This is a genomic window from Ruegeria sp. YTSA168, assembly GCF_059610045.1.
The window spans coordinates 1-56,149 of the sequence record NZ_JBXWMW010000011.1; the positions used below are offsets into that span (position 1 = coordinate 1).

At 57.2% G+C, this 56,149-nt stretch carries 56 protein-coding genes and 1 riboswitch (1 of these 57 cut by a window edge); of the genes, 25 read left to right on the top strand and 31 right to left on the bottom strand.

Annotation, left to right across the window (positions count from 1 at the left end; genetic code table 11):
- Positions 1-32 precede the first annotated feature (32 nt).
- Positions 33-389: a hypothetical protein gene (locus tag AC2FFE_RS16440; RefSeq protein WP_496847139.1), complete on the bottom strand. Its 357-nt coding sequence runs from the start codon at positions 387-389 to the stop codon at positions 33-35.
- Positions 353-655 (bottom strand): hypothetical protein, encoded by a 303-nt coding sequence (locus tag AC2FFE_RS16445; protein WP_496847140.1) that lies wholly within the window; start codon positions 653-655, stop codon positions 353-355. Before AC2FFE_RS16445 ends, AC2FFE_RS16440 begins: the two co-directional genes overlap by 37 nt.
- 255 nt (positions 656-910) lie before the next feature.
- On the opposite strand from AC2FFE_RS16445, the gene AC2FFE_RS16450 reads away from it, so the two are divergent.
- Entirely contained in the window at positions 911-1,534 is a 624-nt protein-coding gene (locus AC2FFE_RS16450; protein ID WP_496847141.1) for a hypothetical protein, read from the top strand.
- 136 nt (positions 1,535-1,670) lie between these two features.
- Here the strand turns inward: AC2FFE_RS16450 and AC2FFE_RS16455 are convergent, their stop codons facing one another.
- The 3 genes from AC2FFE_RS16455 to AC2FFE_RS16465 all read right to left on the bottom strand — a co-directional run bounded on the left by AC2FFE_RS16455 (position 1,671) and on the right by AC2FFE_RS16465 (position 4,386).
- Complete coding sequence (locus tag AC2FFE_RS16455; RefSeq protein ID WP_496847142.1) at positions 1,671-2,594, bottom strand: relaxase/mobilization nuclease domain-containing protein; 924 nt, start codon at positions 2,592-2,594, stop codon at positions 1,671-1,673.
- The gene (locus tag AC2FFE_RS16460; protein WP_496847143.1) at positions 2,591-3,001 is read right to left on the bottom strand and encodes a hypothetical protein; all 411 of its coding nucleotides are present in this window, start codon (positions 2,999-3,001) and stop codon (positions 2,591-2,593) included. Before AC2FFE_RS16460 ends, AC2FFE_RS16455 begins: the two co-directional genes overlap by 4 nt.
- 566 nt (positions 3,002-3,567) lie before the next feature.
- Entirely contained in the window at positions 3,568-4,386 is an 819-nt protein-coding gene (locus tag AC2FFE_RS16465) for a sulfotransferase family protein (protein WP_496820208.1), read from the bottom strand.
- A 141-nt stretch (positions 4,387-4,527) separates the two neighbouring features.
- On the opposite strand from AC2FFE_RS16465, the gene AC2FFE_RS16470 reads away from it, so the two are divergent.
- A complete protein-coding gene (locus tag AC2FFE_RS16470; RefSeq protein WP_480828151.1) occupies positions 4,528-6,105 on the top strand; it encodes a DUF5928 domain-containing protein in 1,578 nt (525 codons plus the stop codon).
- 36 nt (positions 6,106-6,141) lie between these two features.
- Here AC2FFE_RS16470 and amaB read toward each other — a convergent pair whose 3' ends face one another.
- From amaB to ilvD, 3 genes are all read right to left on the bottom strand, one after another.
- On the bottom strand, positions 6,142-7,638 hold the full coding sequence (gene amaB, locus AC2FFE_RS16475) for an L-piperidine-6-carboxylate dehydrogenase (RefSeq protein ID WP_496847194.1): 1,497 nt from the start codon (positions 7,636-7,638) through the stop codon (positions 6,142-6,144).
- A gap of 18 nt (positions 7,639-7,656) precedes the next feature.
- Positions 7,657-8,763, bottom strand: a complete 1,107-nt coding sequence (locus tag AC2FFE_RS16480) for a saccharopine dehydrogenase family protein (protein ID WP_496847144.1) — start codon at positions 8,761-8,763, stop codon at positions 7,657-7,659.
- A 586-nt stretch (positions 8,764-9,349) separates the two neighbouring features.
- A complete protein-coding gene (gene ilvD / locus AC2FFE_RS16485) occupies positions 9,350-11,182 on the bottom strand; it encodes a dihydroxy-acid dehydratase (RefSeq protein WP_496847145.1) in 1,833 nt (610 codons plus the stop codon).
- A 106-nt stretch (positions 11,183-11,288) separates the two neighbouring features.
- On the opposite strand from ilvD, the gene AC2FFE_RS16490 reads away from it, so the two are divergent.
- Positions 11,289-11,849 carry a helix-turn-helix domain-containing protein gene (locus AC2FFE_RS16490; RefSeq protein ID WP_496820203.1) on the top strand — a complete coding sequence of 187 codons (561 nt, stop codon included), beginning with the start codon at positions 11,289-11,291 and terminating at the stop codon, positions 11,847-11,849.
- Positions 11,849-12,118 carry a CBU_0592 family membrane protein gene (locus AC2FFE_RS16495; protein ID WP_496820202.1) on the top strand — a complete coding sequence of 90 codons (270 nt, stop codon included), beginning with the start codon at positions 11,849-11,851 and terminating at the stop codon, positions 12,116-12,118. Before AC2FFE_RS16490 ends, AC2FFE_RS16495 begins: the two co-directional genes overlap by 1 nt.
- 15 nt (positions 12,119-12,133) lie before the next feature.
- On the opposite strand, the gene AC2FFE_RS16500 is transcribed toward AC2FFE_RS16495, so the two are convergent.
- Positions 12,134-12,811 (bottom strand): energy-coupling factor ABC transporter permease, encoded by a 678-nt coding sequence (locus tag AC2FFE_RS16500; protein WP_496820201.1) that lies wholly within the window; start codon positions 12,809-12,811, stop codon positions 12,134-12,136.
- Positions 12,812-12,866: 55 nt separating this feature from the next.
- Positions 12,867-13,080: riboswitch (cobalamin riboswitch) on the bottom strand.
- 141 nt (positions 13,081-13,221) lie between these two features.
- On the opposite strand from AC2FFE_RS16500, the gene sseA reads away from it, so the two are divergent.
- Positions 13,222-14,076 carry a 3-mercaptopyruvate sulfurtransferase gene (sseA, locus tag AC2FFE_RS16505; RefSeq protein ID WP_496847146.1) on the top strand — a complete coding sequence of 285 codons (855 nt, stop codon included), beginning with the start codon at positions 13,222-13,224 and terminating at the stop codon, positions 14,074-14,076.
- Positions 14,076-15,260 carry an amino acid aminotransferase gene (locus AC2FFE_RS16510; RefSeq protein ID WP_496820199.1) on the top strand — a complete coding sequence of 395 codons (1,185 nt, stop codon included), beginning with the start codon at positions 14,076-14,078 and terminating at the stop codon, positions 15,258-15,260. The genes sseA and AC2FFE_RS16510 overlap by 1 nt, the downstream gene beginning before the upstream one ends.
- Before the next feature lie 118 nt (positions 15,261-15,378).
- On the opposite strand, the gene AC2FFE_RS16515 is transcribed toward AC2FFE_RS16510, so the two are convergent.
- Positions 15,379-16,689, bottom strand: a complete 1,311-nt coding sequence (locus AC2FFE_RS16515) for an ammonium transporter (RefSeq protein ID WP_496820197.1) — start codon at positions 16,687-16,689, stop codon at positions 15,379-15,381.
- Positions 16,690-16,722: 33 nt separating this feature from the next.
- Positions 16,723-17,061 carry a P-II family nitrogen regulator gene (locus tag AC2FFE_RS16520; RefSeq protein ID WP_480500528.1) on the bottom strand — a complete coding sequence of 113 codons (339 nt, stop codon included), beginning with the start codon at positions 17,059-17,061 and terminating at the stop codon, positions 16,723-16,725.
- A gap of 259 nt (positions 17,062-17,320) precedes the next feature.
- On the opposite strand from AC2FFE_RS16520, the gene AC2FFE_RS16525 reads away from it, so the two are divergent.
- Positions 17,321-19,504, top strand: a complete 2,184-nt coding sequence (locus AC2FFE_RS16525) for a transglycosylase domain-containing protein (RefSeq protein WP_496847147.1) — start codon at positions 17,321-17,323, stop codon at positions 19,502-19,504.
- A gap of 51 nt (positions 19,505-19,555) precedes the next feature.
- Here the strand turns inward: AC2FFE_RS16525 and leuB are convergent, their stop codons facing one another.
- Both leuB and AC2FFE_RS16535 read right to left on the bottom strand, forming a co-directional pair.
- A complete protein-coding gene (gene leuB, locus AC2FFE_RS16530; protein WP_496847148.1) occupies positions 19,556-20,659 on the bottom strand; it encodes a 3-isopropylmalate dehydrogenase in 1,104 nt (367 codons plus the stop codon).
- Between the two features lie 130 nt (positions 20,660-20,789).
- Entirely contained in the window at positions 20,790-21,683 is an 894-nt protein-coding gene (locus AC2FFE_RS16535; RefSeq protein ID WP_496820194.1) for a LysR family transcriptional regulator, read from the bottom strand.
- Between the two features lie 83 nt (positions 21,684-21,766).
- On the opposite strand from AC2FFE_RS16535, the gene AC2FFE_RS16540 reads away from it, so the two are divergent.
- Positions 21,767-22,693, top strand: a complete 927-nt coding sequence (locus tag AC2FFE_RS16540) for a Rossmann-fold NAD(P)-binding domain-containing protein (protein WP_496820192.1) — start codon at positions 21,767-21,769, stop codon at positions 22,691-22,693.
- Here the strand turns inward: AC2FFE_RS16540 and AC2FFE_RS16545 are convergent.
- The 7 genes from AC2FFE_RS16545 to AC2FFE_RS16575 all read right to left on the bottom strand — a co-directional run bounded on the left by AC2FFE_RS16545 (position 22,657) and on the right by AC2FFE_RS16575 (position 28,388).
- Positions 22,657-23,685, bottom strand: a complete 1,029-nt coding sequence (locus tag AC2FFE_RS16545) for an endonuclease/exonuclease/phosphatase family protein (protein WP_496847149.1) — start codon at positions 23,683-23,685, stop codon at positions 22,657-22,659. The two genes, AC2FFE_RS16540 and AC2FFE_RS16545, sit on opposite strands and share 37 nt — an antisense overlap.
- Positions 23,682-24,512 (bottom strand): hypothetical protein, encoded by an 831-nt coding sequence (locus AC2FFE_RS16550; protein ID WP_496820189.1) that lies wholly within the window; start codon positions 24,510-24,512, stop codon positions 23,682-23,684. The genes AC2FFE_RS16545 and AC2FFE_RS16550 overlap by 4 nt, the downstream gene beginning before the upstream one ends.
- Positions 24,513-24,843: 331 nt before the next feature.
- Complete coding sequence (gene leuD / locus AC2FFE_RS16555) at positions 24,844-25,449, bottom strand: 3-isopropylmalate dehydratase small subunit (protein ID WP_496820187.1); 606 nt, start codon at positions 25,447-25,449, stop codon at positions 24,844-24,846.
- 42 nt (positions 25,450-25,491) lie between these two features.
- Positions 25,492-26,034: an HdeD family acid-resistance protein gene (locus AC2FFE_RS16560; protein ID WP_496820186.1), complete on the bottom strand. Its 543-nt coding sequence runs from the start codon at positions 26,032-26,034 to the stop codon at positions 25,492-25,494.
- A 37-nt stretch (positions 26,035-26,071) separates the two neighbouring features.
- Positions 26,072-27,475 (bottom strand): 3-isopropylmalate dehydratase large subunit, encoded by a 1,404-nt coding sequence (gene leuC / locus AC2FFE_RS16565; RefSeq protein ID WP_496847150.1) that lies wholly within the window; start codon positions 27,473-27,475, stop codon positions 26,072-26,074.
- 164 nt (positions 27,476-27,639) lie between these two features.
- Entirely contained in the window at positions 27,640-27,882 is a 243-nt protein-coding gene (locus AC2FFE_RS16570) for a helix-turn-helix domain-containing protein (RefSeq protein ID WP_496820183.1), read from the bottom strand.
- Positions 27,882-28,388: a hypothetical protein gene (locus tag AC2FFE_RS16575; RefSeq protein WP_496820182.1), complete on the bottom strand. Its 507-nt coding sequence runs from the start codon at positions 28,386-28,388 to the stop codon at positions 27,882-27,884. Before AC2FFE_RS16575 ends, AC2FFE_RS16570 begins: the two co-directional genes overlap by 1 nt.
- A gap of 194 nt (positions 28,389-28,582) precedes the next feature.
- On the opposite strand from AC2FFE_RS16575, the gene rsfS reads away from it, so the two are divergent.
- Genes rsfS through AC2FFE_RS16590 form a run of 3 tightly spaced genes read left to right on the top strand, consistent with a single transcriptional unit; the run spans position 28,583 to position 30,049 of the window.
- On the top strand, positions 28,583-29,047 hold the full coding sequence (rsfS, locus tag AC2FFE_RS16580) for a ribosome silencing factor (protein ID WP_496820181.1): 465 nt from the start codon (positions 28,583-28,585) through the stop codon (positions 29,045-29,047).
- A gap of 44 nt (positions 29,048-29,091) precedes the next feature.
- Entirely contained in the window at positions 29,092-29,562 is a 471-nt protein-coding gene (gene rlmH / locus AC2FFE_RS16585) for a 23S rRNA (pseudouridine(1915)-N(3))-methyltransferase RlmH (protein ID WP_496820180.1), read from the top strand.
- Position 29,563: 1 nt separating this feature from the next.
- A complete protein-coding gene (locus AC2FFE_RS16590) occupies positions 29,564-30,049 on the top strand; it encodes a flavodoxin family protein (protein ID WP_496847151.1) in 486 nt (161 codons plus the stop codon).
- Positions 30,050-30,052: 3 nt separating this feature from the next.
- On the opposite strand, the gene AC2FFE_RS16595 is transcribed toward AC2FFE_RS16590, so the two are convergent.
- Complete coding sequence (locus AC2FFE_RS16595) at positions 30,053-30,400, bottom strand: hypothetical protein (protein WP_496820178.1); 348 nt, start codon at positions 30,398-30,400, stop codon at positions 30,053-30,055.
- A 35-nt stretch (positions 30,401-30,435) separates the two neighbouring features.
- Positions 30,436-31,134, bottom strand: coding sequence for a DUF599 domain-containing protein (locus AC2FFE_RS16600; RefSeq protein WP_496820177.1), 699 nt, complete (start codon positions 31,132-31,134; stop codon positions 30,436-30,438).
- Positions 31,135-31,216: 82 nt separating this feature from the next.
- Here AC2FFE_RS16600 and AC2FFE_RS16605 point away from each other — a divergent pair, with 82 nt between their 5' ends.
- From AC2FFE_RS16605 to AC2FFE_RS16630, 6 genes are all read left to right on the top strand, one after another.
- A complete protein-coding gene (locus AC2FFE_RS16605) occupies positions 31,217-32,665 on the top strand; it encodes an FAD-linked oxidase C-terminal domain-containing protein (RefSeq protein WP_496847152.1) in 1,449 nt (482 codons plus the stop codon).
- Positions 32,666-32,729: 64 nt separating this feature from the next.
- Positions 32,730-33,830 (top strand): glycolate oxidase subunit GlcE, encoded by a 1,101-nt coding sequence (glcE, locus tag AC2FFE_RS16610; protein ID WP_496847153.1) that lies wholly within the window; start codon positions 32,730-32,732, stop codon positions 33,828-33,830.
- 4 nt (positions 33,831-33,834) lie between these two features.
- Complete coding sequence (glcF, locus tag AC2FFE_RS16615; RefSeq protein WP_496820173.1) at positions 33,835-35,154, top strand: glycolate oxidase subunit GlcF; 1,320 nt, start codon at positions 33,835-33,837, stop codon at positions 35,152-35,154.
- A 109-nt stretch (positions 35,155-35,263) separates the two neighbouring features.
- Positions 35,264-36,055: a trypsin-like serine peptidase gene (locus AC2FFE_RS16620; protein ID WP_496847154.1), complete on the top strand. Its 792-nt coding sequence runs from the start codon at positions 35,264-35,266 to the stop codon at positions 36,053-36,055.
- Positions 36,052-36,867 carry a trypsin-like serine peptidase gene (locus tag AC2FFE_RS16625; protein WP_496847155.1) on the top strand — a complete coding sequence of 272 codons (816 nt, stop codon included), beginning with the start codon at positions 36,052-36,054 and terminating at the stop codon, positions 36,865-36,867. The genes AC2FFE_RS16620 and AC2FFE_RS16625 overlap by 4 nt, the downstream gene beginning before the upstream one ends.
- 124 nt (positions 36,868-36,991) lie before the next feature.
- Positions 36,992-37,459: an Hsp20 family protein gene (locus AC2FFE_RS16630; RefSeq protein ID WP_496820170.1), complete on the top strand. Its 468-nt coding sequence runs from the start codon at positions 36,992-36,994 to the stop codon at positions 37,457-37,459.
- A gap of 162 nt (positions 37,460-37,621) precedes the next feature.
- On the opposite strand, the gene AC2FFE_RS16635 is transcribed toward AC2FFE_RS16630, so the two are convergent.
- The 3 genes from AC2FFE_RS16635 to AC2FFE_RS16645 form a co-directional block, all read right to left on the bottom strand.
- Positions 37,622-38,176, bottom strand: a complete 555-nt coding sequence (locus AC2FFE_RS16635; RefSeq protein WP_496847156.1) for a tetratricopeptide repeat protein — start codon at positions 38,174-38,176, stop codon at positions 37,622-37,624.
- Positions 38,177-38,391: 215 nt separating this feature from the next.
- Complete coding sequence (locus AC2FFE_RS16640; protein ID WP_496847157.1) at positions 38,392-40,575, bottom strand: esterase-like activity of phytase family protein; 2,184 nt, start codon at positions 40,573-40,575, stop codon at positions 38,392-38,394.
- A gap of 133 nt (positions 40,576-40,708) precedes the next feature.
- Positions 40,709-42,184 carry an NAD-dependent succinate-semialdehyde dehydrogenase gene (locus tag AC2FFE_RS16645; protein ID WP_496847158.1) on the bottom strand — a complete coding sequence of 492 codons (1,476 nt, stop codon included), beginning with the start codon at positions 42,182-42,184 and terminating at the stop codon, positions 40,709-40,711.
- A 247-nt stretch (positions 42,185-42,431) separates the two neighbouring features.
- On the opposite strand from AC2FFE_RS16645, the gene AC2FFE_RS16650 reads away from it, so the two are divergent.
- From AC2FFE_RS16650 to AC2FFE_RS16685, 8 genes are read left to right on the top strand one after another with little or no spacing between them, the layout of a single operon-like run.
- Positions 42,432-43,514, top strand: a complete 1,083-nt coding sequence (locus AC2FFE_RS16650; protein ID WP_496847159.1) for a hypothetical protein — start codon at positions 42,432-42,434, stop codon at positions 43,512-43,514.
- 14 nt (positions 43,515-43,528) lie between these two features.
- Positions 43,529-43,831 (top strand): hypothetical protein, encoded by a 303-nt coding sequence (locus AC2FFE_RS16655; RefSeq protein WP_496847160.1) that lies wholly within the window; start codon positions 43,529-43,531, stop codon positions 43,829-43,831.
- The gene (locus AC2FFE_RS16660; protein ID WP_496847161.1) at positions 43,831-44,952 is read left to right on the top strand and encodes a hypothetical protein; all 1,122 of its coding nucleotides are present in this window, start codon (positions 43,831-43,833) and stop codon (positions 44,950-44,952) included. The genes AC2FFE_RS16655 and AC2FFE_RS16660 overlap by 1 nt, the downstream gene beginning before the upstream one ends.
- Before the next feature lie 57 nt (positions 44,953-45,009).
- On the top strand, positions 45,010-46,944 hold the full coding sequence (locus tag AC2FFE_RS16665; RefSeq protein ID WP_496847162.1) for an AAA family ATPase: 1,935 nt from the start codon (positions 45,010-45,012) through the stop codon (positions 46,942-46,944).
- Positions 46,941-47,567, top strand: a complete 627-nt coding sequence (locus tag AC2FFE_RS16670; protein ID WP_496847163.1) for a hypothetical protein — start codon at positions 46,941-46,943, stop codon at positions 47,565-47,567. The genes AC2FFE_RS16665 and AC2FFE_RS16670 overlap by 4 nt, the downstream gene beginning before the upstream one ends.
- Positions 47,564-48,901 (top strand): DUF6638 family protein, encoded by a 1,338-nt coding sequence (locus AC2FFE_RS16675; protein ID WP_496820161.1) that lies wholly within the window; start codon positions 47,564-47,566, stop codon positions 48,899-48,901. Before AC2FFE_RS16670 ends, AC2FFE_RS16675 begins: the two co-directional genes overlap by 4 nt.
- Before the next feature lies 1 nt (position 48,902).
- Positions 48,903-49,169: a hypothetical protein gene (locus AC2FFE_RS16680; RefSeq protein ID WP_496820160.1), complete on the top strand. Its 267-nt coding sequence runs from the start codon at positions 48,903-48,905 to the stop codon at positions 49,167-49,169.
- Positions 49,170-49,179: 10 nt separating this feature from the next.
- Entirely contained in the window at positions 49,180-49,824 is a 645-nt protein-coding gene (locus tag AC2FFE_RS16685) for a DUF1523 family protein (protein ID WP_496847164.1), read from the top strand.
- Between the two features lie 14 nt (positions 49,825-49,838).
- Here AC2FFE_RS16685 and AC2FFE_RS16690 read toward each other — a convergent pair whose 3' ends face one another.
- From AC2FFE_RS16690 to AC2FFE_RS16715, 6 genes are all read right to left on the bottom strand, one after another.
- The gene (locus AC2FFE_RS16690) at positions 49,839-50,936 is read right to left on the bottom strand and encodes a flagellar basal body P-ring protein FlgI (protein WP_496847165.1); all 1,098 of its coding nucleotides are present in this window, start codon (positions 50,934-50,936) and stop codon (positions 49,839-49,841) included.
- On the bottom strand, positions 50,933-51,940 hold the full coding sequence (locus tag AC2FFE_RS16695) for a flagellin (protein WP_496847166.1): 1,008 nt from the start codon (positions 51,938-51,940) through the stop codon (positions 50,933-50,935). The genes AC2FFE_RS16690 and AC2FFE_RS16695 overlap by 4 nt, the downstream gene beginning before the upstream one ends.
- 2 nt (positions 51,941-51,942) lie before the next feature.
- Positions 51,943-53,394 (bottom strand): flagellar hook-associated protein FlgK, encoded by a 1,452-nt coding sequence (gene flgK, locus AC2FFE_RS16700; RefSeq protein WP_496847167.1) that lies wholly within the window; start codon positions 53,392-53,394, stop codon positions 51,943-51,945.
- Positions 53,395-53,428: 34 nt separating this feature from the next.
- Positions 53,429-54,724 (bottom strand): flagellar hook protein FlgE, encoded by a 1,296-nt coding sequence (locus AC2FFE_RS16705; RefSeq protein WP_496820154.1) that lies wholly within the window; start codon positions 54,722-54,724, stop codon positions 53,429-53,431.
- Between the two features lie 91 nt (positions 54,725-54,815).
- Complete coding sequence (locus AC2FFE_RS16710; protein ID WP_496820153.1) at positions 54,816-55,649, bottom strand: flagellar motor protein MotB; 834 nt, start codon at positions 55,647-55,649, stop codon at positions 54,816-54,818.
- Positions 55,650-55,737: 88 nt separating this feature from the next.
- Positions 55,738-56,149 carry the 3' end of a FliI/YscN family ATPase gene (locus AC2FFE_RS16715; protein ID WP_496820152.1) on the bottom strand. 926 nt of this gene lie beyond the right edge of the window, so the window shows 412 of its 1,338 coding nt (coding positions 927-1,338); its start codon lies off the right edge, out of view; the stop codon is at positions 55,738-55,740.

Genomic DNA, 56,149 nt, shown 5'->3' on the forward strand with positions numbered 1-56,149 from the left:
GCGGGGTGGAGCAGTCCGGTAGCTCGTCAGGCTCATAACCTGAAGGTCAGAGGTTCAAATCCTCTCCCCGCAACCAACGCTTCGCATTGATCACCAGAACACGGTGAGAGGCGTTTAGTTCCCCCTCCCGCAACCAACGCCTCGCACTCATCTGGGAGGAAGTCAGACAACTCCTCTACAATAGAAGAACTGTCTCGCTCAGCGGCGAACGACAGTATCCCTGCCAGATCGCCAACAAGATCGATAACCGGGCCATCCCGATCTTTCGCAGGTGTCAGCACAATGGAGTCGATCATCGACCGGATCAGCTCCGATGCCTCGCTGCGGTGGCTTTCATTGTTTAGTAGGTCGATCAGACGAGCCACCTCCTGACGGTAGCGATTAGCCATGCCCGGCTCAAACAGTGCAGGCCGTTCGGTGATGCGCGAACAAGTGTCTTGCTCAGGAAAAACCGAGAAATCAAAAAAGTCGTCAGAATGATGGTCAAAATGTCGAACAACGCGTTGGCCGGGTACACAAACGCCTTGTCGAGATGCAACCAGTACATTTCCGTGTAGCCGGGCAGATGGTCGAAAAACGATCCAAATTCTGGATCTGCGGACTGCAAGATCGAATTTCGAATGACCTTGCCTACGGAGAAGAGAGCTGTCGTCATAGCAAGGCTGATCGCAACTGATGTATCCCCAGCGCACATGGACCGCCTGTCGCAGCATCCAAGCGAAGCGGAGCTGGAGAAGGTGTTTCAGAAGGCTGGACGGAACTGTGTGGAAACCGCCCGACGGATGAAGATGGACCGTGGAGCCTGCTCCAAGAGGTATCACGAGGTGCGTTTTCTACAACAAGATCCTCGTGTGCCCCCTGCGTTGCAAAAGTTAATGCTGTAGACTCTTGATATTGCGCGCGAAATGTGATGCGTACTAATTTCGTGATTACTAGCCGATCATTCATTTGTGCGGTCGGAGCTAGATTTTCTGAAGCACAGGAACTTGGAGTTTTGAGCGTGCGTGCAATTTTCATATTATTAGCTGCGCTTCTTATGGCGTTTTCCTCTGCCCAAGAGAGCCGGGCAAAAGATCAATTAAGTGTTAGTACTTTCGCGGCGCCTAAGAACTTCACTCCATATCTTTTTTTGCACGACGGAGATGCCGCAAAATTTGATCGAAGCTTAACCTGGGTGAATCCCGATGGCGCGGATGTTTTGGTTATATTTATAGAAGAGCCGAGCGATGTTAGATTTGTTCCGGAAATTCTACATGACCCTCTTATGAAGGTTTTATTGGTCGTAAACACACATCTTTACAGATTGTCAGAAAAAAATTTTGGCGGCGTCATTAAGTCTGATGTATTTTTATTCTCGATAAAGTTACTGAATCTCAAAATGGAAGAAAATGGCACTCCAATTGAACTCCTAGATAACTCCGAGTATCTTTCATGCTTTTCAGCTGGATTGGTGAATTCATTTTATCAATATGAGCATCTGGGCGCCGATTACTTTAAAATTGGCGAGACTTGCGAGGAGGCGATTTCCGGCTAAGGTCTCTAAATTTTATAATCGTAAAAAATATTTTCATTAAACATAGCGAGAAAGTTGTAAACATGGGATTATTTGGGCGTGAAGAAGATCGTTTTGAACATGAGTACGTTTATGATAGTACGTTTATGATCACGGTTCAGGTGCATTTAGAGCAAGATTTTCGATAGAAGCGGCAGGATTTTATTCTGGGGGAAGCCTCGGGTACAACCCAACTGTAGGTTAGGGCCTTTTGCTCTTCTTCCTTCGCCCATGCCTGCAATTTGGGTGTCAGGCGTGCACCAATATGAGCTTTGGCCTCATCCGTGGACAGCAGCGCTTTCGGGTCGCCAAGACGGGTTTTTAGGTCTTTGGTTTTAATGCCCGCCATCCGGCTCAGCGAATAGACCTCTCCCCTCCAGTCCACAGCAACAAAGCCGCGCCGATCTCCACGGGCGAGCCAATAACCTTTACTCTGTAATGCGGCCTCAAAAGACTGCGCGCTATCAGAGCCATTCCAGCATTCGCGGATCAGGGATTTCGTCAGCTTGGGGTCTTGCTTCGTCCGTTTGGCCTGTTGCCATTCCTCTCGCGTGAAGCCGAGAGGATCGCGATTTCGTTTGTCCCGGAAGCCATCCGGTAGCCGCCAGCCATGTTCCAGATACAGTTCTCGCGCCACGTCATTCAAACGGTTCTTGTAGTACGGCAGTTCAATCGCCTTCATCTGATCACCGTCAATGCGGGACCAAACCGCATGCGCATGGCGGCGACCGTCTTTTTCATGGAAGACAATGGCACGGGGCTGATCTTGCAGACCAAGCTCGGTTTCGATCTGGGCAATCGCGGATTCAAACGCCGCAATCGGCACATTTTCCTGTTCCGGCGGGTTGAGGCTCAGGGAGAAGAGGGGCTTTTGACAGCGCGTCCCGCGCGCCACAGCCTCATTCTCCTGCATCGCACCATGCAGATCATCGGACACAAATCCGCGCAGATCGTGCAATTCCACATGCTCATTGTCGCGGGCATTCATCAGATGCCGAGCAAGCTCATGGCCAGAACCGCGAATGTTGCCTTTCAGGATCATGAGCGGCCCTCCGATCCTAAAGCGCGCAGCAGTTCATCCCGCATCACAGCAATGTCGATGCAGGCGTCTCTCAGTTCGGCTTCGATTTCAGGGTGAACAGGCAGTGTTCCGGTGTTTACAGCGCGTGCAAGCTGGTTGAGGTTGCTGGACAGGCGAGAACCGCCCAAAGATGCCAGAACGCGCCCCAGAGCTGCGTGATCGGCAACGGGGGAGGTATTGCGGCGTCGCAGCTTGGTCAGATCGCCGTTAAATAGCACAGCCTTGATATAAGCCCCCAGAGGCACACCATTGGCCGCCGCCTCCAATCGAGCACGCTCTTCAAAGGTCAAACGCAGCGAAAACGGCGCTTCCCGCTTCTTGGTTGATTTGACAGGGCTGCCAGTTGCATCGTTGAATTTCTCAAACATGTCTGTCTTTCAGACAAGCCTGTACCCACATATAATATTATTTATATCAGCGCTTTAGGGAGTAAGGTATGTCATACTCTGCGACAAGTGAGAGGTATTGGTTGCTCGTCCCCGCAACCAAACCCAAACAGCCCGTTCGATCTACAAACAGTCCTCCGAACTGTTCGCTTAACGATCAAACCTCGTCAGGCTCATAACCTGAAGGTCGCAGGTTCAAATCCTGCTCCCGCAACCAGTGTCGGAAAAACATCATAACACCCCGTTCAGACCTCAATTGATCCCCCCGATCAATTGCCTAACGTCTTCAACTCGTCAGACCCATAACGTAAGCGTTGCATCTGACCCCCCCTAAATCACCCCTGATCAAGGACTGTCTGAGATTATATGATGCCACCAAAAAGATACAGGCATCATGAATTGACTGATCAGATGCACATGGTTCGTCGTGACCAAGAGAGCGGCTACTAACACCCGATGCAGCATTGATCGTTGTGGGATCGGAGCAGATACTCTCGTACAAATCAAGTTCCAAGCATATGCATCTTTACCGAGGGCCCATATGCGCCTCAATCCCCCAGCTTGGCGTGCACCTCGTCCAAATCGATCTCACCTATGGGCATCTTGTTTCCGGGGTTCTCGAAATCGTATTTGAACAGCTCGAAATCCTGTTTGTAGATTTCATAGACCAAATGCATCGACAGATCATCGAAATAGTCCTCGACCGGATGGGCGCGTTTTGGCCCATGCCCTTCGGATTCGTTGAACCGCGGAATCTCGGACAATGTCACCGGATGGGCGGTTTCGACGTTCTCCAGTACACCCTGCATCCCGTCATTGAATGCCTCGGTCCAGAAAATCCGGTCATACTGACCGCCATTCACAATGAAGGTCGACACGTGCCCCGACATGGCTGACCAGTGAATGTCCGGGTCCATCGGGCGACGCCAGCGGATCGTGTCGCGCGCAAATAGCAGGAATCGGCGGAAGCTGGCAATCTGGTCGAACTCACCTTTGCCGTCATCGCCGCCAACTTCAATTCCGTAATTGTAGATCAGCGTCGGTACCAGATTGCCCCGATAGCGCTTGCCGTTACGCTGAATGCCGCAGATCTTGTCAAAGAACGAACTAAGGATGCGGGTATAGGGATTGCGCACGCAGGTAAAAGAATAAGACCCGTGGTTGCGCACATTGGTCGCGATCATGCCCTGGCTTTGATCAAAAGCCCATTTGTGCATGCCATCCTTGGCGTCATGGATATCGCCATCAAAAAACTGGCCATGATCCGAGTAATACATGATCTGACCAATGGTCGAGCACGCACATTTCGGCACCACACGGTAAACCATGCTTTCGCTCTCGGTCATCCAGGTGCCGGGAAACCCCATTGGCGTGCCTCCTATGCTGGCTTGCTCTCAGCTTGATATGCCAGCTTTCGACATCAAAAAACCAAAAATATTCTGTTTATTCAATCGCTCATCCTCAGTATCACGGGTGCAGTCGGGCAAAAACGGGAATTGCGACCTCATATGGCAAAGATTGCCTATATCCTGCTGTGTCACAAAGACCCTGAGGCCATCATTGCGCAGGCCGAGCAGTTAACCGCCGCTGGCGACTGTATGGCGATCCATTTCGATGCGCGGGCGCTACACACAGACTACGAAATCATTCGAAGCGCGCTGAAAGACAATCCCAATGTTACCTTCGCCACCAAACGGATCAAATGCGGCTGGGGCGAATGGTCTTTGGTTCAGGCGACCCTGAACGCGTTGCAGGCCGCCGTTGACGCCTTCCCGCGCGCCACGCATTTTTATATGCTGTCGGGCGATTGCATGGCGATCAAAACGGCGGAGTATACGCATCGCTTTCTCGATGAGCGCGACATGGACTTCATTGAAAGCCACGATTTCTTCGCCAGCAATTGGATCAAGACCGGGATGAAAGAGGACCGTCTGATCTACCGTCACTATTTCAATGAGCGTACCCAATCCAAACGCTTTTATGCCGCCTTCGAGCTGCAAAAACGATTCAAGCTGACGCGCGACATCCCCGAAGACCTGCAGATCATGATCGGCAGCCAATGGTGGTGCCTGCGCCGCCGCACGGTTGAGATGATCCTGGAGTTTCTTAAAAAACGCCGCGATGTGATCCGCTTCTTTTCAACAACCTGGATCCCGGATGAGACGTTCTTTCAGACCCTTGTTCGCCATCTTATCCCGAAGGGTGAGATTGAAAACCGCACGCCAACCTTCCTGATGTTTTCCGATTATGGGATGCCGGTGACGTTCTACAATGATCACTTCGACATGCTGTTGGGCCAGAACTATCTGTTCGCCCGCAAGATCAGCCCCGAAGCGCATGAACTTAAGGAACGGCTGGGTGCGCTTTATGCTAGCACCGGTGTCGACTTCCCGATCTCGGATGAGGGGCGCAATCTCTATGCCTTCCTGACCGGGCGCGGGCGCGTTGGTCGCCGGTTTGGAAAACGGTTCTGGGAAGCCGGGAATACCTTGGGCCCAGAGCGAGAGTTATTTCTTGTTGTCTGCAAGAAATGGCACGTGGCCAAACGGCTGGTCGATCAGATCGCGTCTGAGACGAATATACCATGTGTCGAGTATCTGTTCAGTGAACAGGATACACCACTGCCCGATCTGGGTGGGATCGAAACGACGCTGAACAAACGCTCGCGCCACCGGCGTGCGGTTGTGCGAATGCTGTTCGCACATTTCGGATCAAATCAGCTGGTTTTGTGCCTGGATCCCGCCAATCTGGACGTCATTCAGGATTTCTGCAGCGATGCGGCCCGGACACATGTGCTCGAGATCGAATGCGACTATTCCGACGAGTATCTGATCGGTCACGCAAGGCGTGTGGGACTGGCAGGTCAGAACAGCCCGGACCAAACGGTCTCGCGCCTGTTGCCGACGATACGGAATGATCTGGCTTACGAATCCGAACAAATCCGTCAGGCCGGACTGGATGGGTATCTGCGTCTGCGCGAAAGCGCGGATCGGGCCGAGAACGAAGCCGCGATTGCGCAGTTCCTTGGCGTCGGGTCCGACAAGGCGCAATCCATTATGCAGCTGGACTATCTGTTCTCGGACTAAGCTCCGGCGAAACCGCTGCGCCGCCGGAGCGATCAGTCAGATGTCGAACTTCACACCCTGCGCCAGAGGCAACTCTGCCGAGTAGTTTATGGTGTTGGTCTGGCGGCGCATATAGGCTTTCCAGGCATCTGATCCGCTTTCGCGCCCGCCGCCGGTTTCCTTTTCGCCCCCGAACGCGCCCCCGATTTCGGCACCCGAAGGACCGATATTGACGTTGGCAATGCCGCAATCCGATCCGGCGGCTGTCAGGAACTGCTCTGCCTCGCGCATATTCAAAGTGAACACGCATGAGGACAGGCCCTGCGGGACATCATTCTGCAACTCCAACGCCTCGTCGAACGTTTCATATCCCATGACATAAAGGATTGGCGCAAAGGTTTCGGTCTTCACCGTTGCTGTCTGATCCGGCATCTCGACAATGGCGGGTTCCATGTAAACGCCGTTCGGCATGCCTTCGGTGACACGCTGCCCGCCAAAGACAGTACCACCCTCGGCCTCAGCCGCTTTGAGCGCGGCGGTCATCGCAGCGCCAGAGGCCTCGTCCACCAACGGTCCGACCAAGGTGCTTTCGGCCAGCGGATTGCCGATGGGCAGACCCGCATAGGCCTTCTTAAGCCGTTCTAGCAGTTCGTCCTTGATCGAGTTGTGCACAATCAACCGGCGTAGCGACGTGCATCGTTGCCCCGCGGTTCCAACCGCCGAGAACACAATCGCCCGCACTGCCATCTCCAGATCCGCCGAGGGACCTACGATCATTGCATTGTTGCCGCCCAGTTCCAGAATGCATTTGCCGAACCGCGCCGCCACGATGGGCGCAACCGCGCGGCCCATACGGGTCGAACCGGTCGCCGAGATCACCGGCACATCTTCGCTGGAGACAAGCGCCTCACCCAAGTCGGCCCCACCGATCAGAGTTTGAAGCAGATGCCGGGGCGCGTCGCCGAACCGGGCCAGTGCGCGCTCAAAAATCTTCTGACAGGCCATAGCGGTCAGGGGCGTTTTCTCAGACGGCTTCCAGATCACCGGATCGCCGCACACCAGCGCAATCGCCGCATTCCACGACCAGACTGCAACCGGGAAGTTGAAGGCCGAGATCACTCCGACAGGACCAGCCGGATGCCAGGTTTCCATCATCCGATGGCCGGGGCGTTCCGAGGCGATGGTCAGGCCATATAGCTGCCGGGACAGACCAACGGTGAAGTCGCAGATATCGATCATCTCCTGCACTTCACCCAGGCCCTCGGACGTGATCTTGCCCGCTTCCCAACTGACTAATGCGCCCAGATCGTCCTTGGCGGCACGCAACTCCTCACCCAGCAATCGGATCAATTCCCCTCGACGTGGCGCTGGAACAACGCGCCACGCTTTGAACGCGGCTTTGGCATTTGCAAAGATGGTCTCCATCTCGGACGTGGCGGTTTCATGCACCTCGGCCAACACGCGCCCGTCAATCGGGGACCGCACCGCCAGGGTGCCGCCCGTCAGGTCGGCTGTGGTCAGGTCCAGATTTGCCAGAGTGGTTTCCGCAGTCATCACAACATCTTTCATATCTTAGGCCGCCTTGTTCTGTGGGGTTACGTCGCCGGCGCGATAGAGCCGGCCAAATTCGGTGTTCAGGAAATCGGACAGTTTGACCTGTTCTTGCCGGACAAACCCGGTGGAAGGCAGAGCGCCCGTACGCATCAGGTCAACGACGCCCAGAACGCCTGCGGCCGTGGTGACCTGAATGGCGCTCCAGACCTGTCCGTTGATCTCGCGGGCAAAGCTTTTGTTGATCAGGGATTTCTCGCGCAGCGCCCCGTCGATCTTGCCTTTGGCCGTGCAATAAACCAGCACCACATCCTGATCGGTGCGTGGCAAGGCCGATTCAAAGATCTCTTTCAGCAGGTCGCGACGGCGGTCCAGTCCCAGATCATGCAATAACAGTTTCAGAATGTCACAATGACCTGGATATCGGATCGAGCGATACGACACCGCGCGCGCCTTGCCTTCTAACGTTTCTGGCAAGGTGCCCAAACCGCCCGAGGTATTGAAACATTCATACTCCACCCCGTCATGGCCCAGCACTTCATAATCTTCCAGCGGTGCGGTCTTGACGCGTTCGCCGTTTACGATGGCGTCACAGGGATTGCAGTATTCATTGATCAACCCATCCGTTGACCATGTCAGATTGTATTTCAACGCGTTGGTCGGATAGAGCGGCAAGGCCCCGACCCGCATATGCAAGCTATCGATTTCGTCGAATTCCGCGGCCAGCGAGGCCCCGGCGATCCCAACAAAGCCCGGTGCCAACCCGCATTGCGGCATAAAAGCGGTTTTGCTGCTTTTCGCCAGTGCTCGCACGGCCTGGGTCGCCGCGACGTCCTCGGTCAGATCGAAGTAATGCGCCTCGGCATGTTTTGCAGCTTCGGCGATGTTTGGCGTCAGAAAGAACGGAGCGGCAGAGATTACAGCATCAAAACCGCTCAACCCTTGTGTCAATTCTTCGATGTTCGTCGCGTCGATTTGCATCGTCGCAACGCCCAGCCTGGCAATCTCGGCCAAGGCCTTCAGATCATATTCTGCAACTGTGGCACTGTAGTTGGGTGAATCTTTCAATAGCGCGGCAATCATCTGCCCAATTTTGCCAGCCCCAACGATACATACCTTCCACGACATGACTTGCCTCCTCTCTCCGGTTTTCCTTCGAGAATGGCGCAGATAATGGTCATATCGCAGGTGTTATCTTGACGAAATCGATAGCTAGACTGTCATTTCGTCAAATTTTCCGACTATTTGATAACTCAAGCACCAGGCCTGTGAGCAGAGCACTGTGTGTTAAACATTCGTAGCTAATGCAATGACATGATTGCAGAGCGATCCTCGTTATTGTTGCTTCTGAAAGCGCACATACTTGTGTGGGGGCATGTCGCACCAAGCTCATTTGGAAATCTTCTCCTCCAAATTTTGGGAAGGCTGCGTTACCCTCCCAGCAAAAGGCCAGTTTCGATAAGCTTGGCTTTGAACAAAGCTGAGTCGGTCAGGATCCACCACGTCAGGGTGTGTTGCAAAGAAGTCTGGTGACAGACCTTTGTACACATTTGGAGTACCGTTTGACAGAAGCTTGACGGCTTTCAACGCAGACATCGTCGAGGGCATTGAAAAGCTACCGTTGGCATAGGCGCCGCGAATTCACACGTCGTCCGCACAGCCAAAAAACGGCCCACCGGATGGATGGGCCGTTTTTGATTAGCGGGTTTCTCACTCAAACCTGACGTACCGCCCCTTTCGCGGCGCTGGTGGTCAGTTTGGCATAGGCTTTCAGCGCGGTTGAGACCTTGCGCTTGCGCGGTTCTGTCGGTTGCCAGCCCTTTTCGTCCTGCTCTGCACGTCGCTGGGCCAGATCCTCATCTGATACCGCCAGATGGATCGAGCGGTTGGGGATGTCGATCTCAATCGTGTCGCCCTGACGCACCAGACCAATCACGCCACCCTCGGCCGCCTCGGGTGAGACATGGCCGATGGACAGGCCCGAGGTCCCGCCCGAAAACCGTCCATCGGTCAGCAGCGCGCAGGCTTTGCCCAGGCCTTTGGACTTTAGATAAGAGGTCGGATACAGCATCTCTTGCATCCCCGGCCCGCCGCGCGGACCTTCGTAGCGGATGACAACCACATCGCCTTCTTTCACCTTGCCGGTCAGGATGTCGCTGACGGCCTGATCCTGGCTTTCGCAGACATAGGCTGAGCCGGTGAAGGTCAGGCTGCTGGCATCCACGCCCGCCGTTTTCACGATGCAGCCTTCCAACGCGATATTGCCGAACAGAACCGCAAGGCCTCCGTCCTGAGAAAACGCATGTTCCTTGGATCGGATCACACCGCCTTCGCGATCGGTGTCTAGTTCCTTGTACCGGTTCGACTGGCTAAACGCCTGCGTGGTGCGCACGCCGCCGGGCGCTGCTTTGAACAGCTCTTGCGCGGCGGGGTTGTTGGCGATCTTGATGTCCCAATTGGCAATCGCCTCACCCATGGTCGGGGTATGCACCGTGCTGCAATGTTCGTGGAACAATCCGGCGCGGCTGAGCTCGCCAAGGATCGAGAAGATGCCACCGGCGCGGTGGACGTCCTCCATATGCACGTTCTCGGTATTGGGCGCGACCTTGCACAGGCAGGGGACATTGCGGCTGAGGCGGTCCATGTCGGACATGGTGAAATCGACGCCGCCTTCGTGGGCGATGGCCAGCAAGTGCAGAACCGTGTTGGTTGACCCGCCCATGGCGATATCCAGGCTCATCGCGTTCTCAAACGCATCGAAGGTGGCAATCTCACGCGGCAGGAAGCCTTTTTCGTCCAGATCATAGTGACGTTTGGTGATCTCGACGATCCGGCGACCCGCTTCCAGAAACAGCTGTTTGCGATCCGCATGGGTGGCAAGAGTTGAGCCATTGCCCGGTAGCGCCAGTCCCAGTGCCTCGGCCAGACAGTTCATCGAGTTCGCGGTGAACATGCCCGAGCACGACCCGCAGGTCGGGCAGGCGTTTTCTTCGATATGCTGAACCTGTTCATCGGTGAATGTGTCATCCGCGGCGGCGACCATCGCATCGACAAGGTCGATCTTTTTGGTGTCCAGATCAGCGATGTCGATCTTACCGGCCTCCATCGGCCCGCCCGAGACAAAGATCGCCGGAATATTCAGCCGCATCGCTGCCATTAGCATGCCGGGCGTGATCTTATCGCAGTTCGAGATACAGACCATCGCATCGGCGCAATGTGCGTTGACCATATATTCGACCGAATCCGCGATTACTTCGCGTGAGGGCAGGGAATACAGCATCCCGTCATGGCCCATGGCGATGCCGTCATCCACCGCGATGGTGTTGAATTCCTTGGCAACACCGCCAGCCTTTTCAACCTCACGCGCGACCATCTGGCCCAGGTCCTTCAGGTGGACGTGACCCGGTACGAACTGGGTGAACGAGTTGACGATGGCAATGATCGGCTTGCCGAAATCATCGTCCTGCATACCGGTGGCGCGCCACAGGCCACGGGCTCCGGCCATGTTACGGCCATGGGTGGAGGTTCTGGATCGGTACATTGGCATGATGCTGTTTCCCTTTTGCCCCGGTTGCGATATGCGGGGAATGTGCGTTATAGCGCACGTACCATATGTGCGCTATAACGCACAAGAAGATTCGAAAGACAATGGCATGGCTCCGGACGACATAACACTAAAGCTAAGGGATGTGAGGGCCGCTTCGGGGTTGAGCCTGTCGAAAGTCGCTGAGATGACAGGCGTCAGCAAAGCGATGCTAGGTCAGATCGAACGGGGCGAATCAAGCCCGACGATCGCCACGCTGTGGAAGATTGCCAAAGGGTTTCAACTGCCGCTCAGCGCGTTGATCGACACCGTGAATGGTGATCCTTCGGTTTTTAAGACCGTCACCTTTCCCGGCAGTATCGAGGTTAAGATTGTCTTTCCCTTTGATCCAGCATTGGGGGCAGAGACGTTTCACGTCCAGCTCGCCCCCAACCAAAGCCATGAGTCCCCCGCCCATGCCGCTGGTGTGACCGAGGAGGTCTTTGTGCTCAGCGGCACGCTGGACATTCTGAAAGGTGAGGCTTGGGTGCCCTTGCAATCGGGTCAGGGGCTGCGATTTGCAGCGGATCTCCCGCATGGCTATCGAGCGGGCGCTGAAGGGGCGGCGTTTTTGAACATGCATCACTATGCGCAACAGCCAGATGTTCCAGATAACGGCAAGGTTCATTGATGAGCGAGTTTTTCAACAGCCTGACAATTGTGGATGCCATCGGCTCTTTCGGGGCCCTGATCGTGGTTGCCGCCTATTTCGCCACGCAGATGCGATACATGAATTCCGAAGATCTGGCCTTTCCCGTCGTAAATCTGCTGGGGTCCGTTTTGATTGTCTATTCGCTGCTTCAGAACTTCAATCTGGCGTCGATGCTGATTGAAGGCTTCTGGATTGTCATTAGCGTGATCGGTATCATTCAACATTTCAGGTTGCGCCGCGCAGGGTAGCGCGGCGCAACAGGGTTATGCAGCGTTGTGAAGGCGTGGTGTAAACAGGCCAATCCGGCCAAAATCCCGCATGGATTTTGCCGCGGCCAAAACGGCCAGATCAGCCAGCGGTTCAACCAGGATAACCAGCATGTACGCAGCGCCAAAGCTGACGACGGCGGTGAGGTTTTCTGCACCAAATCCTTGGCCGTAGAAGGCCCAGAACGCCACCCAGATGACGACACCGCCCTGATAGGCCGTCGACAGCGCAAGCGCCTGAGAATACTTCAGATCAATGTAGGCCGTATTCGGTGCGATGATGCGATTGGCCAAGGCCTGCAGCGCAAAAAGCGGCACCAGCAGTGTTGTCATGTTCATCCCGAACTGAGGCAGGTCGAAAGGCGCCAGGAAAAATCCCTGAATGAACAGGCCCGCAATCAAGCCGATGGCGGCAGGGGCTGCACCGAACAACAAAAACAGGGTCGATCCCAGAATGAAGTGTACTTCTGACACTCCGACCGGGAAGTGTGGCAATACTTCAAAGAAGGTAAAAACCAGCCCCGTGGTCAGGGCTGAGCGAATGGCGAGGCTGGCAAGGCCGCTGCTTTTCAGGCTGTCCCATGCCAGTTTAGCGGTATAGAGCCCTGCGCCAGTTGCGGTCGCGTAGCTCAGGACAAGTTTGGCGCCATTTACGACGCCCGGTTCGATATGCATAGTTTGGTCTCCTTCCCGTCACACCCGACGGCAGAAAGGTTTAAAAATTGGGCTTTCGCCCGGTTTGCACATGGCAGGTCTCCTGACTTGCGGATTGGCTTCGATCCCGGCCTTCCCAACCGATTGCTTCGGTCAGTGGCCCTGATGGGGCGAAACTCCGCCTACAGTTGCGGGGGCAGCTCCGGACTAGACAGGTATTGTCGCACCGGATTCCCTTTTCATTCCTTGGGGGAAATTCCCCTTTGGAAACCATGTCAGGCAGGTGTCCGGCACCGGGTGCCACCTGTCAAGCAGGCAAACGTGCATGTTTGGAAAAAATTGCCAGTTCCCAGGAGTGCAGGCCTTGGCATGGCTTGCACGTTTGGCCGCTCGGATATAGGGAAACTCAGACTCGCTTAGGGGAGGCTTTGATGCAAGACGATCCGAAAACCCTGGTTTCCACCGACTGGCTTGCCGCCCATATCAAGGACCCCGATCTGCGGGTGCTGGATGGGTCGTGGTACCTGCCGCAGCATGGGCGCGATGCCAAAGCCGAATATGATGCAGGTCATATCTCGGGCGCGCGGTTCTTTGATATCGACGATATTGCCGATCATCGCTCGGACCTGCCGCATATGATGCCTCCGGTCGAGAAGTTCATGTCACGCCTGCGCTCGATGGGCGTGGGGGATGGACATCAGGTGGTTGTCTATGATGGCTCTGGCCTGTCCTCAGCTGCGCGCGTCTGGTGGATGTTCCGCCTGATGGGGCAGGACAACATTGCCGTGCTGGATGGCGGTCTGCCAAAATGGCAGGCCGAAGGGCGCGAGATCGAGGATTTGCCCCCAGTAATCCGGGATCGTCATATGACCGTGCGGGTTCAGAACCATCTGGTGCGCGACGTGACACAAGTGTCTGCCGCCGCCAAGCTGGCTGATCATGAGATCATCGATGCCCGTTCCGCCGCCCGCTTTGCCGGAGCGGAACCAGAGCCGCGCGAAGGTTTGCGCTCGGGCCATATCCCCGGCTCACGCAATGTGCCCTTCGGAACGCTGTTGAACAAGAACGGGACGATGAAATCACCCGAAGAGTGCCGCGCTGTGTTCGAAGCCGCAGGCGTTGATTTGTCCAAACCTGCAATCACCTCATGCGGATCGGGTGTGACGGCGGCAATCCTTAGCCTTGCGCTTGAGCGCATGGGTAAAAAAGACCACGCGCTTTATGACGGCTCCTGGGCTGAATGGGGTGCCTTCCCAACCCTGCCCGTCGCAACCGGAGAGACCTGATGTTCGAAAACCTCAAACCGCAGCCCGCCGATAAGATCCTGGCGCTGATGCAGATGTACCGCGAAGACCCGCGCGATCAAAAGATCGATCTGGGTGTTGGCGTCTACAAGAATGCCGAAGGTGTTACCCCGGTTATGCGAGCGGTCAAAGCTGCCGAAAAGCGCATTCTGGAGGAGCAGGAGAGCAAAGCCTATACCGGTCTGGCCGGTGATCCGGCTTATTCCGATGCGATGATCGGCTTGATCCTTGGCGATGCGGTGCCGCGCGCCAATATTGCGGCCGTTGCGACTCCGGGTGGTACAGGTGCCTGCCGTCAGGCGTTCGAGATGATCCGTATGGCCAACCCTGAGGCGCGCGTATTTGTATCGAACCCGACATGGCCCAACCACCTGTCGATCCTGAATTATCTGGGCATCGAGACGGTCGCTTATCGCTATTTCGATGGCGAAACCCGTGGCGTCGATTTCGACGGTATGATCGAGGACCTAAAAACCGCCAAGGCGGGCGACGTGGTTCTGCTGCACGGTTGCTGCCACAATCCGACCGGCGCGAACCTGAACATGGTGCAATGGCAAGAGGTCGTGAACCTAATCAATGCGCAAGGCTTGGTTGCGATGATCGACATCGCCTATCAGGGCTTTGGCGACGGTCTTGAGGAAGACGCGCAGGCAGCCCGTCTGGTGGCCTCGTCTGTCAAAGAGTGCCTGATCGCGGCGTCTTGTTCGAAGAACTTCGGCGTCTATCGTGAGCGGACCGGCCTACTGATGGCGATCAGCGATGATGCGGCGCAGACGTCATTGAACCAGTCGACGCTTGCCTTCCTGAACCGCCAGAACTATTCGTTCCCGCCGGATCATGGCGCACGGGTCGTGACCACCATCCTGAACGACGACGCCTTGCGCGCCGACTGGGCCGCTGAGCTGGAGGAGGTTCGCCTCTCCATGCTGGGTCTGCGTCAGCAGCTGGCGGATGAGCTTCAGCGTCTGACCGGGTCGGATCGGTTCAGTTTTGTCGCCCAACATCGCGGTATGTTCTCGCGTCTGGGTGCTGCACCTGAACTGGTCGAGAAACTGCGTGCGGACCACGGGATCTACATGGTCGGCGACAGCCGCCTGAACATAGCCGGTCTGAATGCGACTACAGTGCCTATTCTGGCGAAGGCGATTGTAGACGTTGGAGTCTAAGCGGCACTTCATAGCGAAACAAAAGCCGCTCAGATCAGTGCGGCTTTTTTGTTTTCAGAGTCGAGCAAAAGAAAAGGCCGGGCAAGAACGCCCGGCCTTCGAGAGGTTATCTCAGGTCTTAGCCTTTGGAGAACTCCGGATAAGCTTCCATACCCAGTTCTGCCATATCAAGACCATTGATCTCGTCCTCTTCGCTGACACGGATGCCCATCACCGCTTTGAGGATGGACCACACGATCAGAGCGCCGACGAAGGTGAACACACCGTATGCGACGATGCCGGTCAGCTGGGTAATCAGGCTGGCTTCGCCGTAGAAGATTACGGCGATGGTGCCCCAGATGCCTGCGAACAGGTGAACAGGAATGGCACCAACAACGTCGTCGATCTTGAACTTGTCCAGCATCGGGACCGCGAAGACCACGATGATACCACCTACTGCACCGATCCATAGCGATCCGAACAGGGACGGGGCCAGAGGCTCGGCAGTAATCGAAACCAGACCAGCCAGCGCGCCGTTCAACACCATGGTCAGGTCAGGCTTCTTGTACATAACCTGGGTCAGGATCAGGGCAGCAACAGCACCGGAGGCTGCGGCCATGTTGGTGTTGGCAAAGATGCGCGACACGTCGGTTACGTCACCCACGGTGCCCATGGCCAGCTGTGAGCCGCCGTTGAAGCCGAACCAACCCAGCCACAGGATGAATGTACCCAAGGTGGCCAGCGCCAAGTTCGAACCGGGCATCGGGTGAACCTTGCCGTCTTTGTACTTGCCGATACGCGGGCCAAGGATCAGACAACCAGCCAGAGCCGCCCAACCACCGACCGAGTGCACGACGGTCGAACCAGCGAAATCCGAGAAGCCCGCTTCGGACAACCAGCCGCCGCCCCACTGCCAGGAGCCAGAAATTGGGTACATGATACCGGTCAGCACGACCACGAAGATCAGGAACGGCCACAGTTTGATCCGTTCCGCCACGGCACCCGATACGATGGACGCGGTTGCAGCCACAAAGACCAGTTGGAAGAAGAAGTCCGAACCGATTGAGGCATAGTCCAAAGCAGCCTCGGCAGGGTCAACACCTACCGGGTCCAGCACGGTCGGACCGCCAATGGCAAAGAAGCCATTGAAGTCACCCGGATACATCGTGTTGAAGCCAACCAGCCAGTACATGATCGCGGCGATGGAAAACAGCGCCACGTTTTTTGTCATCTGCATGGCGACGTTCTTGGAACGCACCAAACCGCCTTCCAGCATGGCAAAGCCTGCCGCCATGAAGAAGACCAGGAAACCCGCCATCAAGAACAGCAGGGTGGTAAAGATATACTGGGTGTGCAGCGCGGCTTCGCCGGTAGCGGCCTCTTGCGCCAGACCCATCTGCGGCAGCACGACAAGCGCGGCAGCAGGGATGAGAGATTTCATCAGGTTCATTGTCAGTCCTCGAATTTATATGAGTGTCGGCGCTCAGAGCGCCTCTTCGTTTGTTTCCCCGGTCCGTACACGCATGGCCTGCTCGACATCGAGGACGAAAATCTTGCCGTCACCGATCTTGCCGGTTTTGGCAGTGTTGGTGATGGTCTCAACGATTTGGTCGGCCATCGTGGCTGGCACCACGATTTCCAATTTGATCTTGGGTACGAAGTTCACGGCGTATTCTGCGCCGCGATAGATTTCTGTGTGACCGGATTGTGAGCCGAAGCCCTTGATTTCGGTCACCATCATGCCGCGCACGCCAGCCTGGGTCAGTGCCTCGCGCACCTCCTCGAGCTTGAACGGCTTGATTGTCGCAATGATGAGTTTCACGTCAGTCCCCTCTGCTTCTCCGGTCACACCGGCTTGTTTGCACCTGCAGAAAAAGAGCCTGAGGAGGGGCGTTTAGGAACGATTCCCCGTCGTTAAATGGTTCGAAAATGACGCAAAGTTGCACAATTTTTGCACAAAACTTGCCGAACGACTAAAAATTAGGCGAATATGAGAGGGGAAATTCCGGAAAATCGGACCTCTACATAGCTATGTCGTCGGGGTATGGTGTGCCAAAAGAATAACCGGGCAGAGTTTGAGCATGACTGAGTCCAAGCGCCGCAAGCCAAGATTGGTCGCGGATAAACGATACCCGTCGAAGGGGCGCAAGCCTTCGACGACCAAGCGGGCTGCGAAACCGGCGGGCAAGAAATCCACCGCCCGAAAGACGACCACGCGCAAGACGGCTCGAAAGAAGACGCGCAAGCGTTCGGGTGGCAATGGCGGGGGGTTTTTCCGCCGTCTGTTCCGTTGGATCTGGCGACTGATCTGGGGTGTCACATGGCGCGTGGGTGCCGTTATCGCGATGCTGGTCGCTTTGGCCGTTGGCGTTGTCTATACCTCGTTGCCCGATGCGGACGCCCTGCTGGATGGGCGCGCGCGCGGATCGGTGACCTTGCTGGATCGGGATGGCAAGGTTTTTGCCTGGCGCGGAGACCAGTTTGGCGGGGTGATCACAGCAGATACGGTTTCACCCCATCTAAAAAACGCTGTGATTGCGACCGAGGACAAGCGGTTCTATCGCCATTTCGGCGTCAGCCCGCGTGGGGTTGCCAGTGCGGTGCGTATCAACCTGAGCGAAGGGCGCGGGCCACTGTCGGGCCATGGAGGCTCGACCATCACCCAACAGACAGCCAAGCTGCTGTGTCTGGGTGTGCCTTATGATCCGACTGAGTGGGAGTCCGAGGCCGCATATGAAGCGGATTGCCGCCAGGGTTCGCTCTGGCGCAAGGGCAAAGAGGCGATCTATGCGCTGGCGATGGAGGTCAAATACTCCAAAGACGAAATCCTGACGATCTATCTGAACCGTGCGTTTCTAGGGGCTGGTGCACGTGGGTTCGAAGCTGCCAGCCAGCGGTACTTCGGCAAATCAGCAGCCGAGGTTTCTCCTGCCGAAGCGGCTATGTTGGCCGGTCTTCTGGTCGCACCCACGCGCTATGCCCCCACCAACAGCCTGCAACGATCACAAGATCGCGCCCGGCTTGTGGTCGGTCTAATGGAGGATCAGGGCTATCTTTCAGGCGCACAGGCCAGCGAAGCGCGTGCGCGCCCGGCAGAACTGTCTGCCGCTGCCGCTGCGCGGGCGGGCGGCTACTTCGCCGATTGGGTGATGGCCAGCGGGCCGGAGTTTTTCACCCGCAACACCACCGAAGATGTGGTGATCCGCACCACGCTGGATCAGCGCATCCAGAAATCTGCCGAAGAGGCGCTGCAATACATCTTTCAGGAAAAGGTGCGCAAAGGGTCCAAGGCGCAGGCGGCGATTGTCGTGATGTCAGCGGATGGGGCGGTGCGCGCCATGGTCGGTGGGCGCAACACCCGTGTTTCAGGCGCGTTCAACCGGGCCACGCAGGCGCTGCGCCAAACCGGGTCATCGTTCAAGCCGTTTGTCTATGCCACTGCGCTAGAACTTGGGTATTCACCTTATGCCACGGTGATGGATGAACCCTATTGTGTCAACATTCCGGGATCGGGCGAATGGTGTCCGAAGAACTACACGAATAAGTTCTATGGCCGTGTGACGCTGGCGGATGCGCTGAAGAACTCGTTGAACATCCCTGCCGTGAAAGTGGCTGAGGTCGCGGGGCTCGACAACGTGCGGACCGTCGCCAGCGGCTTCGGAATTGCCAGCGATCTGGCACAAGGACCAGCGCTGGCGTTGGGGGCATCGGAAAGCACGCTGATCGAGATGACCGGGGCCTATGCAGGCATCCTGAACGGCGGATCCTCGGTTGAGCCCTATGGCCTGACCGAGTTGAAGCTACTGGGCGAAACCGAACCTGTGATGGTGACAACCACGGGTATCGGTGAGCGGGTGATCAATGACAGCGCCGCGAAACTGCTGACCTGGATGATGGAACGCGTCGTGTCCGAAGGTACTGGCGGGCGGGCCAAGCTGCCGGGCTGGCAGGTTGCGGGCAAAACCGGCACAACACAGGCCGCGCGGGATGCCTGGTTCATCGGATTTACGGCGGATTACGTGGCCGGTGTCTGGATGGGCTATGACGACAATACGCCCTTGTCCGGTGTCACCGGTGGCGGCTTGCCTGCCGAGATTTGGAAAGAGACGATGGTGCGCGTGACCGAAGGGATGACGCCAACACCCTTGCCGATGATCGTGCCAGAACCGCCGGTTCAGGTGGCGCAGCCGCAGCCTCGCCGCAGGCAGGGTGGTTTTGCAGAGGACATCAACAACCTGCTCAAGGGTATCTTTGGCGGCAACTAAAAAAAGGCGGTGCGCTGGGCACCGCCTTTTGAATTTCAGCTGTGGCAGAACTTAGACGCTCGCGTCCAATGCTGCCAGAATGGCATCGCCCATTTCCGAGGTCGAAACCGGCTGAACACCCTCATCCGCCAACAGATCACCGGTGCGCACGCCGTCGGCTAGGACCTTTTCGATCGCAGCTTCCAGGCGGCCAGCCTCGGCGCCTTGATCAAAGCTATAGCGCAGCGCCATGGCAAAGCTGAGGATACAGGCGATGGGGTTGGCTTTGCCCTTGCCCGCGATATCGGGGGCTGACCCGTGTACCGGCTCGTACATTGCCTTGGGGCGGCCATTGGCCATCGGAGCGCCCAAGCTGGCTGAGGGCAGCATACCCAAGCTGCCGGTCAACATCGCGGCACAATCCGACAGGATATCCCCGAACAGGTTGTCGGTCAGGATCACGTCAAACTGTTTCGGGGCGCGGACCAGCTGCATGGCGCCATTGTCAGCATACATATGGCTCAGTTCGACCTCAGGGTAATCGGCGCTGACACGCTCGACCACTTCACGCCACAGGATGCCGGATTCCATCACGTTGGCCTTTTCCATCGAGCACAGCTTTTTGTTCCGGCGCATCGCCAGTTCAAAGGCCGAGCGCGCGGCGCGCTCGATTTCGGATTCGGTATAGCGCTGGGTGTTGATGCCCACGCGCTCGTTGCCTTCCTCGAAAATGCCGCGTGGCTCACCGAAATAGACGCCCGATGTCAGCTCGCGCACGATCATGATGTCGAGGCCCGCGACGATGTCTTTCTTCAGCGACGAGAAATCGGCCAGCGCGTCAAAGCACTGTGCCGGACGCAGGTTCGAATACAGATCCATTTCCTTGCGCAGACGCAGCAATCCGCGCTCGGGCTTCAGGCTGAAATCCAGATCGTCATATTTCGGGCCGCCTACCGCACCCAGAAGAACCGCGTCGACCTCTTGTGCTTTGGCCATGGTCTCGTCCGACAGGGGCTTGCCATGGGCGTCATAGGCCGCACCCCCGACCAGATCCTCGCTCACGTCGAATTCCAGGCCGCGATTGGTGCCGAACCAATCGATGATGCGGCGCACTTCGGCCATAACTTCGGGGCCAATTCCATCTCCGGGCAGGATGAGGAGCGAGGGGTTGGACATGAAGGATCTCCTTGCGTTTGACAGCAAAGGCCCTAGCGCTTGCGCCGCATCGGGTCAATGAGACGTGCGGGCTTAAACACAGGTTCTTGTCGGGAATTCGGGTTTCTTGACCTTATGCGCTGGAAACCGGTCAGAGAGAGGCCTTCAACCCCTCGGTCAGCAGGTCCCAGACACGGCGGATTCGCGGCGTTTGTCGCATCGCCTGTGGCGCGGCCAGCCAGACAGGAAGTACCGGGATATCAACATCCAACGGAAGAACCTCGACCAGCGGGTCGGCCTCGGCCACCTGAACTTGGCTGAACCCTATACCGCATCCGGCGCGGATCAGCTCCCAATAGGCGCTCTGCAAGTCACAGCGCGTGGCAAAACTTCCTTTGTTCGCGGGCCAACCCTGTTGGCGCATTTTGGTGATGATCTGCTCATTGGCATCGAAGCCGACCAGATCATGACCGAACAGATCCTTGGGTTTTTCCGGCCGTCCTGCCCGCTCGAGATACGAGGTGGCGGCGCAGAAACACAAAGGGACATCCCCCAGATAGCGCGAGACGATATCCATCTGCTCGGGCCGGTACATGCGCACGGCGATGTCGGCTTCGCGATACAACAGGTTTTCGGTTGCATCCGTGGCGACCAGTTCCAGCTGAATGGCAGGTTCCTGGGCGCGGATTTGTGCCAGAATAGGAGGCAGCAGGTGATGTGACGCAAAGACCGATGCTGTGATGCGTACTGTGCCTTCCAGTTGTTGCGACTGCCCCGCTGCCATCAGACTAAAGGTGCTCATCGCTGAGTGCATTTGCTGCGCCATTGGCAGCAACTGCGTGCCCACCTCGCTCAGCTTAAGCCCGCGCGCATGGCGGTCGAACAGGGACACGCCCAACTCATCCTCAAGTGCGCGGATCTGGCGCCCGAGCGTCGGCTGGCTGCGGTCCAGACGCCGAGCGGCGGCAGACAGCGAGCCGGTTTCGGCCACGGCCAGAAAGCTTTGGATCAGGGACCAGTCGGAATGGGTGATAGATCTGTCCATACAAAAATGAATACACGATCTGCATCTCCCAGCAATTCCATTGATCATTTGTATGATTAGATTGACGGGGTAAGGAGAGTGTTATGCAGAAATCCGTACTCATTCTTGGGGCCAACGGTCGATTTGGCCGCAACGCCAGTGTGGCGTTTCAAGAGGCTGGTTGGTCGGTTCGCACATTCAATCGCAAAGTGGACAGTCTGGAAACGGCCGCGCAGGGGGTTGATGTGATTGTCAACGCCTGGAACCCACCCTACACGGATTGGGCGCGATTGGTGCCTGGCTTGCATCGTCAGGTGATCGATGTGGCGGCGCAGGCAGGGACAACCGTGATCGTACCCGGCAATGTCTATGTCTTCGGCACCGAGACCCCGGGCCCCTGGTACGGAGGTAGCCCGCATCGCGCGCAAAACCCGCTGGGCCGGATCAGGATAGAGATGGAGGAGGCGTATCGAAGCTCATCCGTCCGGACGATAATCTTGCGCGCTGGCGATTTCATCGACACTTGCGCTTCGGGCAATTGGTTCGATCAGATCATGATCAAAGGTTTGTCGAAAGGGCGACTTACGTATCCGGGCAATCCAGATATCCCGCATGCTTGGGCCTATCTGCCTGATTTGACCCGCACCGCAGTGATGCTGGCCGAGATGCGGCACGAGCTTCCTCGGTTCTGCGATGTCCCTTTTCCCGGCTACACGCTGACGGGCAACGAGATCGCACAATCGCTGTCCCGTGTTACCGGGCAGGAGATTGCGATCGCCAAGATGGAGTGGTGGCCCATACAGTTGGTACGCCCGTTCTGGCGTATGGCCCCGCACCTGCTTGAGATGCGATACTTGTGGGACCTTCCACACCAGTTGGATGGCGCATTCCTGTCAGAACTGATCGAGGATGTACCGCATACCGATTTGGATCAGGCGATGCGGTCTGCCATCGCGCATAAACACAGTCTGGTGTCTTCGGTCGCCTCAAAGCCTTATGGGGTTGTGACGTCCACCCAAACCAGCCGGTGACGGCTGGCCTGCTCGGCACTGCCCCTCATCTCGTCACCGGGCTGCGGCCAGAATATGCCCGCATCCACCACCTGCAGATCGGCAGAGGGTAAGACATAGTCGACTCGAAGCGCACCAACCGCTTTCCAATAAACGGTTGCGATCTCGCCTGAGGGGGATTTGGGCAGCGGGTCTTGCAGGCGCGGATCCGACAGCAATGTGGCGATGGCCTGTGTCCGGCCATCGCTGTGTTGCGGGTCAAGATTGGCGTCGCCTGCGATGACAAACGGCGTGCTTGGAACGGGGTCAAGATCGCCGTCCATCAACACAGACCAGAACCGGATTTCATCGCGGTTGCGCAACCCGTTGCGATCTTCGGCGCCGTCAAACACCGGGGGTGTTGCATGGAAGGTCATCAAGCTCAGCCGACCCAGTGGCGTATTGATCGGTACGATCCAGTGTCCGGTCGATGACAAGCGTTGCGCGTCATGCGCTTGCCTTGACGGATAGGGCTTGCCGTCTGAGACGGGTAACTCTGCACCGGGTAATTGCTGCCACAACAGCGTTTCGAACGTCCGCACGTCGGTGTTCAAAATCTCAAACCGTGACATCACCGCGATACCGCCATGCCCGGTAAATAACCCCCAACCCTGCGCGTCTCCGGGGCCGTGTGTTCGGCCATCCCCGTCCAGATCAAGGTCCGTTTCCAGTCCGGAATTTGGCTGAGCCGTAAAGAGATAGGGATAGTCCAACCCGGCTTCACGCAACGCGCTGGCCAGCGCGGTCAGCGCAAAGGCGTCCATGTCCCAATCGATACCTTGAAGCGCTACGATATCCGGGTGCGCGGTTGCCAGCACATCGACAACGGCCTGAACCTGCGGGTCACCCCTCTGGATGTCGCGCAGTAGAAGTCCAGGACCCTTGCGGCTGAGCTCGGTGTTGTAGGTTGCAATACGCACCACGTCTGCTTGCGCCACGACGGGCAGCAACAGCAGGATCAGGGCGCGGATCATGCGGCCTGAGCGGTCTCGGATGTTGAATAGGCGCGTCGCTTTTCGACGATCAACCCGGCAATGCGCAGGGTCGCCATGCCACGCATGATCATGCTGGCGGGCAGGAAGGCCCAGGCGCTCATAGTCCAGATCAGGGTCTGGGGGTTGTTCAGAGAGATCGGATTGGCGAAGTTGGTCAGCAACTTGATAACAGCGGGGATCAGGAAAGGCAGCAGGATGCCGATGCAGATGTTCAGACGGCCATCGCGCTGAAGGCGGTTGACCACGTCTCCGCCTTTGGTGGGGTCAAACAGCGGCAGGTTGGTCCAGACGTTGAACGCCCCATTCCCGGTTGGCCAGCCCCGCAGTTTCACCGCATAGGCGAAGCTGGCAATCGTCACCAGTGCCGCAACATAGGCGATGCTGGCGGTGATGCGCACTAACTCTACCAGCGGCGCGCTGGCATCAGCCGGCAGCATCAGCACGATCAGGCGTACCGGAGAATACGGGAAATCGACTACATTTGCGACCGCCAGACCCACAGAATACGAGAATGTGGTCAGCTGTGTCGGAGCGTAGCCATTCTTGCAGATCAAGGTCAGGAAGGTGACCATCGACATCAGCCCGACAAACCGCAACCGGTTCACCGGTGGGGCGTCGCGGAATTCGATAAAGCTGGGAAAGGCAGAGTTATATTCGGCAAATGTCAAAATAAACGCGAGGATCGCGAGAAAGACCACTATCTCGGTCCCGTTCGTCGATGTTACTGGCAGGTACAACGCGGGGGTTAGCACCAGAAGTGCAACCAATATTCCACGTAACGCCGCCCCTGTTGTGCGCGCAATCACTATCCGAACCCTTTTTCAAACTGGACCAGCCGGTCTTTGCCAACTTGGTTCCAACTTGTGCCCGCCCGTTTGTTAAAGTGACGGATGCCTCGTTTCCGACACCTTGGACGATAAGCGGCATTCCGCTCAAGCCAGGGTGCAGATAACACGTGATTTCAGGCAAAAAGATGGCGCAACTGGTGCGGGATTGCATCATTTTTGACGCAAATCCGGCGTGTATCTCAAAGTGAGACCTAGATGTTGTGGTTTTCAGCGTTCCAACCCCAAAAATGAGAATGGGGTCGCGTATGCGACCCCATAGGGTTGAGTACCCACAGAATCATCCACAGAATCACACCCAGGGGCGGGCCTGACGCGCGTGATCCTCGAATTTGTCGATGTGGTGGTCTTTTTCCATCGTCAGGCCGATATCATCCAGACCGTTCAACAGGCAGTGTTTGCGATGAGGATCGATGTCAAACTCGATAACCACGCCGTCCGATGTGGTGATCTTCTGATCTTCCAGATGCACGGTCATACGGGCATTTTCGCCCTTATGCGCGTCGTCCATCAGCACTGCGTGATGCTCTTCCTCAACCACGATGGGAAGAATGCCGTTCTTAAAGCAGTTGTTGAAGAAGATGTCGGCAAAGCTGGTCGAGATCACGACCTTGATGCCAAAATCCTTAATCGCCCAAGGCGCATGTTCACGCGATGAACCGCAGCCGAAATTGTCGCCTGCCACCAGAATCTCGGTATTGCGATAGGCTGGTTTGTTCAGAATGAATTCTTCGTTCTCGCCGCCATGATCGTGATAGCGCATCTCGTCAAACAGAACGACGCCAAGGCCGGACCGTTTGATGGTTTTCAGGTGAACTTTGGGGATGATCATATCGGTATCGATATTGATCAACGGCATTGGGGCGGCCACCCCGTGGACTTTTTCAAACTTTTCCATGTCTACACTCCTGCGGGGTAGGGCCGCGCCCATGCCTCGCGTTTAAGTCTCTGTTGTTTCACCGGGCGCGTTTTTGACGAACAGCGCCATAAAGACCAATCCAACCCCGTTGAAAAGCATCTCGATACCCAGAAGGATCCCCAGCAGGCTTAGCAAAGCTGCGGGTTCGCTGCTTGCATAAGACCAGATGATACCTGCCAGAATGATCGACAGAATGCCCGAGATCAGAGTCGGTAAGAAGAATTGAGTTCCGCGCATCTGGAAGGACAGGATGACCCGTGCGATGCCGCCTGCCAAAAACAGGATCAACATCACCGTGGCCAGCGTTAGTGTGCCTTCCAGTGGATGAGCCCAAAAGGACCAGCCGAGGAACAGCATCACGGCACCCATGATGAGTGACAGGATCTTGTTACCGGTGCCCTCGACAGTGAAGCCGCCGACAATCTGCAGCGCGCCTGCGATCAGCAGCAACACACCGGTGACCAACGTTACCGCAAGAGATGCGGCAATGGCATTGCCGAGCGCGAACACGCCGAATGCCAAGGACAGCAGCCCCAGCAACAGCCATTTGACCCAGTTACTCATGTCTCAATTCCCTCAAAAGTTGATTAATGAGGGCAGCTTACATCAACTCTCGGACATCTGTAAGACGTCCAGTGATGGCAGCTGCAGCGGCCATGGCCGGGCTCAGCAGGTGGGTGCGTCCGCCCCGACCCTGACGACCCTCGAAGTTGCGGTTCGAGGTCGCGGCGCAGCGCTCGCCCGGTTGCAACTGATCGGGGTTCATCGCCAGACACATGGAGCATCCGGCCAGACGCCATTCGAAACCAGCGTCCTTGAATATCTCGGCCAGACCTTCTTCTTCGGCCTGAGCGCGAACAAGGCCCGATCCCGGCACGACCATGGCGCGCATGCCGTCCTTGATCTTTTTGCCCTTTAGGATCTCAGCCGCGGCACGCAGGTCTTCGATCCGGCCATTGGTGCAGGAACCGATAAAGACGGTATCGATTTCCACATCGCTGAGTTTCTGTCCGGCTTCCAGGCCCATATACTCAATGGACCGGCGGGCTGCATCGACCTTACCACCTTCGAAATCTTCGGGGTGAGGAACCGAAGCAGTGATTGGCAACACGTCTTCGGGGCTGGTGCCCCATGTGACGACCGGTGCGATGTCTTCGCCGCGCAAGGTGATGACTTTGTCAAAATGTGCATCGTCGTCGGTGTACAGCGTTTTCCACCAGTCCATTGCGGCTTCCCACTGTGCACCTTTCGGTGCGTGCGGGCGGCCTTTGACATATTCAAAGGTGGTCTCATCCGGCGCGATCAGGCCCGCGCGGGCACCGCCTTCGATGGCCATGTTGCAGACGGTCATGCGACCTTCCATCGACAGATCGCGGATCGCTTCGCCGCAATATTCGATGACATAGCCGGTGCCGCCAGCGGTGCCGGTCTGACCGATCACAGCCAGAGTGATGTCTTTGGCGGTCACGCCCGGCTGCAATTTGCCAGTGATTTCCACCTTCATGTTCTTGGACTTCTTCTGGATCAGGGTCTGCGTGGCCAGAACATGCTCAACCTCGGACGTGCCGATGCCGTGGGCCAGCGCACCGAACGCGCCGTGAGTGGCTGTGTGGCTATCGCCGCAGACAACAGTCATGCCGGGCAGGGTCCAGCCCTGTTCCGGGCCAACGATGTGCACGATGCCCTGACGCACATCATTCACCGGGTAATAGTGAATGCCGAAATCCTTTGCGTTCTTGTCCAGCGCCTCGACCTGAATGCGCGATTCCGGGTTCTCGATACCGTTCACCCGGTCCGCAGTGGTGGGCACGTTATGGTCGGGTACGGCAATTGTCTTTTCCGGTGCGCGTACCTGGCGCCCCGCCATACGCAGGCCTTCAAACGCCTGCGGGCTGGTCACTTCATGCACCAGATGGCGGTCGATATAAAGCAGGCAGGTGCCATCATCGGCTTCATGCGCGACATGGGCATCCCAGATCTTGTCATAGAGTGTTTTGGGGGACATCTGTCCTCTCCCCGTATGTAATGAGAAATAGCTGGCGAGGTGGCTTAGGCCGCGGGTAGGCGGGCCAGAACCGTGCGGGCAGCCCCATAGAACCTCTCGCGCAGGCGCGCGCGATCTTCTAGATTTTGTTCTTGGGCCACATTGAGTCTCATGGGCACCAGATACTATCCGCTTGAGATTGGTTCAAGGGAAATGGACGGGTCGTCTATCATGGCTTCCAGCAAGTCGCCCGGTTGGCAGTCTAAGACCTGGCACAACTTGGCAAGTGTTTCGAACCTCACCCCTTTGACTTTGCCGGATTTCAAAAGACTCAAATTCTGCTCTGTGATGCCGATCGCCACTGCAAGGTCACGCCCTTTGATCTTGCGTTTGGCCATCATGACATCAAGCCGCACGATTATCTGCATCAAACGAATTCCCGATTCTCGCGATCGATCAATACGGCTTCGGCAAAGATCCATCCAATCAGATAGACAAGCCCCGCGCATAGCAGCATGAGAAGGTCTGATGAGCCAAAACTCACAACTAGGCTACGATCCCCGTTGGCTTTTCCGATGCTTTCAGCAAGGCTGATCAATGTGTTGTCAAAGGATTGGAACACAGCGAGCGCCAGTATCGCCCGTCCCAAACGCTGCACGTTTTCCGTAGTCTCAGGCACGAGAACAGCGCCGCGTACGCAGTCTTTTAGGATTGAGCGCAGGATCCATAGCATTCGGATCAACAATGCCAACCCAATCGCTGCGATCACCGCCAAAGCAATGAAACGGACGAAATGCGCATCGGACCATGCCTTGGACAAAGAAGGAATTTCACCGCTGACGGCTGCGTAGATCGCCAAAGCCGGGATCACGAAGATCGCGCCATTGGTTAGTCGGTTAAGCCATTTCGCCATATGTGTAACGCGGTGTCGCATGAGCTTATCTCCTTCATACAATAAATTATTTTATAACAATAAAGAAAGATTAGAAAGAATGAAATTTTAGGCTCTTATTGGTGCTATGCCCCTGCTTTTTTGGCCAACAAATTATGCATCGATGCACCAGATTCGATTTGAACAAAGATTGCATTCGGGCCTTCATTGAAATGTCACGGGGCGCTTGTTACTTTATGACTATCCCGGCGCCGGGGATTTGGCGGCGCATAGCAAAGGAGGACTATGTCCTGTCTCTACATACTCAGGCGGGTTTGCCTGCCGAAGACGGGGTCGCAGTGATGGCCCACTCTCAGTCAATCAGCGACAAGCTGCTTGAACGCATCCTTTCCTCACTTTCCGATGACAAGGCCGAAGATGTCGTGCAGATCAATCTGCGTGGTAAGTCCTCGGTTGCGGATCACATGGTAATTGCCTCGGGTCGGTCGACCCGTCAGGTCGCGGCCATGGCGGAAAAGCTGACGGATCGCATCAAGCAGGAGTTTGGTTTCACCTCAAAGGTCGAAGGCAAGGATGCCGGCGACTGGGTGTTGATCGATACGGGCGACGTGATCGTCCATATCTTCCGCCCCGAAGTGCGTGAATTCTACCAGCTGGAAAAGATGTGGCAGCCTGCGGGCGGCAGCGCCTCAGCCAATTGAGGCGCCATCCCGGCCTGCATTGAGGGGCCGGAGGCGAGAGAGATATGCGTATCAGCATAGTTGCGGTCGGGCGATTGCGCGCCGGACCCGAGAAAACCCTGCTTGACGACTACCTGACCCGGTTTGATCGAACCGGCCGCGCGCTGGGCCTTGGTCCTGCGCGGGTAATCGATGTTGAGGACAAGAAAAACGCAGGGATGGGCGCCGAGGCCGTATTGCTGCGCAAGGCGCTGCCCAAAGGGGCTGTGATCTGCACGCTTGATGAGCGTGGGCGTGTCATGTCCTCACCGGATTTTGCGCGAAAGCTGGGCAATTGGCGTGATGCCGGGCGGCAGGATTTGGCTCTGATCATCGGGGGAGCAGACGGCATAGACCCCTCGCTGCGGGCCGAGGCGGATTTTTCCATCTCTTTCGGGTCAATGGTCTGGCCCCATATGCTGGTCCGTGTGATGCTGGCCGAGCAACTTTACCGGGCCGCAACCATCCTGTCGGGCGGCCCTTATCACCGGGTCTGACATGGCGCAGCTTTTGATTGTCTATCACTCGCGCACCGGCGGTGCCCGGCAAATGGCCGAAGCCGCGGCCGAGGCGGCGCGAGATGAGGCCGATGTCCTGCTGAAAACTGCGGATCAGGCAGACCCCGAGGTCATGTTAACCGCTGACGGATACATATTCTGTGCGCCCGAAAATCTCGCCGCGATTTCGGGCCTGATGAAAGAGTTCTTCGACCGCTGCTACTACCCCGTTTTGGGTCAGATCGAGGGTCGCCCCTATGCGCAGATGATCTGCGCCGGATCGGATGGAGAGAACGCTGCCCGCCAAACAGCACGGATCGCCACCGGCTGGCGATTGAAAGAGGTACAGCCGCCGCTGATCTTGTGTACCAATGCGCAAACACCCGAGGCGATACTTGCCGAGAAAGTCATCCCCCAAGATCAGTTGGATAAATGTCGTGAAATTGGCGCGGCGATGGCAGCAGGTCTTAGCCTCGGGGTGTTCTGACCCTCAGTTCAGGTCGATCACGGTGGTATTGTCGCTCCAGCCTCCGACATTGTCGCGGGCTTGGATCTGGACCTGTGTGGTGCCTTCTGGAATGGCAACTCCGCCAAGGGACCGGGTGAAGGGCTGTTCATCCACATGCGGGTGATGCAAAACGCGCATTCCCAATTCGGTCTCGTCCATGTCTAGAACGCGCCAGCCATCAGCATAATCGTCCCAGCCTGTGTCCGGGTGACGGATGGTGACGTCGAATCGCCAGGTCTCGCCACTGCGGTGGGCGGTGACCTTTTCGATCACCGGAGCATCGGCAAAGGCGGGGCTGGCCAGCAGGGCGCAAAGAACAAGGTATCTCATATGGTGATCTTACCTTGTCTTGTCCGACATGACGATCACGATCCGGTGTCGAGCAAAATCGTGCGCGATTGCGATGCAAATTCCCGCCGATAGAGCATGGCCATCGTGATCACCGTGCCCAGAATCAACGGGATTGGTCCCAATATCCAAGCCGCCGCGGCCAGGGCAAAATAGGTAGCGCGTAGCCCGCGATTGAAGCTGCGCGCTGCGGTGACACAGATCTCGGCCGCTTGTGCAGCGCGCGGGTAAGCCGTGGGATCATCTGGCTCGTTCGGGACTGCGGCCATCAGTACCGCGCAATAACCGAAAAGGCGATGTGCCCAGACGTATTTCAGGAATGCATTGGCCAGAAACAGAAGGATGATCAATATCTTGACCTCCCATACCAATGCGGGTGCTGTACCCAGCGCCAAATCCTCAGCCAGCCCGGCCAACCGCTGAGGATTGCCCAACAAGGCGAGCCCACCGCCGATGGCGATCATGGTTGTCGAGGCGAAAAACGTGCTTCCCTGCCGCATCGTGCCAACCACTTGCGCATCAAACATGCGCGGCTGCCGGGTGACCATTTCCTTCATCCAATCCCGGCGATAGCCATCCATGATACGACTGACCGAGGGCGTCTGAGCAGAAGCGTTTTCAACCCGCCAACCGATCCAAAGCCAGGACCCCAGCAACAGCAGCAAAGCGCCATAGTCGGGCAGGGAAAAAGGAAGGGATTGAGCGATCCAAGACATGACTGCGACACTACGTCGGGAGATCGAAACTTGCCAGATGCAGAAATTGGTAATATTACTTTACCAAATTGGAGGATCAGCCATGGAAATGCCGCAGCCAAATCCCGATGTGCTTGCGCGAAAGCACAGCGTTCTGGCGCGGTTGCAGCGGGTTTTGCCCGAGGACGCGGTAATCCACGACCCGGCAGAGACACGCGCTTATGAATGTGACGCGCTGACGGCATATCGCTGCCCGCCGATGCTGGCAGTGCTGCCTTCAACCACGCAGGAGGTCTCGGACGTTTTGCGCATTTGCCATGAAGAAGGCGTGCCCGTGGTTCCGCGCGGTGCGGGAACGTCGCTCGCCGGCGGGGCGCTGCCAACGGCAGATAGTGTGATCCTTGGTGTGGCGCGTATGAATGAGGTGCTGGAAACCGATTATGACAACCGCTTCATCCGCGTTCAGACCGGCCGCACCAATCTGAGTGTAACCGGCGCGGTTGAAGAGGGGGACTTCTTTTATGCGCCAGACCCATCGTCGCAACTGGCCTGCGCCATTGCCGGGAACATAGCTATGAATTCGGGCGGGGCGCATTGCCTGAAATACGGCGTGACGACGAACAATTTGCTGGGCGTCAAGATGGTGATGATGGATGGTCGCGTGGCCGAGATCGGCGGGGCGCATCTGGATTCTGGCGGACTGGATCTATTGGGCGTCATCTGCGGGTCGGAAGGGCAGCTGGGCGTCGTGACCGAGGCAACGCTGCGTATCCTGCGCAAGCCCGAAGGCGCGCGGCCTGTGCTGATGGGGTTCGATGACAATGAAGTGGCCGGGGAATGTGTTTCGGACATCATCAAATCGGGCATTCTGCCCGTGGCGATAGAGTTCATGGATACGCTGTGCATCAAGGCCTGCGAAAACTTCGCCCATGCAGGCTATCCCGATTGCACGGCCTTGCTGATCGTCGAGGTTGAAGGATCCGAGGCCGAGATCGATGATCAGCTGTCCAAGATCATCGAGATCGCCAAGCGCCATAACCCGGTAGAACTGCGTGAGAGCCAATCGGCCGAGGAAAGTGCCAAAATCTGGCTGGGCCGGAAATCAGCCTTTGGCGCGATGGGGCAGCTGAACGACTACATGTGTCTGGATGGAACGATCCCGGTGTCCTCGCTGCCAGAAGTGCTGCGTCGGATTGGAGAGTTGAGCGAAGACTATGGTCTGCCGGTGGGCAATGTTTTTCATGCAGGGGATGGCAATATGCACCCGCTGATCCTGTTTGACGCCAACAAACCCGGCGATCTGGAGAAATGCGAGGCCTTTGGTGCGGATATCCTGAAGCTTTGTGTCGATGTGGGTGGCTGCCTGACTGGAGAACATGGGGTGGGTATAGAAAAGCGGGATTTGATGTCGCATCAATACGCGCCTGCAGACCTTGAGGCGCAGATGGCGGTGAAGGATGTGTTCGATCCCAGATGGTTGTTAAACCCGGCCAAGGTGTTTCCACTGGATGTGTCCGAAGCACGCCGCGTGGCGCAGATGGCGGCAGAATAGGGGGCTCTGCCCCCGCCGCGCTTTGCGCGCCTCCCCCGAGGTATTTTTGAACAGAAGAAGTGATATGAGACCTGAGACAGAGATGGAACTGGCCGATATCGTGGCCGGGTTGACCGAGCCGGTGCGTATTCAGGGCGGAGGAACGCGCGGCGTGCTTGGGCCTGAACCGGTTTTGAGTACGGCGGGGTTGAGTGGCATAACGCTTTATGAACCGGGTGCGCTGACTTTGGTGGCACAGGCCGGGACGCCGGTGGCTGAGATTGAGGCAACGCTGGCAGCGGAAGGTCAGCACCTGGCGTTTGAGCCTGCGGATTATCGTGCATTGCTGGACACCAAGGGTGAGCCCACCATTGGCGGGGTTGTGGCCGCCAATATCTCGGGCCCGCGGCGGATACAGGCCGGGGCGTGCCGGGATTTTCTGCTGGGTGTGCGTTATGTCGATGGGCAGGGGCAGATCATCAAGAATGGCGGGCGGGTGATGAAGAATGTCACCGGCTATGATCTGGTCAAGCTGATGGCCGGGTCGTGGGGTACGTTGGGGGTGCTGAGCGAGGTGTCAATGAAAGTGCTGCCAAAGCCAGAGGCGCTAGCGGTTTTGGGCGTTCCGGTCACGCAGGTGTCAGCGACAGTTCAGGTACTGTCGACCGCATTGAAATCCCCGTTTGAGGTGAGCGGTGCCGCTTATGATCCCGAATTGGGTCAGACTCTGTTGCGGGTCGAAGGGTTTGCCGATTCTGTCGCGTATCGGGCCGATCGGTTGCGGCGTGAGCTTTCGAACTTTGGTGAGGCTTTCCAGATCGAAGAGCCAGAAGAGACATGGCGCGCGATCCGGGATGTGGGCAGATTTGCCAACAAGGACGGTGATGTTTGGCGTATTTCCATAAAGCCCTCGGATGCGGCAGAGGTTGCGGCGCGGCTGGAGGCCAAAAACCTGCTGCTGGATTGGGGCGGCGGGCTGGTTTGGGCGCTTGTGGATGCGGGATCAGATATTCGCGCCCGATTGGGCGGCTTTGAGGGTCACGCCACACTTGTGCGAGCCGCGCCCGGGACAATTCAATCAATCGGACGGTTTCAGCCCGAGCCCGAACCGCTGGCCAAGATAACGCAGGGATTGAGGCAGAGGTTCGATCCGAAAGGCGTGTTTAATCCGGGGTTGATGGGGTAGGCAGATGCAAACGACATTCACCGAAGACCAGTTGAAAGACCCGGGAACCCGGCGCGCAAACGAGATTTTGCGGAACTGTGTGCACTGCGGGTTTTGCACTGCCACCTGCCCCACCTATCAGGTTCTGGGGGATGAGCTGGATAGCCCGCGAGGCCGGATTTACCTGATCAAGGATATGCTCGAGAATGAGCGTGTGCCGGATGAAAAGACGGTGAAACATATTGACCGTTGCTTGTCGTGTCTGGCCTGTATGACGACTTGTCCGTCAGGCGTGCACTATATGCATCTGGTTGATCACGCTCGGGAATACATCGAAAACACCTATAAACGCCCGCTCTCGGATCGTGTGTTACGCTGGGTTCTGGCGCAAATTCTGCCTTATCCGATGCGGTTTCGTTGGGCACTGATCGGGGCCAAGCTGGGGCGGCCCTTTCGGTCGTTGATGCCGGATGCGCGATTGCGGGCGATGCTGGACATGGCACCTAAATACATTCCTCCGGTCAGTCGCAATGATGATCCGCAGAGCTTCGCGCCAAAAGTGGCCCGCAAGAAACGCGTCGCGTTGATGACGGGCTGTGCGCAAAAAGCGCTGAATACCGATATCAATGACGCCACGATCCGGCTGCTGACCCGATTGGGGTGCGAGGTAGTGGTGGCTGAAGGTGCCGGCTGCTGTGGCGCGCTGACCCATCACATGGGCAAAAGCCGCGATAGCCATGCCGCCGCCGCCGCAAACATCCGCGCCTGGATGCGCGAGGTGGATGGGGACGGCCTGGATGCTATAGTGATCAACACCTCCGGATGCGGTACGACGGTCAAGGACTACGGCCATATGTTTCGCAACGAGAATCTGGCAGAGGACGCGGCGCGGGTCTCAGGGATGACGATGGATATCAGCGAGTTGCTGATGCAATTGGACCTGCCAGAGCAGGGTGATCGGGGACTGACGGTCGCGTATCATGCGGCGTGTTCCCTGCAGCATGGGCAGAAGATAAAGACCTTCCCCAAAGACCTGTTGAAACGCGCAGGATTCAAGGTGGTCGAACCTGCGGACAGCCATTTATGCTGTGGCAGTGCCGGGACCTATAACCTGATGCAGCCCGAAATCTCAGCGAAGCTGAAAGACCGCAAGGTCAAAACATTAGAAGCCAAGAAGCCCGATATCATAGCGGCGGGTAATATCGGTTGCATGATGCAGATCGGTTCGGCAACCGAGGTGCCGATTGTGCATACGGTCGAGCTGTTGGATTGGGTCACCGGTGGGCCCAAACCACGCGCGTTGGGTGCTGAGCCCGTGGCCCCTGAAGTTCCAATTTTGCGCTGAACCGGCGTGATGCCCCGCCGCATCACGACCTTTAAATTCCCCTGCCGCCCTATTTTCGCCGTACCCGCCCCGTAGGACACTTGGCCGGGGGAATCGGGCGGAGTACCGCGTGCGAAACTGGATCAAAGCAATCGCGCTTTGTGTGCTGCCTTTAGCGGCCACCGCGCAGGATAGTGGGCTAAGAAGCCTTGATACATCTGATTCTGGGCGGGATTGGATGGCTGTTGGGCGACTGGACATCAAAGGTGTTGGGTTTTGCACCGGCACGCTGGTTGCACCAGATCTCGTGCTAACTGCCGCTCATTGCATGTACAACAAATCCACGGGCCAGTTTATCGATCCGGCGGATATGGAATTTCTGGCTGGCTGGCGCTTAGGTAGAGCGCTGGCCTATCGCGATGTACGGCGCGTAGCGATTCATCCCGATTATAATTTCCAAGCCAAGATATCCCAAAATAGCTTCGGTTGTGATGTAGCCTTGGTTGAGCTGTGGCAGCCTATCAGAAACCTATCCGTATCTCCTTTTGAGATCGGTGCCGCGCCAAAACGGGGCCAAAACGTGGGTGTGGTCTCATATGCACAAAACCGGGCCGAAGCCCCTTCGCTGCAACAGGTGTGCTCGGTCGTGAACCGGCAATCGGATGTTGTGGTCATGTCATGCGATGTGAATTTCGGATCATCGGGGGCGCCGGTGTTCCTGTTTTCTGAACCAGAACCGAAGATCGTTTCGGTTATCTCTGCAAAGGCCAGCATGAATGGGGAAAGTGTGGCAATCGGTACAACTGTCGATAAGGCGTTCGAGTTGTTGCAGGCTGAACTTGAGGCCGGGCGTGGTATCGATTCATCTGCTTTGAACGGCAGTGGCGGCAAAAATGTCGGAGCGAGGTTTATCAAGCCATGATTAAGACGATACTCACGGCTCTTTTCAGTCTCGCCCTTTTGGCAACAATAGCTGAGGCGCAGGCCAACAAACGCAAACTGACGGATCGTGAGGACCTGTACGGGTGGGAGGCGATCGGGAGGCTCGACGTTGGCACACGGTCGTTCTGCACCGGGACGTTGATTGCGCAGGATCTGGTTTTGACGGCTGCGCATTGTGCTTTGGACAGGGCAACCGGCAAGCCCTATGAGCCCGGTGAGGTCACGTTTCGCGCGGGGCTGAGCAATGGCACTGCGCTGGCTGAACGCAAAGTGGTGCAAATCGTGTCCCATCCGGGCTATGACGCGGGCGCAGCTTTGTCCGTTGAAAACATTCGCGATGACGTTGCGCTGATGCGGCTGGAAGAACCGATCCCCTATTCGATTGCCGATCCGTTTGCCCTGCATGACGGGCGGGTGCCGAATGGGGAAATCAGCATTGCATCCTACGGGCGCGGACGGGCCGAGGCGATCACGCGTGAACGATCCTGCAGTATTCTGCAACGGCGTCTGGGGCTGATCACCTTCAATTGCGATATCACCTTTGGTTCTTCCGGTTCGGCGATTCTGGCCAAAAACGGCGCGCGCTGGCAGATTCTGTCGGTTGTTTCGGCGGTCAGTGTACGCGGTGGCGAGAAGATCGGGTTCGGAATGGAATTGAAGAATGTCGTGTCCGAGTTGAAGGCGATCATGCGCAGCAATGCACCCAAACCCAAGGCCTCGATCCGCCGGTTGCAGGTGGGGTCGGATAAATCCAGCTCGGGCGCGAAATTCATCAGCTCGGGCGGGGGTTGAACTTCATCAAAATGCTACCCATGTGAATCCTACCGGGCCGCCACAAATGGGGTTCGGTGTTTGAAATCGCCCGTCCAATTGGAGGGCAAAACTCGTAAATCGCTCAAGGATGAGGATACGACACATGCGTACTTTTGATTTTGCACCGCTGCACCGCGCCACCATTGGGTTTGACCAGATCGCAGACATGATGGACCGCGTTCTGACCAATGACGTCGCACAGCCCAGCTATCCCCCATACAACATCGAAAAAACCGATGTCGACACCTATCGGATTTCCGTGGCTGTTGCCGGTTTTTCCGAAGATGATCTGTCTGTCGAAGTGAAGGAAAACTCGCTTATCGTGGCAGGTAAGAAAGCCGCCGAGGACAAAGAGCGCAGCTACCTGCACCGTGGCATCGCCACCCGCGCGTTCGAGCGTCGCTTCGCGCTGGCCGACCATGTCCGCGTCACCGGCGCGAGCCATGAAAACGGCATGCTGAACATCGACCTGAAGCGCGAAGTACCCGAGGCCCTGAAACCGCGCCGGATCGAGATTTCTTCGTCCAAAGCAATCGAAAAGGATGTGGTTGACGCAAAGGCGGTCAACTAACACCTGAAAGTTCTGCGACAGTCGCCTCCTCCCTGATTGTCGCAACACACGTCTCGCGTTCCTCCAGACGCGGGGCGTTGTTGTCTTTGAGCCGAAAAAAGCTGGAATGAGTCAGGCTATAGGCCAGAAAACCAAGTCAGATTGTCATCACGAAGCGACGAGTCAAAAAAGAGGCGCGTACTTCCAGTTGTCAGCGTCCGGCGTCACCTCGTCCAGGTCATAGCCCGATTGTTGCAGACGCTTGGCTATTTCCAGCCCATCTTGTGCAGCTTGATCGACGTATTTGCGGCCCAACGCCGGGTCGTGATTGGTACCATGGCCTCGCATCAGATTCAGCCCATGATTGAAGCGTCCGACCGGGTCGCCGGCCTCGGCAGCCTTGCGATCCCATTCGGCCGAGGCGTCTGGGTTGTATTCACCGCCCAGGCCGTTGTTTTCAAGCTGACTCATCCAGGTCATTGCTTTGGTATATCCAGCTTCGGCGCATTGCTCCGTCAGTTTTCTGGCCAATTCATAATTGTCGTTCTTTGTCGCGTTGATGCCCAGTGAACAGGTGATCGAGTCGATTACACCCATTTCGATCTTTCGGATCAGCATCTCGCGCCCGGTGTCTTGAGGGTTTAAAACCCCAAGCTCATCTTCAACGACTTCGCGCGGTTCAGCATAAGCGGTGCCCGCCAAAAGAATGACGATGATGGTTTTCCAAGAGTGTCGCATTGCAATGTCCTCCGCGCAGATAAAATACCATTCTTTTCATCTCCGGTCACTGTTACGAAAGTAGGAGACATCAGTGTTCCGGCGATGTGTTGGAATGGGACGTTGGGTTCTTGCAGGGCCTGAATGAGCGGCCGGGTAACGTTGTCACGGATCGGTTCGTAAAGAAAAACCCCGCGCCTTGTGGGCGCGGGGCTTATCTACGTTTCTTCCGAAGCTTAGTTCCCAGCCGTCACCGACCCGATGGACCAGAACATGGTCTCGCCCGAGGCGTCATCAACGCCGTCATTGTCGGTCATGACAAACGCTTCGCCCGAGGGCAGGATGGCCAGACCTTCGATCTTGTCCAGAACATAGCCCCCGGTTGATGTCAGGTCGGGCAACAGGTCGCGGACCTCTTCCTTGCTGACAACAGGCAGTTCGCCGCCCAGCGGGGCTGGGGTCATGTCAGACAGCGGGATGCGATAGACCTTTTTGGTCACGGCGCGGTGGTCATGCTGGTTGTCGCGTTCGATGACATAGACATGATCTCCGAATGCCACGATTTCCGATAGACCGACCCAACCTGTGTCCGGGTCCGCTTTGGGATAGTGCACAGCACCCCATTCCTTGGTGTCCAGATTATAGGCAACCAGCTTCACGTGGTTTTCCGGGTCGTCCTTCCATTCGCGCTGAACGGCCATCCACAGGGTGTCGCCCACCTTGGTGATGCCCTCAAAGCCAAAGCGCTTTTCGACGGCCATCAGTTCCGGTGGCAGGCCGATTTCACCCTTGCGGTCCTTGATCAGGCCATCCGCCGAGACGTGATAGATCGCGTGGGGGATAACGCGGTCGGTGCGGCCTTCGGAGGCGACATAGAAACCGCCCTCGCCGTCCAGCGTGATGCCTTCCAGGTCCAGCTTCTGCGCAGGGTGACCATCCTGACGGTGGATGCGGATCACATCGACGATGCGCGCCGGGGTCTGGCTTGGGTCGATCTTGAAGATCGAGGGCTGGAAGCCATAGAAGCTGTCATTGACCGCATAGATCATGCCGTCTTCATCCGCCACCAGACCGGACAGAGCACCCCACCCGATCAGCTCATCCGCGCCTTCGGACGTCAAATGCGGATAGTTGGCAGGCGCCTCCTGATACTCAAAGATCGACACATGCGCGCGCGGGCCGCCATCTTCGATCAGGTCTTTTTCATTGGCGGAGACCAGCAGGTTGCGATCCGGGATCGCCACATAACCTTCCGGGCCGACACCCGAGGGCAGCAGCTGTTTGAGCACCGGGTTGGCCGGATCGGTGGCATCATAGACACCCACGACCGAGGCGCGCTCGGCCCCGACAAAGATCATTGGCGTGCCGCCAAAGGTCGCCGCGGTCACGCTTTCAGGCTCCACGCCTTTGCTGTCCGAGCGTTTGTCGGGGTAATGGCCAATCTGGATAATCGCTTTTTCGAATTCGGTGCCGTTTTCGTAAACAACGGTGCCGTCCTTGTGGAAGATGGTCCAGCCACGCGAGCCACCTTCGTAATCACCTTCATTGGCAGTGGCGAAGTGGTTGTCGTCGATCCATTTCACCGCGTCCGGCTCGCGCAGGCGGCCAGGTTGGCTTTCGGTGAAGATCAGCGCGCCGCGTTCGTCGGTGGCGTCGATGCCGTCCAGATCCACACTGCCTGCCGAGAAGTGGCTGATCACAGTGCCATCCTTGTCGACAACCGCGATGTGGTTGTTTTCCTGCAGCGTGATGACGGTTTCGCCAAGGCCGTTGATGTCAACGAACTCGGGCTCGGGATCGGTGGGCGCTACGTCGGCCAGACCGGTCAGCGAGGCCAACTTCATGCCCGAACAATCCAGCGCGCCGTCTTTCAGCGGCACCAATGCCAGCGAACCGGCGGGCAGCTGCGGGATAACACCGTCGTTCAGGTCTTCGTCACGCTCGTTTTCAATCGCCACGGCGACAAAGCTGCCATCGGGGGCGATGGCGACGCTGTCGGGCTGACCGCCCAGATCACAAGCGCCGGTTTCCGCCTTGCCCGCGATATCAACCGAGATCAGCTTGCCCGAAGGGGCGGTGTAGCTTTCCGATGTGTTCACGCCAACAAAGGCCGTTGTACCAACAATCCCTACCGAGGTCGGCTCGCCACCAACCTCCATCGCGCCCAGCGGTGCGGGGTTCGCTGGATCGGTGATGTTGACCATACCGATCACGCCTAGCGGGCTGTCGGTATAGACCAGCGTCATACCATCGGCGGTAGCCGCAATGATCTCGGGCGAGGTTTCGCGGGTGGTATCCGCGCCTTCGGCCATGTTCTTGACGACCGGGAAAGATGCAATTCGGTTGAAATTCATTTCTGCCATGGCCTGACCGGCGGTCAGGGCCAATGCAGATGTCAGGCAGACAAGGCGCAATGACATCGGTAAATATCCCCTCTTGATTGGACATCAGAGGGATGGCCGCCGTTGATTGCGTTTTTGTGACGATTTAGATTCAGTTTAGTGACAAGCGCGTTAAGACTGGCCACCGCACCAGAACGATGGCCAGGTCAAATCAGACCGACAGGCAGATGTATTTCATCTCAAGGTAGTCTTCCATGCCGTGATGGCTGCCTTCGCGGCCCAGACCGGATTGCTTGACGCCGCCGAACGGGCCCAGCTCGGTCGAGATGATGCCGGTGTTCACGCCCACGATGCCGTACTCAAGCGCCTCAGCCACTTTGTAGACGCGGCTCAGGTCTTTGGCATAGAAATAGGAGGCCAGACCAAAGATCGTGTCATTGGCCATCGCAATTACGTCATCTTCATCCTCGAACTTGAACAGCGGGGCCAGCGGGCCAAAGGTTTCGTCCTGTGCCACCATCATGTGCTGAGTTACACCAGTCACGATGGTCGGCTGGAAGAAGGTGCCACCCAAATCATGGGGCAGGCCGCCGGTCAGAACGGCGCCGCCCTTGTCGGTGACGTCCTTGATATGCTCTTCGACCTTTGCCACCGCATCGGCGTTGATCAGCGGGCCGGTTGTGGTGCCTTCGGTCAAGCCATCGCCAACCTTCAGCGCCTCGGTGGCGGCTTTCAGCTTGGCTGCGAATTCATCGTAAACTCCGGCCTGCACATAGATGCGGTTGGCACAAACGCAGGTCTGGCCGTTGTTGCGGAATTTGCACATCATCGCGCCTTCGACAGCGGCATCCAGATCCGCATCGTCAAACACAATGAACGGCGCGTTGCCGCCCAGCTCCATAGAACACTTCATCACCTGATCCGCCGCCTGCCGCAGCAAGATGCGCCCCACTTCGGTCGAGCCGGTAAAGGTCAGCTTGCGCACGCCGGGGTTTTCGCAAAACTCCTTGCCGATCTCGCTGGCGCTGGAGGAAGGAACGACATTGAACACGCCAGCCGGGATGCCGGCCTGTTCGGCCAGCAATGCCAGAACCAGCGCCGAAAGGGGCGTTTCCGCCGCCGGGCGCGCGACAAAAGCGCAACCTGCAGCCAAAGCCGGGCCTGCCTTGCGCGTGATCATCGCATTCGGGAAGTTCCAAGGCGTGATCGACGCGGCCACGCCAATGGGTTGCTTCAGCACCATGATCCGTTTGTCGCGCTGATGGCCCGGTATGGTCTCACCATGGACCCGCTTGGCTTCTTCGCCGAAGAACTCGATGAAGGATGCGCCATAGGCGATCTCACCCACAGCTTCAGCCAGTGGTTTCCCTTGCTCGGCTGTCAGAATCTTGCCCAGATCCTCGGCGTTTTCCGTCATCAGATCGAACCAGCGCCGCAGGATCACGGCGCGTTCCTTGCCAGTCAGCTTGGCCCACTCCTTTTGCGCGACCTCAGCCTGCGCAATCGCCCCAGCAACCTGAGCGCGGCTGACATCCGCAACCTCGGCCACCACATCGCCGCGTGCGGGGTTGGTGACAGCAAAGGTGCCATCGTCCCCATCCACCCACTGCCCGCCAATATAGGCTTTGGTCACCAACAGGTCAGGGTTTTTCAGGATGGATTTTAGATCGGTTGTTGCGTCCAGCATGGGTCAGCCTCCGGCAGGTCTAGTGTTGCGCGCACTCAATCAGGTGGGGTGAGCATTGTCTATGTCCACTATAGCCATCGGATCAATCCAGATTTGATCAAATTACAGTCGGTGCCCGGCAGCTTCGGACCTATCTTTTTCGTTGCGAGTTTGCCAAAGTCTGGTGGAAATTTGGACCCAAAGGGATGTAAATGATCGTAACATTCCCTATCTTATTGGGTAATTAGATAAAAAAGGGACAGCAGAGATGTCGAACCAGCAATTTGAAGCGCTGATTGAAGAAACGCAAAGCAAAGTGCGCGAAAGCCAGTCGCAGATCCAGAATTTGACTTCACGGATCGAAGCGGCCCGCGCCAAGATCGGCACGGCCGAGGCGGATATCGACATCGAAAACGCCACGCTTGAGGATGTGCATGCCCACACTGAGGTGATGAACGCCAATATCGCCGAGCTAATCATGGGTTTGGACGATGTCACCAGCGCCTTTTCGAAGGATTTCGACGATATGCGTTCGAAAACCGGATGGGAGTCGTTTGTCGGTGTCTTCTCTAAGGGCAAATCTGAGTCGATGCGGCAAGAGCGGATGCGCACGGCCAATATCGACGACAAGTTGCAGGATCTGATCGCCAAATCCGATGTGATCGTGAAGCTGCTGGAAGGCCAGCTTTCTGTGCTGGAAGAGCAGCGTGTGAAGGTCGAGGACAACCTGACCGTCACGTTGGACGACCGCGAGGCGACTGTTGCGGAACTCGAGGCGCTGCGGGCTGAGATTCAGGGCATGGACCCGACGATCATCACCTTGGAGAACAAGATCAGCGTCGAACAGGACGCCGCCGCGCGCACCCAGCTGGAAACCGAACTGGCCGAACTGAACAAGCAATACAACGCCAAGGTTCAGGAAGAGCAGGTCAAGCTGGCCAAATCGCAGACACTTGAGCGCTATATCGAAAAGGGCAAGACCTGGGTCGATTCACTGCAGAACCAGGCGGCGACGCAGATGGTGCTGATCAACAAGCTGCAGACAGACACGCAACAACGCGTGGTACTGTATGACGCCCTGACCAAATCGCTGAAAACCGCGCAGCAGCAGGACGTGGCCCACCGCATCAACGAGATCGGCGTGCAGACGGACCAAGAGGCGCAAACCGCCATGGCCGCCATCGGTACCGCGACCAACCAGAAAATGGCCGACATGCTCGAGGCACATGAGGGCCACATGGTCTTTGCCCGCGACGTGCTGGAGAAAAAGGCCAAGGCGGATGAACGCTTTGCCCGCCGCTTTGCCTCGATTGTCGAGAAGCATGATAAGAATTTGTATGGGGGCTCTTAAGGAAAGGGTCGGCTATGAGTGACGGTGAAAGACGTCCTCCTCCGACGCTATCGCGCAAGGACATTGACCTGCCGGATTGGGTTGAGACGGCAATGATCCTGCGGTGGTTCGCCATTGGGATTGGCGTCGTTCTGTACTGGATCACAGAGTCCTATTGGGCCATTGTGTTGAGCATTTTGGTATTCTTCGCGATCGGTCATATCGTCTATCGCCTCTACCGGAAAGAAGATCCTGTTTCCGCTGAAATCGCGTTCTACAACGAGAACGATGGCTACCATTCGGGTGACGGCGATGGCGATGGAGATGGTGGAGACTAATGAATACTAACCCCACCCAAGACCATGTCGGCCTGACTGACACCTTCGCCTCGCGCCGCTATTTTCGCAAATTTGAGGTGATCACCGTCCACCTCCTGCGCGTGGCCGCGACGATGGAGGCGGAGGGCGCGATCAGCAAGCAAGAGGTGCGGATCGTGTCGCGCTACCTTTCGGGTCTGCTCTACACCTTCCGCGCGCTTTCCATGAAATACCTGCTGGTCGGGCGCGATACGGGGCGGTTCTTTGGCAGCCTTGCGATGGACAAGCGCGACAGCGGGTTCCCCGTTGTGACCGAGCTGCTGACCATGGCCAATGACGCGCAGCAGGCGCAGGTGCATCTGGCGAACATGCCCTCGGAAGACGATCTGAAAACCGACATGGTGCGGACGATCATCAGCGACCGGGAAATTCCCACCAAGCTGCAATTCGCCCTGTCCCAAAGGCTCTATTATGAGGAATTGCTGAAAGGAGAGCTGTTCTGGGCGCGCAACGATCCCGAATGTCACTGGATCGGGAATGAGGGTGAACGGCGGAAGTTCCTGATCCATTGGGCGGTTTATGACAGCCAGATCAATCTGCCGGTCATCTACCTGATGCAGTTGGAGGATAGCGGCAAGACGGCCCTGCCCAAGGACCAACGCCGCTGGCCCGAGGTGCAGGCGCATCTTATGGCGCAATCCTTGGGCGGGTTGAAACTGGTGACCATCGCCAAGGGCTTCGATCAGGATTTCGACGACCTGCATCCCAAACACCTGCGCCGCATTCATGTGGGGCCAATGTATTCCTCGGCCTTTACCGAGCAGTCCGGTCCCTTGCGGCAGGTGCTGGAGGGCGCGCAGTCGCCACAGGGGCAGGACTGGGCGCTGGCATGGACGACTGAGGAGCTGGAAAGCGAAGAGGTGATCGAGGAACGCGCCGGGTGGTTCTCGACCGTCGAGCGTGAGGTGTTTGCGCTGGACCCGTTCGGCGGGCAAGGGGCCGAGACCGGAGCGACGCGCACGCAGCGCTCGATCATTCTGCCTCAGCGCCCGTTTCAGGTACTGGCCGAGCGCAACCCGCCGGGCTTTGCCGATGTGCGGAAATTCGTGGTCAGCAAGACGGGGCAGGTGTTGCGCTATTAGATTTTTTGCCTCCGGCGGAGATATTTTTGAACAGAAGAAGAATGGGCGGTTTTTGAGATGAGTTTGACGTCAGATCAGATGGAATTGCGCGAAGACGATATTCGCAAGCATTACCCGGCGGCAACGGCCTTGTTGAGCGGGTTCGAACACGCGCCGCGGATTGCCAAAGCCCAGGAAGCAACTGTTGAACGCTCGCCGGGTATATCCACCGGGCGTCGCTTTCGGTCGACGACTCCGGGGTTAGTGACACGCCGAACTGCGCGGGCGGATGGTGTGCATCTGGTTGAACGGATCGAGGCCTCGGACGACGGGGATGTGTTGGTTTCTCCACCACAAGCGACCACGCAGCAAGCGATCAGGCGCGCGATTGCGATCTCACTGGCCGTTGCTGAGGCTTATGCGGAACAGACCCCGCTGGCCGACCTGAAACGCGCCAATCTGGCCGGGGATTTGCCTGTTGCGCGCAAGACCGAGTTTTCGAATCTGCTGACGGCGGAGGCTCTGATCACGTTGCACACGTTCGGCAATGCGTTGGCCTATCTGATCTCCTCGCATCTGGGAGAGACCACCGTCGATATCGGCGAGATTGAAGAGGTCCTGACCGACAATGGCCAGCTTGCGTTACACGGAGCCTTGTGGGAGCTGGACCAGATGCTGGCCAAACACGCGCCCGACGACGCCCATCTGATCGCGGCCACCAGCGCCTATGCCGAGCAACTGATGGAGAAGTCAGCCCTGCGTGCCCAATCCGCAGGCCATCTGGCCCCGTTCCAAAACGCGGCCTGGCATATTGAGGCCGATGATCTGACCATCCGGGGGTTTGAACCCGCCTCGAAGGCGAAATCCACCACCCTGACCATGACGTTCAAGAAACCGAACGAGGTGGTCGGCAACCATATCGCCAAGTATCAGGCGATGAAGCTGGCCAAGATGGTGATGGCCTATGATTTCGACCGCCGCCTGAACCCGTTCGCGGAACTTGGCGGGTTCATCTTTACCTTCATGGGTGACGGCAAGCCGGGCACCGGCAAGACCACCCTGATCCAGATGATGGCCGGGCTGATCAACGACTATTGTCAGAATGCGGGCTATCCGTTCCGCTATCAGAACCTGAGCACCGACAATATCGACAGCTATCAGGGCAAATCCGGCCAGAATGCCAAGGCGTTTATCAACACGATCATCGACCCCTCGGTCATCGGTTTTGGCACCATCGACGACATTGACCAACTGGCAGGCAAGCGCGGCGACCGGCAGTCCTCGGCCGGACAACTGGAAATCACCGCCGTGCTGATGGAGAGCTTTGCGGGTGCCAACACCGTCGTGCGCGGCAACTGTACCTTTGGTATGTTTTCGAACTACCCCGAGAATGTGGACGACGCCCTGCGCCAGCGCGCGGGCGCGCGGTTCCTGGTGGACGGTCCGCAAACGCGCGAGGATTACATCGACATCCTGCACCTGCTGATGGGCCGCAACCACGACATCCCGTTAGGTGAACACGAAGCCTATGCCGCGCAGGAGATTAAAAAGGCCGTCGCCGCCAGTTTCGAAAGCCATTCCCGCCCGCATGAGGATGCTCTGTTGCAGGTCTATGACCGGGTCTCGGGCGAGATTGGCCAGATGGACACCATCGCCAAGCTGGGCACCTACCTCAAGGCGATTCAACAGGCGGATGAACGGTTCACCGGCCGCGCGATCAAGAACATCACCGACGCGGTCAAGGTCCGCGCGATGGATTTCGAACTGCCCGACGAGTGGATGGAAAACCCCGACCTGTTCCTGTTCCGCGACTACGACACCAAGAAGGCCATGATCGAGGACCTGCGCCAGCCGATCACGGTGGACATGGTGCTGCAGGAGATCAACCGCTACGCCGACAGCGAGTTCCGCTATGCCGACAAGAGCGACGAGGTCGCCATTGAAAACGCGGTGCGCGAGATGGGCCGGATGGAAGAGGCCAAGCGGCGGTATCTGGAGGGGAAAGGCAGATGAGTGCTGAAGCTTGGGCTGCGTTGGCTAACACTGTTATGGCGGGCGCTGCCGTTGCGGCAGCAATAGCCGCATTTCGAGGCTTGAGCACCTGGAAAAACCAAAACATCTGGACAGCCGACTCTGATCTGGCGCGCCGCATCATGATTGCTACATACCGATACCGCGATGCGCTTTATTCGGTTCGTCACCCCGCTATGTCGAACTCTGAAATGCGTATCGACGAGGCTGAAGCTGACGGATTGCCGGATGCAGAACTACGTCGGCGGGGAGTTATCAACGCTTACGCAAAACGTTGGGAACGCCACTCGGAAAAACGAAACGAACTCGACGCTTTGTTGCTAGAGGCAGATGCAGTCTGGGGAAAAGAATTGTCCAAACTCTTTGAACCTCTAAAGACACTTGAACATGAGCTATTTGTCTACATTAAGCTTTTTCTGGACGCTAATTACTACGGGGATACTGAATTAGCGAAGTCCTACCGAGAAATCTTAGGAGAGAAACGCGATATCCTTTATGACCGCTTGGATGATGAAAAGGATGTATACCGGCAAGATTTTTTCAAGGCTTTGAAGCCGGTTGAGGTATTCGTTCGAGGAAAACTAGGCAGAGAGCAAGTGACATGATCCGCCTCATCGAAAAAGGCTTGATGTTCGGCAATCTCGTCCACATCTCCAGCCCGGCTCTGGTCGAGCGGTATAACCGCGCGCTGCAGCATCTGGCAGGCAAGACCACGGCGCTGACGGATTTCCATGTCGATATCTCGGGTTATTCGCCGGAGGTGGGGATTGAGCTGGAGGATGAGCTCTACCTCAACCCCAATGGGATCAACCGGCAGTTCATTCTGCTGACGACCGAGCAGAAACGCGCGCCTCTGCTGAACGTCAAATTCTCGACCTCGCGCGATATCCTGCGCGAGTTCATCGAAATGAACGAGGCGCAGCTGTTTGCCCTGACCGCCACCGATGCCGTGGCCGGAGAACTGGTGAACTCGGCTTTCAAACTCACCACCCCTGCGGACCTGCTGAACCTGCGCAAGATCGAGATCGAAGCCGATACCGCAGGCGGCACCCTGCGCAAGGCCGAGCAACTGGCAGGGATGGTCGAGCGGTTCAAGACAAAAGAGGACGCCTGGTTCGACGATGTGTTGATCGCGAAAATGATCGAGACAGCCAAGGAAACCGGCGACGTTACTCGCAACCCTGTTCGCCTGCGTCACACCGCATTCGAGCAGCGCAACTTTTGGACGGCGCATTTCGGTGGCTTGTACCTGTTCCCGGATCTGGATCACCCGGCGGCGATTTGCATGGGCGAAAAGCCCGACGATATGCCGATCAAATATGTCTTTGACCCGTCGCAGCGAAACCAAATAGCCAAATTCCTCAATTACAACGATCTTGTCGAACCCATCGTCAAGGCGCGCGGCGTGGACGCGGCGGCGATCCTTCAACAAAAGATGGATTTCCTGACCGTTGCCGCCGCCGCAGATGCGGATGTTGATCTAACGGGGTTGGATCGCAGTGATATGCGGCGTCTGGCGCGCACCCATGCGGACCGTTTGCCCGATGCCTATCACGGTTTGGCCCAGCTGTTGCGCTGGGCCACTGACGGAGGGCCTTGGCCGCGGATCACCTCGGACCATCCGGCCTATTTCTACACATTGCGCGCGGCGGATACGCCACAGCGTGATCTGGTCAACATGCTGCTGGCTGAATTGGCCCCCCTGGACCCGCGCCAGTTGTTCATCTGTCACAAAGAACTGTTCTACAAAACCTACACGGGCTGGTCGGAACCAAAGAAAGCCTATGTTGCTGATTTCCTTGAGCGCGAGTATCAGGTGGACAAAGCTGGCGCTCGCGCTGCTCTGTTCGGGCATGAACCAGATATGTCGGGCGAGGATCGGGTCAGCGAGGATGTGATTGCGCGGGTTGGGCCTTGGGGCTCGATAAGGAAAGGCTAAGATGTTCGGAGCGATGCGCCTGTTTCTGATCCTGCTGGTGATCCAGACGGTTGCCTATTTTGTGCTGTCTCTCTACTCACGCAGCGCACGCCGCCGCAAGCTGGAGACCTGGTGGGATGAGAAGGGCAAGCAAGGCAATAAGCAGGCCTTCGTCGAACGCGGTCTGCACGTGTATGACAATTCGTTCCGACGCAAACTGATCTTGGGTGTCTATATAGTGCCGTGGGTGGCGATTGGCGCGCTGATCTATATTGTGAATTATATGTGAGGGTTAGGGCATGGCCTATTTGAAATGGGCATTGATCATCATCTTCTGGGGCACGATTGCGGTGGTCCTGCAGTACTCCCTGCCACAGCGCGATATCGTTTGGATCGTCAATACCTATGAGGAGCGGCAGGATCTGAACGACTGGACCCGTATCTTCTGGTCAGAGCCGGATGATCAATCTACAAGCCTGACCAACCGTGATGTGCAGTTCATTCAGGCCGTACGGTCCAATGGCAAGCCCATTGTTTACCGTAATGAGGACACCGGGTGGGGTTGGCCACCCTACTTCAAGGTCGATACGGCAAACCTTTATACTGAAGCCAACGTTGCGATTTCCGATAAGGATGATCCGGAATGGGTTGCTGTCACACACTATGGTTGGCGCAACGAGTTCATGTCGATCTTCCCCAATGCCATTTCCATCAAACATGTTGATGGCCCAGATGTACGCCTGATCCCATGGTTCAACATCATCTTCCTGACCGTTTTCTTTGCCATTGTCTGGGCAATTTGGGTGCGCTGGCGCAGGTTCCGCCAGCGCCGCATTGACCCGATGTTTGAGAGTGTTGAGGATAGTCTATATGCGGCGGGTGATGCGATTGAGGAACGGAAAAACGGGTTCCGTCGTTGGTTGGATAGCTGGAAATCCAAGTAAGGTGTAGCCCCGTATCACCGCACAATGAACTCTGCGTGAAGCGCTCCGGCGGCTTTGATCGTCTTCAGGATATCGATCATGTCGCGGGGCGACACGCCGAGCGCATTCAGCCCGGCGACAACTTCAGACAAGGTCGTGGCCTCGGGGATTTCAGCCAGGCCTGTGCCCTCTTCTTCCTCGATTCCGGCGACGGTGCGGGGCACCACGACGGTCTCCCCTCGTGCAAACGGGTTGGGTTGAATGGCGATTGGCGCCTCTTCCACGGTCAGGGTCAGATTGCCTTGTGAAACCGCAACCCTGGAGATACGAACCTCTTGCCCCATGACAATGGTGCCCGATCTCTGATCAACCACCACGCGTGCTTTGGTTTCCGGTTCAACAAGTATGTTTTCAATTCGCCCGAGCGCGTGGGCGGTTGATACCGATTGCGTGGCCGCGATGTTCAGTTCGACCGTGCCGGAATCCCGCATTATAGCCACCGCGCGGTTGAATTCGGCGTTGATCGCAGTTTCGATCCGCCCGGCGGTGGTGAAGTCCGGCTCGCGTAAGGCCAGGCGCATTTGCGTCAGGGCCGAGAGGTCGAAGTCAATTTCTCGCTCGACCCGCGCACCCGACGGGATGACACCAGAGGTTGGAACGCCTTGTACGACCGAGGCGGCATCGCCTTCGGCAACTGCCCCACCTGCCAGAACCGTACCTTGTGCCACAGCGTAGATCTGACCATCCGCCGCATTCAGAGGGGTCATAATCAGGGTTCCGCCAAGCAGGCTGCCGGAATCGCCGATCGCCGAAACGGTTACGTCGATCTGCCCACCAACGCGCGCGAATGGGGGCAGGCTGGCCGTTACCAGAACGGCTGCGACGTTTTTGGGTCTGAAATCTTCGCCGGTAACGTTGACGCCCAAACGTTCAAGGATGTTGGACATAATCTCTTCGGTAAACGGCGAATTACGCAGGCCGTCGCCAGTACCATTCAGACCAACGACCAAGCCATATCCGACCAGGTCGTTGCCGCGTACACCGTCGAAATCCACAAGGTCCTTCAGCCGGATTGCCCCAGCAGAGGCAAGGCCGGGAAGAAGGAGGATCAAAAGGAAAGCAAGAATTCTCATCTCAGGAAGTTCACCAGCGACAGGTTGGCATTGCGCACCGTAACCGAATAAAGGCTTTCCAGCTGAAACTGGACAGTTTGCAGCTGCGCTGCTGTTTGGTATGGGTCGGCCGCGATCAGGGAATTCCGGCTGTATTCAAAACCCACGCGCGATGCGGCGTTTCGTGTTGCGGCTTGTTCGACCCGGGCCTCAGCCGCGCCGACCTCGGCCCGCAGCTTGACTGTTTCATCTTTTGCATTGGCCAGATCGACACCCAGCTGTGTGAACAGGCTTGTTCGCAGGGTCGGAGACCACGCCAACGCGTCTTCCGATGCCAGCGCGGCCAGTGCCGTGTCGCGCAAAGCCGCCTTGAACGTAGGATCGGTTGCCGTGATTGGTATGGTAATCCGTTCATTTTCCGAAATTTGCATCGGAGCAAAAGGCGTATCAGAGCCTTGATAGATCACGGCGTCAAAACCGGCCGGATCATTGAACCAGTTCTCAGCTGCTGTGCGGATATCGGTCATCGTCGTCAGACCAGCAAGCTCGGTTTCAAGCGCGCTCAGCAGGGTTTCAGCCGAGGCCAGCGGAGAAACATCGGTTGCCACGCCAGAATACAGGCTGCGCCCGCCGACGCGTGTGTTCAGGGCCGAGATCATCGTATCCAGTTCGTTTCGGGCCTGAACCGATGCCTGCTCATGTGTGACAGTCTGGATTGCAGTGCCGAAGGCCAGCAAACTTGCCGACATTTCCCCCAGTGAGGTGTCAAAGGTGGTCAGGCTCTGCTGCATCACGTCTGTAAACAACCCGGCCTCGGATGTTGCGATCTTGTAGGCATCCAGGCGGGCAAGATTGCGATCAAGATCCAGAAGATGCGAAAGATCACCACCAAGATGCCCTGAGACATCCTGAACCTTACCGCTGGACATCTCATAAGACAGTGTTTCGATCTGGGTTTTGATCTCAGAGGCGCGTGTACGTAACGTCATGCCGCGCGCCAGATCACCTATTGCGGTCAGTGTCATGCTTACAACCTCAGTAATGTTTCCATAAGTTCATCAACGACCGTCATCACCCGTGCATTGGCGGAATATGCCTGTTCGATTTGCATCAGGCGCTGCAGTTCCTGATCGGTATCCACGCCCTGTTCGGCTTCGATCTGGGCCATCTGCTGCTGGGCGCCAGTTGCGAAGGTCACGCGCTGCTCGGCGCGATGCGCCTGCGCGCCTGCTTCGGACAGCAACGCTTCGGTCACTTCGGCGGCGCGCAGGTTGCCGGTGCCAAACAAGGAGCCTGGGACAGGTCTTGCGTCGCTCAGTATAGCGCCAAAAGCTTGCAACTGCGTCGAATCGCCTGGGTTGCCGGGGGTGGCTGCGCCGAGACCTGCCCGCAGTCGCCAACTGTCGCCTCCAGCATCCGGATCAACGATCGTATTCAGCGACAGGCGTGCGGCCAGCCCGGTGACCATCGCAGGATCAAACCGGCTGCCATCATCGGTGAACAGCCCCGGATCGGTTGCGGTCGCAGTCGGGTCAAGGCTGGGTGTTTCAAAACGTTCAATCAGATCGCGCGCGACCGTGTCCAATTGAAGCTGGGCTTCAACCGCCAGCTCATCCCGGATGGTAAATTCGGCGGCCAATGCCCCGCCTCGTATTTGTGCCGTATCGCCGCCGGTGCGAATGGGGTTTCCGTTCATTTCCAGGTCCGACAACAGCCCATTGCCAAGTGTCATATGGGGTTTTGTTTCGCCGGTGGTGTTGAAGTCAAACTGTGACGCTTTGCCTTCAAGCAGGATCAGGCCGCCATCGGAATAGAGCGAGACCTGATCGTTGTCGCGTGGGATCACATTGACCGGGATCAGCGTGTTCACCTGATCAATCAGAATCTGGCGTTGATCCTGCAAAGCGCCGATATCACCGCCCGAATTGCGAACGGCTGGGATCTTTGCGTTGAGGTTTTCTATATCCTTCAGCGTCTGGTTCAGGCTTTCCACCTGTGCCCCGATCCGCCGATCTGCATCCGAGCGCGCCTGACGCACGCCTTCCGAGGCGGCATTCAGCTCATTGGCCAGATCGCGGCCCGCGCGGGCAGCCTGGTCAAGCCGTTGCGCAGAATCCGGCAGGCTGGATGCGGTAATCAGGCTGCCGTCAAAGGCCGCAAGTCGGGCGGCCAATGACGTTGCATCATCCGCAGGACCGACAAGGTTTGCGAATTGCGACTGAAACGCCGCCAATGAAGACTGCTGTGCCAGATCCGCGTCGGTGGCGCGCCGATTGGCAACCAAGACCGGGTCTTGATGACGGATCACGCCGACAGCGCGCACCCCATTGCCCGAGATCGGGCTGGTGGTCAGTTCCAGTGACCGGCGCGCGTAGCCGGGCGTGAGCGCATTGGCGACGTTGCCGGATACGACGGCGGCGCCACGGCTGGCCGCAGTCAGACCGCCCAGAGCGTTATGTAAAGCTGTCGACATGTTCATTGCGCCGTTCCCTTTCTATGGCTGAAATCCGCTACTACCGTTTGAGGTTTGTTGTTTCCTGCAACATCTCATCCACGGTTTGGATCACCGTCGCGTTCGAGGAATAAGCGCGCTGGGTTTGGATCAATGATGTCAGTTCGGTCGCGACATCGGTCGTCGATTCTTCGCGGGCGAATGAGATCAACTCACCCGTGGGCCCCTCACCGGCATTCCACAGGAAGAAGGTTCCGCTATCGCGTGAGGGTGCGTAGGTCTGACTGTCCAATGCGGTAAGTCCGTTTGGATTGGGGACATCCGCCAGCGGGATCTGGAACATACGGCGGCTGACGCCGGTATCATAGAGCGCGTAGACATACCCGTTTTCATCCACCTGAACGCTTGTCATGGTGCCGACCGCTGCGCCATCGCGAGTGATGGAAACCGGGGCGAAAGTGTCGGACAGTTGCGTGATGCCATCCGCGTCGCCGATCAGACCGATGTTCACCTCCATCGGGCCGCCCGCCACATTGACGACAACACTGCCTGTGGCTGGATCGTAAGCGCCGCCCGATACGGCCGTCACACTTGCCAATGTCCCCCCGGCGGTGCGGCTGTCGGTGAAAGTGAGGGTATATTCCCCGATCACAGCGCCGCCCGATGCCGAATCGCGCAAGATCATCGTCCATTCGTTACTGGACCCAGTTGCCGGGACGGTTGGAACCAGTTCGATATCGATGTTCTCGGATTTGCCCAGATTGTCAAAGTATTCGACTGATAAGGGTTGAGTGTCGCCGGGTGAACCGGCGTCGGTTGCTGTGGCGGGCAGGTTCATCCGCAGGTTCATCTGTGTCGTTGGCGCGCCCGACAGTTGATTGACGCTCAGCTGTACAGGCTCCAAAGCTGCGGGGGTATCGCGCGGAACCGGGGGAATTGTACCGTCGGAATTTGCGCGCCAGCCCAGCAGAACCAAACCGGATTCGGTTACCAGATAGCCCTGGTCATTGGTACGGAACGAACCGGTTGTGGTCAGCAGCATCTCATTCGAACCACCCGCGATTTGCGAGCTATGGCGTACGGGTAGCATCCCACGCCCGCGCACGGCCAGATCGGTTGAGTTGTTCGTTGTTACCAGCGACCCACGCTGGTCGATCATGCGCTGGCTTGTGGTTCTGACCCCGCCGGCGGAATAGCTGCCGCCCTGGCCGGACGTGACCATGGAATGAAAATCCGTCTCGACCCGTTTATATCCAAAAGTCGATGAGTTCGCGATATTGTCCGAAATCGTAGCCAGCCTGTTGGCATTTGCCTTCAGCGCGGCGACACCGGCATTTAGCGAAGAGGAAATTGTCATCGGCACGCCCTTCTGTTGCGTCAATCAGTGATGCAACAGCTAACGCACCGCCCCTTAACAGCGCGCTAACAGGTAAAATGCGTTCTATCCTTTATGGGTCGCGCAAAAAGATCACCTCGATCCGGTTGTTGCGGGGCGCCATCGGGTCATCGCTGTGCAATTTGCGGTCGGCATGACCCGTCACCCGATCCAGCCGGGGTGGCGAAACGCCCTTATCCTGCAGCATTTGGCGCATGGACTGCGCACGCGATGTCGACACATCCCAGGCTGGATCATGGGCCAGAACCACCGGAGAGGCGCTGACATGACCTTCTACCGCAATGGGGTTGGTGACCAGATCTGATGCGCGTGCAATCAGCAAGGCCAGCGCCCGCATCACCGGTGTGGGTTTGTCTGTACCCGATTCGAACAAGGGCTGATCTTCGGTATCGAACAGCTCGACGATCAGGCCCTCATCCGTCACCCGCGTGACGATATGTTTCAGCAGCTTGTCCGACACTACGCTTTCGCCGGTGCGACCTAAGAGCTGCGCCTCCAGCGTCGAGAAATCCTGCTTGGCGCCTTTGCCATCGGCGTCCAAACCGGTGGTCCCGCGCGCCTTGCGGGCATCGGTTGGGAACCGGGCGGTGGCCCCTTTGCCATCCATGACCAGGGTTTCTTCTGAAAATACACTGTTGCCGCCAAACGCCCCGTCACCCCCGCCTGAATCGGGGCTGATCGGGATTGCAGGCGAGAAGTAATCCGCCAGCCCCTTGCGTTGCGTTTCGGTCGTTGCGTTCAGCAGCCACATCAACATGAAGAAGGCCATCATGGCCGTGACGAAGTCCGCATATGCGACCTTCCACGCGCCACCGTGATGGCCATCGCCACCCGACACACGCTTCTTCTTGATGATGATTGGCGCCGCATTGGTCTGCGCACCCATCTCCACCACCTTTTTTATCACCCGGATAAAGGCTTAGCAGTGCAGGTCTTAAGGGCGGTTTAACACTTAAAACTGTTCGGATTTCACCTTACATCGGCAGGCTGGCTGAGGCGCGGCGCAGAATCAAAGACAGACGATTAAAGCTGTTTTCAATCCCCTCAGGATCGGCTCTCCCCAGGAAACCATCCAACTCCTGATGTACCTTGACGGCCTGATCCAGTACCGGGTCGGCGCCTTCGGTATAAAGCCCCGCTTTGATCATCACTTCGGATTGTTCGTAGCTGCCGACCAGCCTGCGGGTTTCGGTGATCATCTGATTTTCAGTCTCAGACGCTGCCGCTGGAAGGGATCGAGACACCGAGCGACTCAGATCAATCGCCGGAAAACGGCCGCGTTCGGCGATGTCACGGCTGAGCACGATATGTCCGTCCAGTACCCCGCGCAGAATGTCGGCGACCGGTTCGTCCATATCTGATCCGGCGACCAGAACGCTGAACACG

Coding starts and splice junctions, on each gene's coding strand:
- AC2FFE_RS16515 (WP_496820197.1), bottom strand. CDS start 16,689: ATGAACCTGATGAAATCTCTCATCCCTGCTGCCGCGCTTGTCGTGCTG.
- AC2FFE_RS16480 (WP_496847144.1), bottom strand. CDS start 8,763: ATGTCGTGGAAGGTATGTATCGTTGGGGCTGGCAAAATTGGGCAGATG.
- sseA (WP_496847146.1), top strand. CDS start 13,222: ATGCAAGACGATCCGAAAACCCTGGTTTCCACCGACTGGCTTGCCGCC.
- glcF (WP_496820173.1), top strand. CDS start 33,835: ATGCAAACGACATTCACCGAAGACCAGTTGAAAGACCCGGGAACCCGG.
- ilvD (WP_496847145.1), bottom strand. CDS start 11,182: ATGCCAATGTACCGATCCAGAACCTCCACCCATGGCCGTAACATGGCC.
- AC2FFE_RS16660 (WP_496847161.1), top strand. CDS start 43,831: ATGAATACTAACCCCACCCAAGACCATGTCGGCCTGACTGACACCTTC.
- AC2FFE_RS16640 (WP_496847157.1), bottom strand. CDS start 40,575: ATGTCATTGCGCCTTGTCTGCCTGACATCTGCATTGGCCCTGACCGCC.
- rlmH (WP_496820180.1), top strand. CDS start 29,092: ATGCGTATCAGCATAGTTGCGGTCGGGCGATTGCGCGCCGGACCCGAG.
- AC2FFE_RS16560 (WP_496820186.1), bottom strand. CDS start 26,034: ATGAGTAACTGGGTCAAATGGCTGTTGCTGGGGCTGCTGTCCTTGGCA.
- AC2FFE_RS16540 (WP_496820192.1), top strand. CDS start 21,767: ATGCAGAAATCCGTACTCATTCTTGGGGCCAACGGTCGATTTGGCCGC.
- AC2FFE_RS16655 (WP_496847160.1), top strand. CDS start 43,529: ATGAGTGACGGTGAAAGACGTCCTCCTCCGACGCTATCGCGCAAGGAC.
- glcE (WP_496847153.1), top strand. CDS start 32,730: ATGAGACCTGAGACAGAGATGGAACTGGCCGATATCGTGGCCGGGTTG.
- leuB (WP_496847148.1), bottom strand. CDS start 20,659: ATGTCCAACCCCTCGCTCCTCATCCTGCCCGGAGATGGAATTGGCCCC.
- AC2FFE_RS16695 (WP_496847166.1), bottom strand. CDS start 51,940: ATGACACTGACCGCAATAGGTGATCTGGCGCGCGGCATGACGTTACGT.
- AC2FFE_RS16525 (WP_496847147.1), top strand. CDS start 17,321: ATGACTGAGTCCAAGCGCCGCAAGCCAAGATTGGTCGCGGATAAACGA.
- AC2FFE_RS16670 (WP_496847163.1), top strand. CDS start 46,941: ATGAGTGCTGAAGCTTGGGCTGCGTTGGCTAACACTGTTATGGCGGGC.
- AC2FFE_RS16680 (WP_496820160.1), top strand. CDS start 48,903: ATGTTCGGAGCGATGCGCCTGTTTCTGATCCTGCTGGTGATCCAGACG.
- flgK (WP_496847167.1), bottom strand. CDS start 53,394: ATGAACATGTCGACAGCTTTACATAACGCTCTGGGCGGTCTGACTGCG.
- AC2FFE_RS16645 (WP_496847158.1), bottom strand. CDS start 42,184: ATGCTGGACGCAACAACCGATCTAAAATCCATCCTGAAAAACCCTGAC.
- AC2FFE_RS16465 (WP_496820208.1), bottom strand. CDS start 4,386: ATGGGGTTTCCCGGCACCTGGATGACCGAGAGCGAAAGCATGGTTTAC.
- AC2FFE_RS16710 (WP_496820153.1), bottom strand. CDS start 55,649: ATGGGTGCGCAGACCAATGCGGCGCCAATCATCATCAAGAAGAAGCGT.
- AC2FFE_RS16450 (WP_496847141.1), top strand. CDS start 911: ATGCGTACTAATTTCGTGATTACTAGCCGATCATTCATTTGTGCGGTC.
- AC2FFE_RS16595 (WP_496820178.1), bottom strand. CDS start 30,400: ATGAGATACCTTGTTCTTTGCGCCCTGCTGGCCAGCCCCGCCTTTGCC.
- AC2FFE_RS16690 (WP_496847165.1), bottom strand. CDS start 50,936: ATGAGAATTCTTGCTTTCCTTTTGATCCTCCTTCTTCCCGGCCTTGCC.
- amaB (WP_496847194.1), bottom strand. CDS start 7,638: ATGACTGCGGAAACCACTCTGGCAAATCTGGACCTGACCACAGCCGAC.
- AC2FFE_RS16575 (WP_496820182.1), bottom strand. CDS start 28,388: ATGCGACACCGCGTTACACATATGGCGAAATGGCTTAACCGACTAACC.
- AC2FFE_RS16455 (WP_496847142.1), bottom strand. CDS start 2,594: ATGATCCTGAAAGGCAACATTCGCGGTTCTGGCCATGAGCTTGCTCGG.
- leuD (WP_496820187.1), bottom strand. CDS start 25,449: ATGGAAAAGTTTGAAAAAGTCCACGGGGTGGCCGCCCCAATGCCGTTG.
- AC2FFE_RS16650 (WP_496847159.1), top strand. CDS start 42,432: ATGTCGAACCAGCAATTTGAAGCGCTGATTGAAGAAACGCAAAGCAAA.
- AC2FFE_RS16500 (WP_496820201.1), bottom strand. CDS start 12,811: ATGCATATCGAACCGGGCGTCGTAAATGGCGCCAAACTTGTCCTGAGC.
- AC2FFE_RS16590 (WP_496847151.1), top strand. CDS start 29,564: ATGGCGCAGCTTTTGATTGTCTATCACTCGCGCACCGGCGGTGCCCGG.
- AC2FFE_RS16440 (WP_496847139.1), bottom strand. CDS start 389: ATGGCTAATCGCTACCGTCAGGAGGTGGCTCGTCTGATCGACCTACTA.
- AC2FFE_RS16605 (WP_496847152.1), top strand. CDS start 31,217: ATGGAAATGCCGCAGCCAAATCCCGATGTGCTTGCGCGAAAGCACAGC.
- AC2FFE_RS16630 (WP_496820170.1), top strand. CDS start 36,992: ATGCGTACTTTTGATTTTGCACCGCTGCACCGCGCCACCATTGGGTTT.
- AC2FFE_RS16705 (WP_496820154.1), bottom strand. CDS start 54,724: ATGACAATTTCCTCTTCGCTAAATGCCGGTGTCGCCGCGCTGAAGGCA.
- rsfS (WP_496820181.1), top strand. CDS start 28,583: ATGACTATCCCGGCGCCGGGGATTTGGCGGCGCATAGCAAAGGAGGAC.
- AC2FFE_RS16495 (WP_496820202.1), top strand. CDS start 11,849: ATGAGCGAGTTTTTCAACAGCCTGACAATTGTGGATGCCATCGGCTCT.
- AC2FFE_RS16545 (WP_496847149.1), bottom strand. CDS start 23,685: ATGATCCGCGCCCTGATCCTGCTGTTGCTGCCCGTCGTGGCGCAAGCA.
- AC2FFE_RS16510 (WP_496820199.1), top strand. CDS start 14,076: ATGTTCGAAAACCTCAAACCGCAGCCCGCCGATAAGATCCTGGCGCTG.
- AC2FFE_RS16625 (WP_496847155.1), top strand. CDS start 36,052: ATGATTAAGACGATACTCACGGCTCTTTTCAGTCTCGCCCTTTTGGCA.
- AC2FFE_RS16445 (WP_496847140.1), bottom strand. CDS start 655: ATGACGACAGCTCTCTTCTCCGTAGGCAAGGTCATTCGAAATTCGATC.
- AC2FFE_RS16600 (WP_496820177.1), bottom strand. CDS start 31,134: ATGTCTTGGATCGCTCAATCCCTTCCTTTTTCCCTGCCCGACTATGGC.
- AC2FFE_RS16460 (WP_496847143.1), bottom strand. CDS start 3,001: ATGTTTGAGAAATTCAACGATGCAACTGGCAGCCCTGTCAAATCAACC.
- AC2FFE_RS16490 (WP_496820203.1), top strand. CDS start 11,289: ATGGCTCCGGACGACATAACACTAAAGCTAAGGGATGTGAGGGCCGCT.
- AC2FFE_RS16535 (WP_496820194.1), bottom strand. CDS start 21,683: ATGGACAGATCTATCACCCATTCCGACTGGTCCCTGATCCAAAGCTTT.
- leuC (WP_496847150.1), bottom strand. CDS start 27,475: ATGTCCCCCAAAACACTCTATGACAAGATCTGGGATGCCCATGTCGCG.
- AC2FFE_RS16470 (WP_480828151.1), top strand. CDS start 4,528: ATGGCAAAGATTGCCTATATCCTGCTGTGTCACAAAGACCCTGAGGCC.
- AC2FFE_RS16570 (WP_496820183.1), bottom strand. CDS start 27,882: ATGCAGATAATCGTGCGGCTTGATGTCATGATGGCCAAACGCAAGATC.
- AC2FFE_RS16685 (WP_496847164.1), top strand. CDS start 49,180: ATGGCCTATTTGAAATGGGCATTGATCATCATCTTCTGGGGCACGATT.
- AC2FFE_RS16675 (WP_496820161.1), top strand. CDS start 47,564: ATGATCCGCCTCATCGAAAAAGGCTTGATGTTCGGCAATCTCGTCCAC.
- AC2FFE_RS16665 (WP_496847162.1), top strand. CDS start 45,010: ATGAGTTTGACGTCAGATCAGATGGAATTGCGCGAAGACGATATTCGC.
- AC2FFE_RS16635 (WP_496847156.1), bottom strand. CDS start 38,176: ATGCGACACTCTTGGAAAACCATCATCGTCATTCTTTTGGCGGGCACC.